This window comes from Mesorhizobium sp. M0761, from assembly GCF_040320205.1.
GTDB lineage: Bacteria > Pseudomonadota > Alphaproteobacteria > Rhizobiales > Rhizobiaceae > Mesorhizobium.
Window position 1 is genome coordinate 57,672 of sequence record NZ_JAMYPF010000005.1, and the last position, 55,950, is coordinate 113,621.

Here is a 55,950-nt window from a genome sequence, read left to right on the forward strand (position 1 = left end):
TCGACGGTGGTGTCGGCAAGTCTCTTGCGGATCGACAGAAGCGTCAGGCCGGGCAAGCTGCCGCCGCCTTCCAGGGTGGTAGCACCTTCCGAGGTCGGCTCCGAAACCGATGTTCTGACCTTGAGGCTGATCCGACCCGCCGACAGCACAACGGGCTGGAACTCGAGGCCTATGCCGTATTCCAGCTTTTCGTTGGTGTAGGTGACCTGGCCGGTCTGGTTGTCGGTCGAAACGTTGTTCGTACGTGCCGTGATGAGATTGAATTCGCCGCCGACCCTGAACGTTGCCTTCTCGCCCGAAACCGCGGTGAGGGTCGGTTCTGCAAGCGTCTTCATGACGCCGCTTTGCTCCATGGCATTGATGTAGGCTTTGAGGCCACTGCCGCCCAAGTTAAAGCCTGAATTCTGCGAAAGCGGCTTTCCCAAACCGTAGTTGGGCGAACTCAGCGCACCGTAGGCGATGCCGTCCATGCTGCCGCTGCCAACCATGTTGACGCCGAGCTGCTTCATCACCGAGCGGCTGACTTCGGCCACGGTCACCTTCAGCGTCACCTGGTCGTCGCCGATGATCTGTAGCAGGTTGACGATCTTCGAGACCCGGCGTTCGGCATCCGGGTTGTTGATGTCGACGCCGCCATTGGCATTGCCGCCGGCCGCGGTCTGCGAATACTGGCCCGTCGTCGCTTCACCTCCGGACACGAAGATGGTTGCCAGATCGACGGCGCGCTTGGCATCGAGCGGCGTATCCACCGTCCCGGTCAGGACGACGTTGTCGTTCAGCAATTCGACCTTGATCTCGGCATTCGGAAGGAAGCGCTTGAGGTAGTCTTCCAATCCGGCGACGTCGCGTTCGACGGCCAGATCCAGGCTGGCAATCTGCTCGCCATTGGGACCGAAGACGAAGATGTTGGTTTCGCCCACCGACTTGCCGAACAGATAGATGCGCCTTGCGGTGCGGGTCACCGCATCGGCGACCGCGGGATTGGCGACAAGGATGTCGTAGGCGTCGCTCGGCAGATCGATGACGACCGATTTGTTGAGGCCGAGCTTGACACGTTGCGTGGCGGTCGAGGCCGTGACCCCGACGCTCTTTCCGGCGGCCTTGGCGTCGCCGAGGCCACTTGCATGGGCTCCGAGGAAAAGCAGGCCGACGGCTGCAGCCATGGTGACCGGCAGTTTAGCGACTAACCTCATTTCCTTGCCCCTACTTCGGAAACTTCGCCCGATTTGATCAACCGCACCGTTCCGCGCCGCCCACTGCCGGAAACGAGGTAGTCGGCTTCATCGGTACCCTTTTCCTTGTTGTCGGTGATCGAGCGCAGCGCCAGCGTCAGGCGATCGGCCATCTGCTGGGCGACGGTTATGATCTCGGCCTGCTGCGGCGTCAGCTCCAGCGTCGCCGTCTGTCCGACCCTGGTCTTCTTGCCTTCCTCGTCCTCCTGGATGGTCTGATCGATCGCCAGGACGCGGATGTTCTTGAGGATGGTCTCGGTGGTGAATCCGCTGCCGCCGTTGCCGGTGTCGGATCTGCGGGTCATGATGACGTCGACAAAATCGTTGGGCAGGATGAACCCGCCTGCCGACGTGTCAGCCGAGATCGCGGTGGCGACGGCACGCATGCCGGTGGGCAGGATCGAAGACATGAAGCTTTGCCCCTCGCCGATCAGCTTGGAGCGCCGCAGCGGCTCACCGGTGTACATCGCCATGCGGGCGACGGAGCCCTTCAGTTTCTCCCGCGCTTCGGGTTCGGCGGCACGGGTGATGAAATTCGCATTGATGCCATCGGACGGCCAGGACTCCCAGCTGAGATTGTTCTCAAGTGGGCTGCCCATCGGCACGTCGCCGGAAAGCACGAGCACATCCTGCAAGGCAATGGCCGGCGCCTGCGGGGCATCGGCGACGACCTGCTGGGGCGGGACCGCCACCATATTCTTGGCAACATAACCTGCACCACCCGCCGCAGCCACCGCCACGCCCAGAATAATCAGTCGGGATGCTGGCATCTGTCCGAACCCTCGCCTTTAGGCAACCACCTAGCCAGGCCGGACTTTGCAGCGGCAATCGTCAAAACAAGGTTAATGCAATGCTTACGATCGTGATTAATTTAAGGTTTACATAAATTGGACGGACCCGTGCTCCGACGACAGAAAGGGCGACCAGCGGCCTCTTTTCAGACCGATGTCGGAGCGGCAAAGGTTGCTTGCTGTTTCAGTTCGCCAGCTTTGCCAGTGCCCAAACCATCAGGGGTGAATCCGGATAGGTCAGCAGCCCGCCAATGCCGAGTGCAATGCCGTAGGGAACGCCAGTCGTGTCGTCGGCGAAATGGCGCAGGAATAGATTGTGGCTGGTGTAAATCGCCAGCGGCGATTTCCGGTAGAGAAGGATGGCGAGCGTCAGCAGTCCGCCGATGAACGTCGATATCACGAGATACTCGACAAGGTGAATGTTGAACCCCATCCAGACGGCGGTGCCGGCGAGCAGCTTGGCGTCGCCGCCACCCATGCCGCCGAGTGCAAACAGACCGAACGTCACGGCCAGCACCAGGCCGCCGGCGGCGAAATGCCAGCCATAGGTTGCCCAGTCCATGGCCGTCAGCGGCGCAACCAGCGCAAACACCGCCAGCAGCAGCACCGGTACGCGGTTGGCGATCGTCATCGACAGCATGTCGGAGATCGCGGCGAAGAGCATGCAAAAAGGAAAGATGACGAAGATCAACGCTTCGAGCATGGGCGCGACACCCTGTTGCCAACTGTATCCAGCCTCAGCCTAGACATATATGATTAACGATCGATGAGACTGGGTTACTCAAAACCACCCGACGCGATGAAATAAGGGCCGCCAGTCAGGCGGCCCCTATCTCTAAGGCAACCAGGGTATTACGAACCACTCACCTTACCGGCGATGGCGATGAACTTGTTGTTCAGGGCGTTGCCGAGCTGACCAGCGCCAAAAATGATGGCAAGCGCGATGAGAGCGGCGATCAGACCGTATTCGATAGCGGTCGCGCCGGATTCGTCCTTCGCGAAACGTGCGATGAGATTAGACATTCGAGAGCTCCTACTCCACGTGTTACAGCACTTCCGTCAACTTCTGTGGTGGTTGATCGGATGCTGCTAATCTACGGAGAAGCTCTTTCAATCGGCTTAATAAACAGCCTTACCGATTCCTTTCCCGCTTCGAACAGCTTGCGTGGTTAACCGTAAACTAAACGCTGGACAGTAGCTCGCCTGCCCGTGAAAAGCTGTAATTTCACGGCTATCGGCAGGACGCATTGTTATATCAGCTGGCAGCAAGATTGGAGCGAATACCCGGCGCCGGTCAAGGGTTTAACCGTTGGTTCACCAATCTCCTTCATGTTCCGTGAACAAGTTTTGCCGCTGTGGAGCGCCTTGATGACCGCCATGAAATCGTCATTCCTGCTTGTCGCGCTTCTCGCCGTCCCGGCTTTCGTGCTGCCGGCCAAGGCCGGAGCCGGCATTGAAGTGACGATGAACCAGGCCAAGATCGTCAAACTGACACGCCCCGCCGACACCATCGTCGTCGGCAATCCGGCGATCGCCGACGCCTCCGTCCAGGATGCATCGACGATCGTGCTGACGGGCAAGGGGTTCGGCGTGACCAATCTGGTTGTCCTCGACCACGATGGCAGCCCGATCGTCGACGAGCAGGTGACCGTAGTGCGCCAGGACGCGTCGTCGGTGCGTATCTACAGGCGCGCCTCGGTCCAGACCATGTCCTGCACGCCATATTGCGAAAGTTCGTACAAGAGCGACTCGGAAAAGTCGTCCGAGGCCGAGATGAGCGCTGGGCAGTAAGCGCCTCAGGTGACTTGATTGTCTGGGGGGAGAGCCGCGTCGGTTAGCGGCCGGTTAATGTCGCCTGGTCGAATTTAACGGTCATTCAAACCGGAGCTAAATGGGTTCTTGATAGTGGTGCTGACGGTACCGCATCAGGATCGGCAGGAACGGGATATGGGCGACGTTTTGGACGAGGATTCAAGACGCAAGATCTGCAAGGCCAAGGCAGGGCGCGTGACGTTTGCCCGTCGTTTCCTTGGTGATCGGCGCGGCGGCACGGCGATAGAATTCGCCATGCTTGCGTTACCGTTTGCGGCTCTCGTCTTCGCCATCCTCGAGAGCTGCATTTCATTTGCCGGACAGGAGGTGATGGCCAACATCACCGATGATATCGCCCGTCAATTGCGTACTGGCCAGTTGAGGCAAGCCGATGTGACGGAAGAGAAGCTAAAGGGTAGGGTCTGCGCCAGACTCGAGATCATTGTCGCCAAGGGTTGCCCCGGTTTGCTGGTTGATCTGCGCCCGTTCAAGACCTTTGCCGGGGCAGCCAGTGCGGGTTTCAAGATTTCCGGCTCGACCATCACGCTGACGGGCAAGGATCCGGATACAGGCAAGGACCCGGCTTTCGGGACCCCCACAATAGGTCCGGCAGAATCAAAGAACATGCTGCGGGTTTTCTACCCTTGGCCGGTCATGACCGATTTCATGGCTCAATACATGTCGAATATGGATGGCGGCAAGACGCTGCATTACGCAACGGCAACGTGGCAAAACGAGCCATTCGACAACTGAGGCACGTGTAGCAAAGGAAAAGGGCATGTTTCGTGCGGGGGCACATCCGGGGATATCGGTTATCTGGAAGAGAGCGGCGCGGTTTTGTGCCGATCGTCGGGGCATAGCGGCGGTCGAGTTTGCCCTCATCGTGCCCGTCCTGCTGATCATGTATTTCGTTACCATGGAGGCCTCGCAAGCCATCGAGGCCAGCAAGAAGGTCAGCCGCATCAGCTCCATGGTTGCCGACCTCGTCACGCAGCAAACGTCGGTGGTCAATGCAGATCTCACCGACATTATGAAGATCGGAAACTCCAGCCTTCAGCCTTATAACCGCTCAGTCGCCGATATCTTCATCACAGCAATCGACATCGAAGCCGATCCGGGCAACCCGACACCGAAGGCGAAGGTGGCGTGGTCCTGGCGCGTGCTGAATGGGGTCACGAGCCGCGACTCCAACCCGACAAGCTCCACAACTGTTCCGGCGACGCTCAACGTTGCGGGGACTTTCCTTATTCGTGTCAAAACCACTCTCAAATATGAACCGATCATCTCCTGGTCGGAAAGCGCCGAAAAGCCGCTCGGATTTATCTCGGCCTTCAACGAAGGCAAAATAACGATGAGCGAAACCTACTATCTCAGGCCGCGCCGGGCCACCTCGATCCCCTGCAGCAATTGCTGAAGCAGTTCTACCCATTCAACCCGGGTCATTGCGCGCTGCTGTCCGTGCTGCCTGACACCAGGCGCACGATGGAAGCGGCCATCGCATAGTCACTCGCAGCGGCGAGCGTGAACCCTCCCGCATGTTTCGATTCCACGAAATCGTAGACTTCCGGCGACTGCGATCGGAGATTGGTGAGGAAGACGGTCAGTCGGCGTTTGGCTTCGGGGTCGAGATCGCTGCGGACGGCGTGAGGGCCGTATCTGAGCACGCCGGAGGTCCAGATGATCTGGAGCGCGGCTTCTGGAATGCCCGCCGCCTCCAGTCGCGCCGCCGTGCCGTCCGGATCAGCCGGCTGATCGCCAGCAATCGCCGTCCGGTTTTCCGCCGTGGCCCGCTCCCAGCCGAACAAGGCATCGGCCTGGCCATCGACCAGCATCGCTTCTGCGGCGGCAGCCGAGCCGGCATGAGCGAGGAATGGCGCATCCTGGCTGATCTTGATGCCGTCGGCCGCCAGCCCGGCGAGCGGTAGAAGCGAACCGCCGACATTGTCGGAAGGCGCCATGGCGATGCGGTGCGTTTCCAGGGCCGCGAGATCGGAAAGCCTGCCGTCGCGCGTCAAAAGCACGGAGCGGATGCCCGTGGCACCGTCGGCATCGACCGGCGCCACAAGAGGTTCGACGCAGCCGCAGCGCTCCGAGGCGGTGGCGTAGGCGGTCGCCGAATAGACCGCGTACTGAATCCGGCCAATGGCCTGTGCCTCTATCAGCGCCGCATAGTCATGCGCGACGACGAATTCCACCTTCATGCCGAGCGCCCTGCCGTAGGCGTCAGTCAGCATGGCCAGACCCGGAACCGTGTTGCCGGCGCCCGGCTCGGCAACGATGCCGATCCGAAACGTGCCGATCTGGTCGCGCCAGTCGGCGTGCGCGGCGAGCTGCGAGGCCAGCAGCGCTACAGTGGTCGCCAGTGCACTCCAACCCAGGTCAGCCCGTCTCATCGATCCATGCCCCGCACGCCGTTCCTTGAAGCGCATCGCATGTCTCAAGGATGCGTACAGCGCGCCTGCCCGACTTCGCGACCATCGCGTCAGGCCGTTGCCGCCTGGTTTACGATTTGCCAATGCCGCGACGGGACCTTATGTCTGGTCAACCAGACTGGCAATGACGGCACCGATGGCACGCGCTTTCCTCTTCGTTCTCGATTCTTTCGGCATTGGCGGCGCCGCCGATGCCGAACCCTATGGCGACGCCGGCTCGAACACATTCGGACATATCGCGCTGGCCTGCGCGGAAGCCCGCGCCGATCGCGAGGGCCTGCGCGAGGGACCGCTGAAGGTGCCCACCATGGTTTCGCTCGGTCTCGGCCGCGCAGCAGAAACCGCAACCGGCTTCCAATTCGACAGCAAAGCCGCTGTTTCAGCCTCCGCTTTCCACGGCGCCGCGCAGGAGATTTCGAGCGGCAAGGATACGCCGTCGGGTCACTGGGAAATCGCCGGGCTGCCCGTGCGGTTCGACTGGGGCTATTTCCCCGATAAGGTGCCCGCCTTCCCTGCCGAACTGACCGAAGCGATGATCCGCGAGGGTAAGGTGCCGGGCATTCTCGGCAACTGCCATGCGCCCGGCACGGAGATCATCGAGCGCTTCGGCGAGGAGCATATCCGCACTGGCCAGCCGATCTGCTACACCTCGGTCGATTCCGTCCTGCAGATAGCAGCGCACGAAGTTCATTTCGGCCTGGAGCGGCTCTACGAGTTCTGCAAGACGGTACGCCGGCTGGTCGATCCGCTGAAGATCGGACGGGTGATCGCACGGCCTTTCCTGGGCGAAACATCGGCCACCTTCGAGCGCACCTACAACCGCCATGACTACGCCGTGCCGCCGCCTGAGCCGACGCTGCTCGACCGCTTGACCGGGCGCGGCAGCCGGGTGATCGCGGTCGGCAAGATCGGCGACATCTTCGCCCACCGCGGTATCTCGGAAGTACGCAAGGCGCCCGGCAACATGGCAATGTTCGACAAGGCGCTGGGCGCGATGGACGATGCCGGCGACGGCGACCTGGTGTTCGCCAATTTCGTCGACTTCGACACCGAGTTCGGCCATCGCCGCGACGTCGCCGGCTATGCTGCAGCGCTCGAAGCCTTCGACCGCCGGCTGCCCGAGGCACTGGCAAAGCTGAAGCCGGGCGATCTGCTCATCCTCACCGCCGACCATGGCAACGATCCGACATGGCGTGGCACCGACCACACGCGCGAACGCGTCCCGGTCATCGGCACCGCACCAGGTCTCACGGGCGGCGACATCGGGCTCAGGACCACCTTCGCCGATATCGGCGAGACGGTCGCCGAACACCTCAAGCTGGCGCGCGGCCGCCACGGCGCTTCCTTCCATGCGGCGATAGGCGGCCATGCCTGAACTGCCCGAGGTCGAAACCGTCCGGCGCGGCCTGCAGCCGGTTCTGGAATGCGCGCGGATCGTGCGCGTCGAGGCGCGCCGGCCCGATCTCCGATTTCCGTTTCCGGCGAGATTTGCGCAGCGGCTGACCGGCAAGACCGTCATCGCGCTTGGCCGCCGCGCCAAATATCTCACCATACACCTGGACGATGGCCCGGTGCTGATCTGCCATCTCGGCATGTCGGGCTCGTTCCGCATCGAGGCCGCTGATGACAAAGAGACGCCCGGCACGTTCCATCAAGAGCGCTCGAAGAATGCCAAGCACGACCATGTGGTGTTCCATGTCGTGTCGCCTGTCGGCCTCCAGTCTCGCGTGGTCTTCAACGACCCGCGTCGCTTCGGCTTCATGCTGTTTGCGGAAGGCCTGGCCGAGGCGCATCCGATGCTGGCGGGACTGGGCGTCGAGCCGACCGGCAATGCGCTGGAAGGCGCCCTGCTCGCCTCTCTGCTGAAGGGCCGCAGATCGCCGTTGAAGGCGGCGCTGCTCGACCAGAAGCTGATAGCCGGGCTCGGCAATATCTATGTGTCGGAAGCGCTGTGGCGCGCCGGCCTTTCGCCATTGCGCGAGGCAGGCACCATCGCCGGGACCGGCAAGAAGGCCAAGGAACAGAGCGAACGACTGGCCGGGGCAATCCGTTCGGTGATCGCCGATGCGATCGCCGCCGGTGGGTCTTCGCTGCGCGACTATGTGCACACAGACGGGTCGCTGGGCTATTTCCAGCATTCCTTCGCGGTCTACGATCGCGAAGGCGAGCCCTGTCCGACGCCCGGCTGTCGCGGCCACATCGAGCGCATCGTGCAAAGCGGCCGCTCGACCTTTTATTGCCGGACCTGCCAGCGGTAAGCTGGATCGGTCCTTCAGTGCCGCAACCAGGAGGTCAGCCCATGAGCTATGAAACCATCATCGTCGAGACGCGCGGCAAGGTCGGCCTGATCACGCTGAACCGGCCCAAGGCGCTCAACGCGCTGAACGCGCAGGTGCTGGCGGATTTGCTGACGGCGGCAAAGGGGTTCGACGCCGATCCCGGCATCGGCGCCATGGTCATCACCGGTTCCGAGAAGGCTTTTGCGGCGGGCGCCGACATCAAGGAAATGCAGGCCGTCACCTACGCCGAGGCCTATGTGCAGGATTTCTTCGTCGGCTGGGAACAGTTTACTCGCACCCGCAAGCCGATGATCGCGGCGGTCGCCGGCTATGCACTGGGCGGCGGCTGCGAACTGGCGATGATGTGCGATTTCATCATTGCCGCCGACACGGCGAAATTCGGCCAGCCCGAAATCACGCTCGGCGTCATTCCCGGCATGGGCGGGTCGCAACGGCTGACCCGCTTTGTCGGCAAGTCGAAGGCCATGGACATGTGCCTGACCGGTCGGATGATGGATGCCGCCGAAGCCGAGCGCAGCGGCCTGGCCTCGCGCGTCGTGCCGGCCGGCGAGTTGATCGAGGAGGCGATGAAGGCCGCGGCCAGGATATCAGAGTTTTCACTGCCATCGGTGATGATGGCCAAGGAGGCAGTCAACCGCGCCTACGAGACGACGCTGGCGGAGGGACTGCGCTTCGAACGCCGGCTGTTCCACTCGCTGTTTGCGCTCGACGACCAGAAGGAAGGGATGGCAGCCTTTGCCGAGAAGCGGAAGCCGAATTTCACCAATCGCTAGAGTGGCGGCGGCGAGGACCAAAAAGAAGCCAAAGCGGCGTTGACGCGCCGGAAAAGCTGAACTATAAGCCGCTCCAACCGAGGCGGCCGTTGGCTGCCCGTTTGTTTTTTGCGCCCTGCGGCATCCCGCATGCGCCCACCAGATCAGAAGAGAGGCATCATGGCCAATACCTCCTCGGCCAAAAAGGCAACGCGCAAGATCGCCCGCCGCGCAGCGATCAACAAGAACCGCCGCTCGCGCGTGCGTACATATGTCCGCCAGGTCGAAGAGGCACTGGCTGCCGGCGACAAGGCAGCCGCGCTGGAAGCCTTCAAGACCGCAGAGCCGGAATTGATGCGCGCCGCGACCAAGGGCGTGATCCATAAGAATACGGCATCGCGCAAGGTGTCGCGTCTGGCTCACCGCCTCAAGGTGCTGTCGGCCTGATCGACCGTTCCTGAACTGTCGTTCTTTCAAACCCGGCCAATCGCGCCGGGTTTTTCGTTTGCCGGCAAGCACTTAAAAGAACGACCGCAAAACACGCCCGAGCCGCATTCCAGAGTCCGGAATGCTTTGCCGGCACATACACTCCCACTGATATTCCAATCCGCCGAAACGGCCCACGCCAATAAATTTGGCTGTCACAAATTGCTGATATTTTTCAGTGGCTTGCTGGAAGTGATCCACAGCTTGTTCACATAGCCTGTGGGCGACAGGCAGCAAGTTGGTGTCAAGCGAATTATTTCAGAAAATTTCAAACCGCACAGCCATTTTCATATTCGCGGCAAAAGGGTTTGAATCCCAATGGCTTTGTCAAAATATGCGCTTCCAGCACGGAGCCCGAACCGTTGTTCACTAACCAGATTCCTTAAAAATCCGTTAGAGGTGGCCTTGCCCTATCCACAGCGATTTCGGTAATGTCGGTCTATCGAAAGGGACGGGCCATTAGCCCTTAACCCAGCCTGAATCGGCCAGCTAACCGTGGCAGAATTCATGACGTGGATCAATTCCGCGAACGGGTATGGCTTGCCTTTTCGATACGATAGGGGACTGGCGTAATTGTACATGGCAGCTTGATGGCGCACCGGCGTTTTCGCCGGGTAGCACCGCTTTGCCCGAACATGTCAGACGGACTGGCTTTAAGCAGCCGGGACCCATCCCTTTTTGACGAGGCAACGTCATCCGCCGGCGGCGGCGGTGGTGTTGTAGCGAAGATACGGTCGCCGGAAACATGGGTGCAGGAGGCGCACTCCCGGCGGAAAAAAGGTACAAAGGAAAAGGGACGCACAATCATGCAGAGCGGCATCGAGCGGGAGCTTACGGGCGACCTGCCATTTCCCGGAACATTGGTCGGAGCGCACGATATGGCGGCTTCCAACGACGCGGAACAGAAGTTCGACCGGGTCAAGGCCCAATTGAAGGCGCGCCTGGGAACCGAGGTCTATTCGAGCTGGTTCGGCCGTATGAAGGTGGCTGAGGCTTCCCGGGGCATTGTACGCATCTCGGTGCCCACGGCCTTCCTGCGCTCGTGGATCAATGGCCATTATCTCGATCTCATCGCCGATCTGTGGAAGCACGAGGATCCCGAAATCCTCAAGATTGAGATGGTCGTGCGCACCGCGACCCGTCCGGCCCGCAATGGCGTCGAACCCGAGGTCGTGCCGGCGCGCAAGATGACCAAGCATACGCAGACCGCATTGGCGGCCGGCACGGTCGGCCCCGGCAGGATGGAGCGGGCGCCCGCCCCTCGTCCCGGCACGCCGATCGAGAGCGAATTCCGGCACAATGTGCTGGGGTCGCCGCTCGACCCGCGCTACACGTTCGGCTCCTTCATCGAAGGCCCGTCGAACCGGGTGGCTTTCGCCGCAGCCAAAGCCGTGGCGGAATCGCAGTCGAGCGCGGTGCGCTTCAACCCGCTGTTCCTTCATGCAACCGTCGGGCTCGGCAAGACGCACCTTTTGCAGGCGATTGCGGCCGAATCCCTGAAACAGAACCCGAAATCGCGCGTCGTCTATCTGACGGCCGAATATTTCATGTGGCGCTTCGCCACCGCGATCCGCGACAACAATGCGCTGACGCTGAAGGAACAGCTGCGCGACATCGACCTCTTGATCATCGACGACATGCAGTTCCTGCAGGGCAAGTCGATCCAGCACGAATTCTGCCATCTCATCAACATGCTGCTCGACAGCGCCAAGCAAGTGGTGGTTGCCGCCGACAGGCCGCCGTCGGAACTGGAATCGCTGGAACCGCGGGTGCGCTCGCGCCTCAATGGCGGTGTCGCGCTGGAAATGTCGGCGCCGGACTTCGCCATGCGCATCGGCATGCTCAAGCTGCGGCTTGCCACGGCCAAGGTCGACGATGCGTCGCTCAATATTTCGGAGGAGATCCTCAACCATGTCGCCCGTACCGTCACCGGCAGCGGGCGTGAGCTGGAAGGCGCGTTCAACCAACTGCTGTTTCGTCAGTCGTTCGAGCCGGCGATCACCATCGACCGCATCGACGAGATCCTGGGGCACATCTATCGCTCTGGCGAGCCGAAGCGGGTGCGCATCGAGGACATCCAGCGCATCGTGGCGCGCCACTACAATGTGTCGAAGACCGAGTTGCTGTCCAACCGGCGCACGCGCACCATCGTGAAGCCCAGGCAGGTCGCCATGTACCTGTCGAAGGTATTGACGCCGCGCTCGCTGCCGGAGATCGGCCGGCGGTTCGGCGGGCGCGACCACACCACGGTGCTGCATGCGGTGCGCAAGATCGAGGACCTTTCCGGCGTCGACAACACGCTGGCGCAGGAACTGGAACTGTTGCGCAGGCTGATCAACGACCAAGCCTGATCGGCGCGGCAAACGGAGCGCGCCGGGTTAGAGTATTCGGTCGTCGCGCTCTTAAATTTTCTTGTTTTGATGCATGTCGTTGTCCCAAAACCGCTGCGCAGTTTTCGGCGACATGCATCGGTTGCCGGCCAACGTCCGCTTTATCCCCAGAAAGCCCGCTTAACCGGCGCGAACCGGTGGCCCGGACTTGCGTTTGCTGGCTTTTTCCTGTCAGTTTGCATAGATTCTGAGCCTGTTCAGACCTTTCGCGGGGCGCCGCCCACTGGTGACCCGTCCATTCATTCAAGCGAGCCTGTTTCGTCATGCGTGTTATCCTGGAACGGTCCAATCTCCTGAAGTCGCTCAACCACGTTCATCGCGTGGTCGAGCGGCGCAATACCATACCGATCCTGTCGAACGTGCTGCTCAGCGCCGAGGGCGCCAGCCTTGAAATGAAAGCCACCGACCTCGACCTCGAAGTGACCGAAGCGACGCCGGCAAAGGTCGAGCGCGGCGGGGCGACGACGGTTCCGGCGCACCTCCTCTACGACATCGTGCGCAAGCTGGCCGACGGCGCCGAAGTGATGCTGAAGACCGATGAGGACGGCAACGCCATGACGGTGACGTCGGGCCGCTCGAGCTTTCGCCTGCAGTGCCTGCCGCAGTCCGATTTCCCGGAGCTTTCGGCGGGGTCCTTCTCACACATCTTCCGGCTCGATTCCGTCGCCCTGAGAGGCCTGATCGAAAAGACCCAGTTCGCCATCTCCACCGAAGAGACGCGCTACTATCTCAACGGCATCTACCTGCACACGCATGAAACTGGCGGCAAGCTGAAGCTGCGTTCGGTGGCGACCGACGGTCACCGCCTGGCGCGCGCCGAGATCGACGCTCCGGCCGGGTCCGAAGGCATGCCGGGCATCATCATTCCGCGCAAGACGGTCAGCGAATTGCAGAAGCTGGTCGACGATCCCGATGTCGCGGTGACCACCGAATTGTCCGACACCAAGATCCGCTTCACCATCGGCAGCGTGGTTCTGACCTCGAAGCTGATCGACGGCACTTTCCCGGACTACCAGCGCGTCATTCCGACCGGCAACGACAAGAAGCTGATCATCGACCGCCAGAGCTTCGCCGCCGCCGTCGATCGCGTCTCGACCATTTCCTCCGAGCGCGGCCGCGCGGTGAAGCTTTCGATCACCGAAGGCCAGGTGACGCTTGCCGTCAACAATCCGGATTCGGGCAGCGCCACCGAGGAACTGGCGGCCGACTATTCGTCCGACCCGATCGAGATTGGCTTCAACGCCAAATATCTGCTCGACGTCGCTGCTCAACTCACCGGCACGGAAGCCAAGTTCATGCTGGCCGATGCCGGCTCGCCGACGCTGATCCACGACATGGCCGATGAGACCGCGCTCTACGTGCTGATGCCGATGCGGGTGTAGCCGCACTGCGGCACACTGCAGCATAGTGATTGCGGCGACTTCTATAGGCGGATAGCGGTTGCCGGAACAAAATCACATAAGTAAGCTCACACTTACGAATTTCCGCAATTATGCGGCGTTGTCGATCGGCTTTTCACCCGGCGCGGTGGTGTTTTCCGGCGACAATGGCGCCGGCAAGACCAATCTCCTGGAAGCCATCTCGCTGCTGACGCCTGGCCGCGGCCTGCGCCGGGCGCCCTATGTCGACGTGGCCCGCGAAGGCGGCGATGGCGGCTTTGCGCTGCACGCAAGGCTCGACGGGCCGGAGGGGCAGGTCGAGATCGGCACCGGCATCACCGGGGGTGAAGCGGCCGGCGAGGGCGGTCGCAAGGTGCGCATCAATGGCGCGCCGGCACGGTCGGCCGACGCCATGCTGGAATGGCTGCGCGTGGTCTGGCTGACGCCGGCCATGGACGGCCTGTTCCCGGGGCCTGCCGCGGACCGGCGGCGCTTTCTCGACAGGCTGGTGCTTGCGATCGATCCCGGCCACGGCCAGCGCGCGCTCGACTATGAGAAGGCGATGCGCGGACGTAACCGATTGCTTACGGAAGGTTCGCGAGACGGCGCATGGTTCGACGCCATCGAGATGCAAATGGTCGAAACCGGCGTGGCGATTGCCGCGGCGCGCGCCGAGCTGGTGCGCCTGCTGGCCGCCATGATCGACAGGTTGCCGTCCAGCGGGCCGTTTCCGCAAGCCGACATCAGCCTCTTCGGCGACCTTGAAAGCCATGTCGCCTCAGCACCCGCTGTGGATGTCGAGCAACGCTATCGCGACGCCCTTGCCGACGGCCGCGAGCGCGACCGCGCCGCCGGACGCACGCTCGACGGCCCGCACCGTTCGGATCTACTGGTGCGCCACCGCCCCAAGGCGATGCCGGCCGAACTCTGCTCGACCGGAGAGCAGAAGGCGCTGCTGGTCGGCATCGTGTTGTCGCACGCAAGGCTGACCGGCGAGATGTCGGCGATGACGCCGATCCTGTTGCTCGACGAGATTGCCGCGCATCTCGATGCCGGCCGGCGCGCCGCGCTGTTCTCGATCCTGGAGGAGCTGAACTGCCAGGCCTTCATGACCGGAACCGACGCCGCGCTGTTTTCCAGCCTGAGGGGACGCGCGCAGTTCCTCACCGTCGACCACGGCACGGTTGGGCCAACCGAAGAGACCTGACAAGGTTTTTGCTCCGCTATATGGTCGGGCAATGACCCCTGCCGCCCTCACCGACGACGAACTCGAACGCTATGCCCGCCACATCGTGCTGCCCGAGATCGGCGGCGCCGGCCAGCAGCGGCTGAAGCGCGCACGGGTGCTGGTGATCGGCGCCGGCGGCCTCGGCGCACCGGTGCTGGAATATCTCGCTGCCGCGGGCGTCGGCACACTTGGCATCGTTGATGACGACATTGTCTCGCTGTCCAATCTGCAGCGGCAAGTGATCCACGCCACCGATACTGTCGGCGCGGCGAAGACCGAGAGCGCCAAAGCAGCGATCGCCCGGATCAATCCCCATGTCGCGGTGGAATTGCACGATTTCAGGCTGACGGCCGACAATGCTGCCGTTCTCGTCGCGCGCTACGACGTGGTCGTCGACGGCTCCGACAATTTCGAGACGCGCTATGTGGTGGCGGATGCCTGCGCGGCGGAAAAGCGGCCGCTCGTGCATGCCGCCGTCGGCCGCTTCGACGGCTCGGTGACGGTGTTGATGCCGTTCGGGACCGGCGCCGACGGCAGACCGAACCCTGGATATCGCGACCTCTTTCCTGAAGCGCCGCCGGAAGGACTGGTGCCGTCCTGCGCGGTGGCCGGGGTCGTCGGTGCGCTGACCGGCGTCATCGGCACCTTGCAGGCAATGGAAGCCATCAAGCTGATCACCGGTATCGGCGAACCACTGGTCGGCCGGCTGCTGCTCTACGATGCACTGTCGGCGCGCTTCGACACGATCCGTTACAAGAGAAACTGAGCTTATGGATCGGTCCACCAGCGTCCTTGTTACGCAGCTTGCCTCCGATTTCGAGCGCTGGGACGAACTGCTCAGCCTGATCATGCGCGCCTTTGCACCGATGGACGGCGTCATCGACCCGCCCTCCTCGGCACATCTGCTGAACGCCGGAAACCTCAGGGACAAGGCTGGCCGAGAGACCGTGTTGCTGGCCCTGCAGGATGACAGGATCGCCGGCTGCGTTTTCGCGCTGGAGAGAGCCGATGATTTCTACATCGGCAAGCTCGCCGTCGAACCTGAGCTTCAAGGGCAAGGCATCGGCAGGCGGCTGATGCAGGCTGTCGAATTTCTCGCCCGCAGCCGGAACAAACCGGCCATCGAACTGCAGACGCGAATCGAACTGACCGTAAATCATGCAACCTTTGCCGGTCTCGGCTTTCGCGAGACTGAACGCACCGCGCATGACGGCTATGACCGGCCGACCTCGATCACCTTGCGCAAGGAGTTGGCGTGAGCCTTGCACTCAGCTCACAGGAGCAGACAGTCGCCTCCGGCCATGACGGGGCGGCGATGGCGATGCGCATCGTTGCCGAAAGCGCTGCGCTGCTCGGCGCGCCGCGACTTATCCCGATCGCCTCGACGCATATAGACGGCGCGCTCTATCACGGCGATTCCGGCACGCTGTTTGCCGAAAGGCTGGTCGATAGCGGCGCCAGGGTCGCGGTGCGCTCGACGCTCAATGTCGGCGCGCTCGACCTGATGGGCTGCTCGCGCGTGCGCCTCGAAGAGCCGGCGCGCGGCATGGCGCGACGAATGATGGAGGCCTACCGCAAACTGGGCTGCGAGCAGAGCTGGACCTGCGCGCCCTATCAGGCCGGCCACAGGCCGGCGCTTGGCAGCGATGTCGCCTGGGGTGAATCCAACGCGGTGGTGTTCTGCAATTCGGTTCTGGGGGCACGCACCAACCGCTATGGCGACTTCCTCGACATCGCCTGCGCCATATCGGGCCGCGCGCCGGATTACGGCCTGCATCGCCCCGAGAACCGGCAGGCACGGCTGTTGTTCGATGTGTCCGGCCTATCCGCCTCGTTCCTTGGCTCCGAGATCGCCTGGCCGGTGCTGGGCAACCTCTACGGCCGTGAGGTCGGCAATGCGATCGGCGTCGTCACCGGCATATTCAGCCATCCCGGCGAGGATGCGCTGAAGGCCTTCGGCGCGGCTGCGGCATCGTCGGGCGCCGTCGGCCTGTTCCACATTGCCGGCGTGACGCCCGAGGCGCCCGACGCCGAGACCATCCTGGTGGGCGGCAGGCCGGAAACGATGATCCGCGTAACGCCGGAGATGGCCATGAAGGCCCGCGCCGGCCTGTCCACCGCAGCCACGCAGACCGCCATCGATGCCGTGGCGATCGGCAGTCCGCATCTGTCTTTGGCCGAATTCGATGCACTTGAGCGGCTGATTGGCGGGCGGCGGCTCAGCGTGCCGATTTACGCCTGCACCGGCCGCCACGTGCTCACCAGGCTGGAGCAGAACGGCAAGCGCAAGATGCTCGAAGCCAGCGGCGTCATCATCGTCGCCGACACCTGCGTGGTGGTGACGCCGATCCTGCCGGATCTGGCCGGCGGCGTGCTGATGACCAATTCGGGAAAATTCGCGCACTACGCGCCGGGCAATACCGGTTACGCCGTGCTTTACGGCTCGCTGGCCGACTGCGTGGAAAGCGCGGTTGCCGGTAAGCCCAGGTTTACGGACATCGCCGCATGAATGCTGCAGCCGACATACTGGTGCCGGGCAGCGGAGGCGAAGGACTGGCCTTGGTGCTGACCGCGCCAATCAGCTTCTGGGGTGGCGTCGATCCGAAGAGCGGCCGCATCGCCGATGTCCGTCACCCGCATCATGGCGAGACCATTTCCGGGCGTGTGCTGTTCCTGCCCGGCACGATCGGCTCGTCCTCAGCGTCAGCCGTGCTGATGGAACTCGTCCACAATGGCCATGCGCCGACGGCACTCGTGCTGCACGAGCCGGACGCGATCCTGCTGCTTGGCTTGATCGTGGCCAGGGAAATGGGCTGGCCGACGCCGGTAGCGCTCAGGCTCGAGCGCGACGATTTTGAGGCCTATCGCGGCAAGCGTGTGAGTGTCGCGGCGGATGGCGCCCTCACAACCGCATCCTGAACGCGGCCCGCTTCAAGTCCGTAGCGGCAGCACGCGGTCCGGCGGCCGGTGGCCGTCGAAGAAGGCGCGGATGTTGATGATCACCTTCTCGCCCATGTCGATGCGGCCCTCGATCGTCGCCGAACCCATATGCGGCAAAAGCACGACCTTGTTCTTCGCGGCAAGCTTCAGCAGTTTCGAGTTCAGCGCCGGTTCGTGCTCGTAGACGTCGAGGCCGGCGCCGGCGATCTTGCCGTCCTGGATCAGCTTGACCAGCGCTTCCTCGTCGATGATGTCGCCACGCGCGGTGTTGACCACATAGGCGGTGGGCTGAAGCAGAGCCAGGCGCCGCGCCGAAAGCAGATGAAAGGTCGCCGGCGTCGACGGGCAATTGACCGAGATGATGTCCATGCGGGCAAGCATCTGGTCGAGGCTTTCCCAGTAGGTCGCCTCAAGCCCTTCCTCGACCGCCGGCAGCACGCGATGGCGGTTATGGTAGTGGATCGACAGGCCGAAAGCCTTGGCGCGCCTGGCAACAGCGGTGCCGATGCGGCCCATGCCGACAATGCCGAGGCGCTTGCCCCAGATGCGCCGGCCGAGCATCCAGGTCGGCGACCAACCGGCCCATTTCTTGTCGCTGGTGAGCACATTGGCGCCTTCGGCCAGCCGCCGCGGGCCGGCCAGCATCAGCGCCATGGTCATGTCGGCCGTATCCTCGGTCAGCACGTTCGGCGTGTTGGTGACGGTAATGCCTTTCCTGGCCGCCGCCGCCACATCGATCTTGTCGACGCCATTTCCGAAATTGGCGATCAGCTTGAGATTGTCGCCGGCCTGGGCAATCAGCGCCGCATCGATCTGGTCGGTGATGGTCGGCACCAGCACATCGGCTTCCTTGATCGCCGCGACCAGCTCCGGCTGCGTCATCGGGCGGTCCTCGACATTCAGCCTGGCGTCGAAGAGTTCGCGCATGCGGGTCTCGACCGGATCGGGCAGCTTGCGCGTGATGACGACGAGAGGCCGTTTTTTGCCTGCCATTGTTTCCTCGAACCCGATCTCGTTGAGACCTCTTTAACCAAGACAGGCGAAACTGAATACCGGTCGCGGTGCCTGCCACTCCTGTAACAAGCGGTGCCGCCGAAGACAAAGAAAAAGGGGCGCCCGGACCAAAGGGCACGCGCCGAAAGGAATGAAAGTGTCTGGTTTCGCGTCGCTTCGCCTGATCCTCAGCGCAGCGCTTCTCGGCGCTCTCCTGCATTCCCCGCAAGCCGCGGCGCAAGGTGCCGCCGCACCTGTGCAGACGGTCACGCTCGGGCCGAGCGGCCTGCCGCTGCCGCGTTTCGTCAGCCTGAAATCGGCTCGCGTCAACTCGCGCGTTGGCCCCGGCGCCAACTATTCCGTCGACTGGATGTACACAAAGGCCGGCCTGCCGATGGAAATCATCCAGGAATTCGATACCTGGCGGCGGGTGCGCGATGCCGATGGCTCGGAGGGTTGGATCAACCAGTCGCTGCTGTCCGGCCGCCGGACCGCGATCGTCGCCCCTTGGCAACGCACCAAAGGTGGCCGAATCAATCTGCTCGACGATGCCGATAAGGACGCCAGCGTCATCGCCATCATCGAGCCGGGCGTTACGGGCACGATCAAAACCTGCGATGGCCAGTGGTGCGAAATGACCTTCGACGGCCACACCGGCTGGATCGCCCAGTCGCAGGTGTGGGGCGCCTATCCCGGCGAGCACGTCAAGAATTGAGATTGCTGGAGGCCTAACGGCCGATACGGCCGAGATGGGTGTCCTGAAAACCGGTCGACAGTTTGAGACCGTAGCCGAGCGCGCGGTCGACGGCGATGTGGATGATCCAGATCAGACCAATCGCGGTCGCCGTCGAATTGGCCAGAACATATCCGGCGAGGGCCAGCAACAGCGGGACGATCAGGATGTGCAACGCGTTGTAAGCGACAGCGCCGATCCGTGCCCCGGCGAGATAGCCCAGCATCGACAGGTCGGGCGCCAGAATAAGCAGGGCGAACAGCCACCAGGAAACGCCTGACGCGGCATAGGCGACTATAGCCACGACCGCGACCGCAACCCATTCGAGCCGGATTGCAAAATCGACAGGTTTCACGGGTTGGGGCTTAAACGCTGCGCTTCGGGCGCAGCCTCACCACGATGTCGACATTGGCGATCTCCATGCCTGCGGGTGGCTCCGGCAGGTTGGAGACGGTCACCGGACCGCTTTCTATATCGAAGATCCTGTTTTCGCCTTCGATGTAAAAATGATGGTGATCGGAGGTGTTGGTGTCGAAATAGGTCTTGGACCCCTCGACCGCCAGGATGCGCAGCAGGCCGGCCTGGGTGAACTGGTGAAGCGCGTTGTAGACGGTGGCGAGCGAGACCGGCACGCCGGCGGCGACCGCCTCTTCATGCAGTTCCTCGGCCGAAAGGTGGCGGTCGCCCTTGGCAAACAGCAGATCGGCCAGCGCAATGCGTTGGCGTGTCGGCCTAAGGCCGGCTTCGCGAACCCGCTTGTCCACAGCGACATTTTCCTTCCGGCCGCCCAGATCCATCTATCCGTCCAAGCCCACAGTTCTGCCTCAAGACACGCCCAGAGTGGCGAAAAAACGTCATCAACCGAAACTGGATACCTCCCGACATATATTCTGTTGGCGGAATACGATCAATAGAGCGACGTGCGTCCAGTTGGACGCACTAAGTGCGCTCTATCGCTTTTTTGGCGTCGCATCGTGCTTTCCGGAATCGAGATCGATTTCGGGCCGATGCGAGAGCGCGCATTGACCCGGGCAGACGGGCGGGTTAAGCGCAAACGCCGGTTTCCGGACCGAAAGGGATTGTGTTAGGAAACCAACGACAAGGGCGCCCCACCGCCCGGGACATTATGGGGACGAGACATATGGCGGGTTCGAAATCCAGCTACGGTTATGAGGAATTGCTTGCCTGCGCCCGCGGCGAGCTGTTTGGGCCCGGCAACGCCCAGCTGCCCTATCCGCCGATGCTGATGTTCGACCGCATCACCGAGATCAGCGAGACCGGCGGCGCCCACGACAAGGGCTTCATCCGCGCCGAATTCGACATCAAGCCGGACCTGTGGTTTTTCGCCTGCCATTTCATCGGCAATCCGATCATGCCGGGGTGCCTGGGCCTCGACGCCATGTGGCAATTGACGGGTTTCTACCTCGGCTGGCTCGGCGAGCCGGGCAAGGGCATGGCGCTGTCGACCGGCGAAGTGAAGTTCAAGGGGATGGTGACGCCTTCGGTCAAGAAAGTGGAATACGGCATCGATTTCAAGCGCGTCATGCGCGGACGCCTGGTTCTCGGCATCGCCGATGGCTGGCTTAAAGCCGACGGCGAACCCATATACGCGGCGACAGACCTCAAAGTGGGGCTGTCCAAGCAATCGGCCGCCTGACCGGCGCCACTGCAGCAGGGCGTTCCCGGACGCGCAACGACGCTGCGGCATTTTGGTTTTGCGTATGATCGCCGGCGAAAACCGACTAGGGTTTCGGGATCATCCGCTGGAAGGAGTTGCGAATGAGAAGGGTCGTCGTCACAGGCCTCGGCATCGTATCGTCGATCGGCAACAACGCCAACGAGGTGCAATCCTCGCTCCACGATGCCAAATCAGGCATCAGCTTCTCCGATTCCTTCGCCGAACACGGCTTCCGCTGCCAGGTCTGGGGCGCGCCGACGCTCGACCCGACCCCTATGATCGACCGGCGCGCCATGCGCTTCCTGAGCCAGGGCGCGGCCTGGAACCATGTCGCGATGGACCAGGCGATCGCCGACGCCGGGCTTGGCGAAAGCGACATCACCAATGAGCGCACCGGCATTGTCATGGGCTCGGGTGGCCCCTCGACCCGCACCATCGTCGAGGCGGCCGAGACCACGCTCAAGAACAACAGCCCCAAGCGCATCGGTCCGTTCGCGGTGCCGAAGGCGATGTCGTCGACCGCGTCGGCGACGCTCGCCACCTGGTTCAAGATCCACGGCGTCAACTATTCGATCTCGTCGGCCTGCTCGACCTCGGCGCATTGCATCGGCAACGCCTACGAACTGATCCAGTGGGGCAAGCAGGATGTGATGTTTGCCGGCGGCCATGAGGACCTCGACTGGACGATGTCGGACCTGTTCGATGCCATGGGGGCGATGTCGTCGAAGTATAACGACAAGGCGTCAACAGCTTCCCGCGCGTATGACGCCAATCGCGATGGCTTCGTCATCGCGGGCGGCGCGGGCGTCCTCATCCTGGAGGAGCTCGAACACGCCAAGGCGCGCGGCGCCAAGATCTACGCTGAGATCGTCGGCTATGGCGCGACGTCGGACGGTTACGACATGGTGGCGCCGTCGGGCGAAGGCGCGGTGCGCTGCATGCGCCAGGCTCTGGCGACGGTGTCCGCGCCGGTCGACTACATCAACACCCACGGCACCTCGACGCCGGTCGGCGATTCCCGGGAAATGGGCGCCATCCGAGAGGTGTTCGGCGACACGATGCCGTTCATCACCTCGACCAAGTCGCTGACCGGCCATTCCCTTGGTGCCGCCGGCGTACAGGAATCGATCTACTCGATCCTGATGATGCAAGGCGGCTTCATCGGCGAGAGCGCCCATATCGAAAACCTCGATCCCGAATTCGAGGGCATGCCGATCGTGCGCAAGCGCATCGACGACGCCAGGATTGACACGGTTTTGTCCAACTCGTTCGGCTTCGGTGGCACCAACGCAACGCTGATTTTCCAGCGCTATTCCGCATAAGGCCAGCGTTTTTTTGTAGGGGGATTGCCGGCCATGGACGGACTGATGAAGGGCAAGCGCGGGCTTGTCATGGGCGTCGCCAACGATCATTCGATCGCCTGGGGCATCGCCAGGAAATTGTCCGAACACGGAGCGGAGCTTGCCTTCACCTATCAGGGCGACGCATTCGGGCGCCGCGTCAAGCCGCTTGCCGAGAAGCTTGGGGCGTCTCTGGTGGTGCCGTGCGACGTCGAGGACAGCGCATCGGTCGCCGCCACCTTCGAGACGCTCGGCAAGGAATGGGGCGGGCTCGACTTCGTCGTCCACGCCATCGGCTTTTCCGACAAAAACGAGCTCAAGGGGCTCTACGCCGACACCAGCCGCGATAATTTCGTCCGCACCATGGTCATCTCCTGCTACTCCTTCACCGAGGTCGCCCGCCATGCCGCCCCGCTGATGAGCGAAGGCGGCGCGATGATCACGCTGACCTATGCCGGCTCTGTCCGCGTCATGCCGAACTACAACGTCATGGGCGTCGCCAAGGCCGGGCTGGAAGCCAGCGTGCGCTATCTCGCCAACGATTATGGCCCGCGCGGCATCCGGGTGAACGGCATATCGGCGGGACCGGTGCGTACTTTGGCCGGCGCCGGAATCTCGGACGCCCGCCACATGTACTCCTACCAGCAGCGCAACTCGCCGCTGCGCCGCACGGTGACCATCGACGAGGTCGGCGGCTCGGCGCTCTATCTTTTGTCCGACCTCTCGTCAGGCGTCACCGGCGAAATCCATTATGTGGATTCCGGCTATCACATCGTGTCGATGCCAACCCTGGACGAGTTGAAGCAGACCGACAGCGTACGCGATTAATTCACCAGTAAAATTAGATGCATGGGCGGAAACTCATTTTAAGGAGATATCCGCTAGAAGTCCTATGGGCTTGGGCTCTGCGCGTTCTTGCTGGGCGCAAAGGATGCTTTAGCCTTTATGAATTTGCGCTTGATATTTCCCGAAAGTCGAGTTGATTTCGGGATCATGCGACAGGGACTGAGCAATGCCTGCTGTCAGCAACCCCAAGCGAACGCCTGTGTTCCGGCTGCTCACCGTCGCCAGTTCGGGCCTTGGCAGTTTCATCCTTGGGCTTTGGGGCCTCCGGCATGGTTTCGGGGACGGCTTTGCCGGCATGCAGGCGGAAACCATGATCGGCATCGCGTCGGCGCTATGCGCGCTGGCCGCCGCCGGTGCTGCCTTGTCCTTCTTCGCCGGCGTCGATGAATCGGTGGACTACGTTTTCAACGAAACCCATTTTGACAAGCTGACCGGGCTTTTTGCGCGGCCGGCGATGGTCGGCAGGATTGCCGACGCGGCGTCCGCGACGATCAGGACCGGTGAGCCGGTGTTCCTCATCGACATCGACATCGACCGCTTCAAGCAGATCAACGACGCCATCGGCTACAGCCATGGCGACGAACTGATCCGCGGCTTCACCAAGCGGTTGAAGGCCTGCATGCCCGAAGGCGCGGTGATGGGGCGCATCGGCGCCGGCGAGTTCGCTATCCTTGTCTGGGAACACCAACTCCAAAGGTCCATGGAAAGCACCGTCGAAACCATGATCGAGGAGATGCTGAAGCCGTACCAGCTCGATTCTCACCTGCAGTCGGTCGGCCTGTCGGTCGGCATCGTGGCGATGCCAAAGGATGGCGTCGATCCGGTCCTCATCCTGCGCCGCTCCAACCTGGCGCTGCAGAATGCCCGCGCCGGCGGCGTGGGCAACTGGTCGGTCTTCCATTCCGACATGGGCCAGGTCGCCGACTACCGCCACTGGATCGAATCCGAACTGCATATCGCCTTCGTCCGTGGCGATTTCGACCTTCACTACCAGCCGCAGCTCGACCTGCCGACCGGCGGTATCGTCGGCTACGAGGCGCTGATCCGCTGGAAGCACCCGGAACGCGGCATGATCCCGCCGATGGAATTCATTCCGATCGCCGAAGAGACCGGCATGATCCACCCGATCGGCAATTGGGTGCTGAACAAGGCCTGCAGCGATGCCCGTCATTTGCCCGAGGACTGCTTCGTTGCCGTCAACATCTCGCCGGTCCAGTTCATGACCAAGGATTTCGTCGGTATCGTGCGCGACACGATGGCCAGCACCGGCATCAAGCCGTCGCGGCTGGAGCTCGAAGTGACCGAGACGGCGATGATGCAGGACCGCGACCGCGCCGCCATCATCCTGCAGCAGCTTGCCGACATGGGCATTTCGGTGGCCGTCGACGATTTCGGCACCGGCTATTCCAATCTCAGCTACCTGATCGACTTCGCCTTCGGCAAGCTGAAGATCGACCGCTCGTTCGTCAGCCGCATCGACACCGATTCCAATTCGGGCGCCGTCGTCTCTACCATCGTCGGCCTGTCGCGGGCGCTCGGCGTCGGCATCATCGCCGAAGGCGTCGAGACCGAGAACCAGGCGACGCTCTTGCGGGCGGCCGGCTGCGAGATGGTGCAAGGCTATCTGTTCGGCAGGCCGGCGCCGCTCAAGATCAAGCCTGGCGACATCAGACCGACCATTCCCGTCCACGAGCCGGCGCGCATCGTCAGCATGCATTGAGGTGATCGGCACCGTCCTATCGGCGCGCGGAGAAAACCTTGAACATGCCGTCGCGGGCGAGCTCGGCATGGCTGGAGAAGACGGCCTTCAGAACCGGCTCATAGGGCAGCTGGCGGTTCGCCACCATGAACAGCCGCCCGCCCGGCTTCAGCGCCTTGCCCGCCGCCTGGATCATGCCGGCGCCGATTTCCGGCTCGGCCGCCCGGCTGCGATGGAAGGGCGGGTTCATGACGATGGCATCATAGCGCCGCTCGACCGGCTCGCTCAGCAGATCGGTCCAGAAGAAGCCGGGCTCGAAGCCTGTCTGGCCGATATTGCCCTTGGCCGCCTCAAGCGCGTCGAAATCCGCTTCGTAAAGGTCGAGCCCCGTTATACCGGATGAACGTGCCGCGACCTCGGCGGCGACATAACCCCAGCCGGCGCAGAAATCAGCAATGTTGCCGCGCAGGTCTTTGGGCAGGTTGTCGACCAGAAGTTTCGAGCCGGCGTCGATCCGGTCGAAGGAGAACATGCCAGGCGCGGTACGGAAGCGGTCCTCTACGACCAAGGCGGGATTGGCGACGCGCAGTTTTTCCGCAGGCGCCAGATCGGCCGGACGGCGAAGCCAGAAGGCGATGCCGTGATGTTTCGGCAGATGCCCTTCGATGGGGACAAGCTCGTCGATGCGCTTGCGCAGGCTGGCGATGCCTTCGTCCTTACCGCCGGCGACAATGATCAGACCGCCCGGCGTGACGCGTTCGATCGCCTCGGCAATACGCATCTCGTTTAGCCCACGATGGCGGCCGGCAAGCACGAGCGCTGCATCGAATGCATCGCCTTCCGCGCGGGGCGTTACCTTGTGACCGGCACGCTCCAGCGCTCGGAGATGCGGCCGGAAACCCTGCGCAAGATGGAGCTCTGCCTCGAAGCCTTCCGGCAAGCGGAAGCCGGGCTCCGCACCCAGGAACAACACACGCTCGCCCTTTTGCGGCAGAGGGAGCCCCTCGGCCTCGAAGGGATGGAACAGTGTCTTCAGCGGCTCAGCGGCCATTCTTCGATTCTCATGTCGTAGACGGGTATTAAACGAAAACGGGCGCGACATAAGCCGCGCCCGTTCAACTCTATTGTCTGACCACTCAGGCGGCGTTTTCTTCGCCTTCGGCCTTCTTGTCGCGGGCGATTTCCTTGCCGGTGGCCTGGTCGACGACCTTCATCGACAGGCGGACCTTGCCGCGCTCGTCGAAGCCCATCAGCTTGACCCAGACCTTGTCGCCTTCCTTGACGACGTCCGAGGTCTTGGCGACCCGGTCGTTGGCAAGCTGCGAGATGTGGACGAGGCCGTCACGCGGACCGAAGAAGTTGACGAAAGCGCCGAAGTCGGCGGTCTTGACGACCGTGCCTTCGTAGATTTCGCCGACTTCCGGCTCGGCGACGATGGTATGGATCCACTTCTTGGCCGCCTCGATCTCCTTGGCGTTCGACGAAGCGATCTTGACCGTGCCGTCGTCCTCGATGTTGATCTTTGCGCCGGTCTTCTCGACGATCTCACGGATAACCTTGCCGCCGGAGCCGATCACGTCGCGGATCTTGTCGGTCGGGATGTGCATAACCTCGATGCGCGGTGCGAACTCACCGAGTTCGGGGCGGGCGCCGGTCAGAGCATGCGCCATCTCGCTGAGGATATGCTGGCGGCCGTCCTTGGCCTGGTCCAGCGCGATCTTCATGATCTCCTCGGTGATGCCCTCGATCTTGATGTCCATCTGCAGCGAGGTGATGCCGCCTTCGGTACCGGCAACCTTGAAGTCCATGTCGCCGAGGTGATCTTCGTCACCCAGGATGTCGGACAGAACCGCGAAGCGCTCGCCTTCCTTGATCAGGCCCATCGCGATACCAGCAACCGGCTTGGCCAGCGGAACGCCGGCATCCATCAGCGCCAGCGATGTGCCGCAGACGGTGGCCATCGACGACGAACCGTTGGACTCGGTGATCTCCGAGACGACGCGCAGCGTGTAGGGGAACTGGTCCGCGCTCGGCAGCATCGGACGGATGGCGCGCCAGGCGAGCTTGCCGTGGCCGATTTCGCGGCGGCCCGGCGAACCCATGCGGCCGGTCTCGCCGACGGAGTAGGGAGGGAAGTTGTAGTGAAGGAGGAACTTCTCCTTGTACATACCGGTCAGCGAATCGACATACTGCTCGTCCTCGCCGGTGCCCAGCGTGGCAACGACCAGCGCCTGGGTCTCGCCGCGGGTGAACAGCGCCGAACCGTGCGTGCGCGGCAGGACGCCGACTTCCGAGACGATCTTGCGGACAGTCTTGAGGTCACGGCCATCGATGCGCGAACCGGTGTCGAGGATGTTCCAGCGCACGACCTTGGCCTGGAGTTCCTTGAACACCGAACCGATCTGCTCGGAGGTGTACTTGGCGTCTTCGCCTTCAGCCGGGGCAAACGCAGCCTTGACCTTCGCCTTGACGGCGTCGACGGCAGCGTAGCGCTTCTGCTTGTCGACGTTCTTGTAGGCATTGCTGAGCTCGTCGCCGACGATCTTCAGCATTTCGGCTTCAAGCGCGGAGTAGTCCGGCGCCGTGAAATCGCGCGGCTCCTTGGCGGCAACTTCGGCCAGCTTGATAATGGCGTCGATCACCGGCTGGAAGCCCCTGTGGCCGAACATGACGGCGCCGAGCATCAGCTCTTCGCCGAGTTCCTTGGCTTCGGACTCGACCATCAGCACGGCGTCGGCGGTGCCGGCGACAATGAGGTCGAGCCTGGATTCCTGCATCTCATCGACATGCGGGTTGAGCACGTATTCGCCGTTGATGTAGCCGACTCGGGCGCCGCCGATCGGGCCCATGAAGGGAACGCCCGACAGCGTCAAAGCGGCCGAGGTGGCGACGATCGACAGGATATCGGGATCGTTCTCGAGGTCATGCTGGACGACGGTGACGACGATCTGGGTGTCGTTCTTGTAGCCGTCGGCGAAGAGCGGGCGGATCGGGCGGTCGATCAGGCGGGAAACCAGCGTTTCCTTTTCGCTCGGACGTCCCTCGCGCTTGAAGTAGCCGCCGGGGATCTTGCCGGCGGCGTAGGTCTTTTCCTGGTAGTTGACGGTCAGCGGGAAGAAATCGAGGCCTGGCTTCGGCTCCTTCATCGAAACGACGGTGGCGAGAACCTTGGTTTCGCCGTAGGTCGCAAGCACCGCGCCGTCAGCCTGACGTGCGATCTTGCCGGTTTCCAGGATGAGCGGACGGCCGCCCCATTCGATTTCCACTTTGTGGTAGTTGAACATATCTTGTCCTTAATAAGCGGAAAGGGCCGCGCCGTTTCACGGTGCGCGGATGCCCTTTCCCTGGCTTCCTTTCTCGGGCAGCCACGGGCAAGACAACGGGAAGCTCGGGTAGATTTCGGCGCTGGTTAGCGCACGAGCGTCCTGCAATCCTGCCCCATGACCGTCCATGGGCGGTTTCGAGTGGCCTCTGCGCGCTCGAAACCGGGTCTAGCCAATCGATGCGACTGGCAGAATGCGCGACCGGCGGGCTCTCCTTCGAAAGCCCGCCGGTCAATTCGTCAACGGCGCAGACCGAGCTTCTCGATCAACGTCTGATAGCGCGCGTCATCCTTGCGCTTGAGATAATCAAGCAGGCTGCGGCGCTGGGAGACGAGAGCGAGCAGACCACGGCGGGAATGGTTATCCTTCTTGTGGTCCTTGAAGTGGTCGGTCAGGTTCTTGATGCGCTCGGAAAGGATGGCCACCTGGACTTCCGGAGACCCGGTATCGCCCTTGGCGGTTGCGAATTCACCCATCAATTCCTGTTTGCGCTCGGCAGTAATCGACATCGTGTTTTTCCTTATCTGTTTGAGGAAACGGGTCGCCCTCAGCCGGGATGTCGTCCAGCAGGGGCCGGTGCAAGCAAAGCGACATGGCGCGATGCTGCGGCGCATATAAGGCAATTCCCTGGAAAACACCAGCCCATTCATAAAGCCGGCTCCTCGCAGCCCTTTGCTCAGGAATCCAGGATCCCCCTGACACCTGAAGCTTACAGCCACTTTTTGCTTTTGAAGAAGACGATCAGCCCGACAGCAACGGCCAGCATGAACAGCAGCGAAGCCGGGTAGCCATAGTAGGCTTTCAGTTCCGGCATGTTCCACGGCGAGCTCTCGGGATCGAAATTCATCCCCCAGATACCGACCAGGAAGGTTAGCGGCATGAAAATCACCGAGACGATGGTGAGATAAGAGATCACATCGTTCGTGCGCGCCTGGCTCAGCGACAAATGCATTTCGATCAAGCCGGTCAGCATATCACGCTGGTTCTCGACCAGCTCGATCAGCCGCAATGCGTGGTCGAGCGTGTCGTTGAAGAAGATTTTCGTCTCCGGCTTCACATAGGGCACGTCGTTGCGGATCAACGTCGCCAGCGCGTCGCGCATCGGCCACAGCACGCCCTTGAGCACATTGGCGTCGCGCCGCAATTCGTGCAGCTGGCGCATCTGATGCTTGTGAGGCGTGTTGAGCATCTCGTCCTCGATGCCATCGACCTCCTCGCTAGCGGCCTCAATCGGCGGGAAATAGCTGTCGACGATGGAATCGATGAGCGCATAGGCCAGATAGTCGGCGCCGCGCATCCGCAAGCGGTTGGGCAACGCTGCGGCGATGCGCTTGCGCACGGGGTCGAACGGATCGCCTTCGCGCTCCTGGAAGGTGACGACGAATTTCTTGCCGAAGAACACCGCGATCTGCTCATAGCGATGCACCTTGACGTCGTCGATCATGCGCATGACGACGAAGGCGTGGTCCTCGAAGAAGTCGACCTTCGGCCGCTGGCCGGTGTTGACGACATCTTCCAGAGCCAGTGGATGCAGGTTGAAGATCCGGCCGATCTCCTCGATCAGCTGGATGTTGGCGAGACCGGTGCAGTCCAGCCAGACGACCGGCCAGTTGTCGCAATGGGTGTTGAGATCGTCGATGCTGGCATCGTTGATGGTCTTGAATTTTTCAGGCGAAATCAGCGTCAGCCGCAGCTCGGACCGTCGCGCCGCCGGATCGGCGATCAGCGTGCCGGGCGAGGCGCCAACCGGCGGCCGGCGCGTTGTCACCGGCGCCCGCTTCTTCACCGCCTCAGCCTTTGCCATGTGCCCCTCGGATGTGACGTCGACGTAAGACTAGACGAGAGTGGTCAGCCGACAAACACCCGCTTCGGCTTGAACATGCCTTGCTCGATGGCGCCGATGGCGACAAGCTTGCCGCGCGCGGTGGCGCAGGCTTCCTCGGCTTCCACGGGCGCGTCGCGGCCGCGGATGATGACGGGATTGCCAAGGCGGATCTTGGTCGCCGCTTCGTCGCTGATGGCGATCTGGGGCAGGCAGTCGAGCGCGGCGGCCGTGTCGACAAGCAGCGCATCGATGGCGCCGAAGTCGATCGGCGCATCGGCAACATCGGCGTCGCCCTCTCCGTCAGCTTCGCGCTGTTCGCCGAAACGGGCGACTTCCAGTTCGGCGAGGGTGACGAAATCCTCCTGGGTGAACGGCTCGACCTCGACCCGGCGCAATTCGGCGATATGACCGAAGCAGCCGAGGTCGCGGCCCATGTCGCGGGCCAGCGAGCGCACATAGGTGCCCTTGCCGCATTCGACCTCGAACAAAGTGTGGTCGGCAGCGTGCTCGACGATGTCCAGACGGCCGATCTCGATCTCGCGCGCGGGGATGTCGACTGTCTCGCCCCCACGGGCGAGATCGTAGGCGCGTTCGCCTGATATCTTGATGGCCGAGAATTGCGGCGGTGTCTGCATGATGACGCCGGTGTAGTTCGGCAGCAGCGCCCTGACATCGTTTTCCGCCGGACGGCGGTCGGAACTTTGCGTCACCAGGCCTTCGAGATCGTCGGTCGAACGCTCCTCGCCCCAGGCGACGGTGAACCGGTAGATTTTGGCGCCGTCCTGCACATAAGGCACGGTCTTGGTTGCCTCGCCGAGCGCGATCGGCAGCATGCCAGAGGCCAGCGGGTCGAGCGTGCCGGCATGGCCGGCCTTTTCGGCCTGGAAAAGCCATTTGATCTTGGAGACGGCTTCGGTCGAACCCATGCCAACCGGCTTGTCCAGCACCACCCAGCCGGAGATCGGCCGTCCCTTCTTCTTGCCGCGGCGCCCCACTATTTCTCGTCCTTGTCGTTGTCTTCGCCATCGGCACCCAAGTCTCGCGCGACTTCGGGCGATTTCAGCAAATCGTTGATCCTGGCGAAATTGTCGAAGGACGTATCGAGCTTGAAGCGGAACTCCGGCATGAACTTCATCTGGCGGAGCGCGCCGGAGACGCGGCCACGGACGAACTTCGCATGCTTGTTGAGCGCGTCGATGACCGCACCCGTGTCCTTGGCGCCGAGCGGCGAAACGAAGGCCGTTGCGACCCTCAGATCAGTCGACATGCGCACTTCCGAGACCGAAACCACGGTGTTCTCGATCAGCGGGTCGATAATCTCGCCGCGCTGCAAGGTTTCCGACAGCGCATGGCGCACCTGTTCGGCGACGCGAAGCATGCGCTGGGATGGGCTGGAGGCGGTTGGACGGGGCATTTTTCTCAATCCGGAAAGCGTGAGGCGCGGGATGGGACCGTGCCGCATGTCTCATACTTGTTTCTATGCATGTCGTTTATCCCGCACTTTTGGGCGACAGGCATTAAAGTTAGGGCGGCGGTCTTTCGACCACCGCCCGGTCGTATCGACAGTATACGAACTCAGAGCGTCCGGGTCACCATCTCGACGCGGAAGCACTCGATGATGTCGCCAACGCGCATGTCCTCGTAGTTCTGGAAGGCCATGCCGCACTCCTGGCCGCCCGGAACTTCCGCGACTTCGTCCTTGAAGCGCTTGAGGGTCTTCAGCGTGCCTTCATGGATGACGACGTTGTCGCGGATCAGGCGCACGCCCGCTCCACGCTCGACCTTGCCTTCGGTGACACGGCAGCCGGCGATCTTGCCGACCTTGGTGATGTCGAAGATCTCGAGGATCTCGGCATTGCCGATGAAGGTCTCGCGGCGTTCCGGCGACAGCAAGCCGGAAAGTGCTGCCTTCACATCATCGACAAGGTTGTAGATGATCGAGTAGTAGCGGATTTCGATGCCCGCGGCCGCCGCGGCCGCACGTGCCTGCACGTTGGCACGGACGTTGAAGCCGATGATCGCGGCCCCCGAGGTCTCCGCCAGCGACACGTCGCTTTCGGTGATGGCGCCGGCGCCGGCATGAACGATGCGCGCACGCACCTCGTCGGTGCCAAGCTTGTCGAGAGCGGCGTTGATCGCCTCGATCGAACCCTGCACGTCGCCCTTGATGACCAGCGGGAATTCCTTCAACCCGCTCGTCTGCAACTGCGACATCATCTGTTCAAGCGAGCCGCGCTGGCCGGCATGGCGAGCCACTGCCTTCTCGCGCGCCAGACGCTGGCGATATTCGGTGATCTCGCGGGCGCGGGCCTCGTTGTTGACGACAGCGAAGCGGTCGCCGGCTTGCGGCGTGCCTTGCAGGCCGAGCACCTCGACCGGCATTGCCGGCGGCGCCTCCTTGATCTGCTCGCCACGGTCGTTGACCAGCGCGCGCACCCGGCCCCATTCGTTGCCGGCGACGAGGATGTCGCCCGGCATCAAAGTGCCGGTCTGCACCAGTACGGTGGCGACGGGGCCACGGCCCTTGTCGAGCTGGGCTTCGATGACCACGCCCTCGGCGGTACGGTCCGGATTGGCCTTGAGGTCGAGGATTTCGGCCTGCAGCAGGATCGCCTCGAGCAGCTTGTCGAGGTTGGTGCCCTTGGTCGCCGACACTTCGACGTCCAGCACTTCACCGCCCATCGATTCGACGAACACCTCATGGCGCAGCAGTTCCGACCGCACCTTCTGCGGATCGGCATCATGCTTGTCGATCTTGTTGATCGCCACGATGATCGGAACGCCGGCCGCCTTGGCATGGCTGATCGATTCGATGGTCTGCGGCATGACGCTGTCGTCGGCCGCCACCACCAGGATGGCGATGTCGGTCGCCTGAGCGCCGCGGGCGCGCATCGCCGTGAAGGCGGCGTGACCGGGCGTGTCGATGAAGGTGATCTTCTGACCGTTCTTCTCGACCTGGTAGGCGCCGATATGCTGGGTGATGCCGCCGGCTTCGCCGGAGACGACATTGGCATTGCGGATGGCGTCGAGCAGCGAGGTCTTGCCGTGGTCGACATGGCCCATGATGGTGACGACAGGCGGCCGCGACACCAGGTCCTCGGGATTGTCGGCAATGTTGAACAGGCCTTCCTCGATGTCGGACTCGGCGACGCGGCGGACCGTGTGGCCGAATTCGGTGGCGACCAGCTCGGCCGTGTCGGCGTCGATGATGTCGCCCGGCTTCAGGATCTGGCCCTGCTTCATGAAGTACTTGACCACATCGACAGCGCGCTCGGACATGCGCTGCGCCAGTTCCTGGATGGTGATGGTTTCAGGCAGGATCACTTCGCGCATAACCTTCTCGCGCGGCTCATTATGCATCGCGCGCTTGAATTTTTCCTGGCGGCGACGCATCGACGACAGCGAGCGGGCGCGCGCGTCCTCGTCGGAAAGCGCCGTGTTGAGGGTCAGCTTGCCGCGACGACGGTCTTCCTCGGCCTTGGTCGGCTTGGCCGGGCGCGCCACTTCGGGCGTAACCGGACGGCGTACCGGGGCGCCGGCGGCGGTGCGCTTCGGCTTGACCTCTTCCTCGTCGTCCGATGCCACAAGCTCGGCAGCCTGCGGCGCGCGGCGGCGCGCTTCTTCCTCGGCGCGGCGGCGGGACTCGGCCTCGGTCTGCAGGCGGGCTTCTTCCTCGGCCTGACGGCGCGCGGATTCCTCGCGCTCGCGCTTGCGGCGTTCCTCATCCTCGTTGCGGCGCTTGGCCTCTTCGATGGCGCGTTGGCGGTCCTCGACGTCGCGAACCTTGGAGCCTTCGAGCGCCCTGCGGCGCGCTTCCATTTCATTGCGCGACAGTTCGTTCAGCACCATGCCGCCGCGTTCGGCCGGGGGCGGAGGCGGCGCCTTGGGCGCTTCCTGCACGACGGGGGCTGCCACTACCGCGGGCTTGGGCGTAAATACGGGTGCAGCCACCGGCTCCGGCTTGTCGCCGGGCATGGAGAATTTGCGCTTCTTGATCTCGACCTGGACCTGCTTGGTGCGGCCATGCGAGAAATTCTGTCGCACGACGCTCTGCTCGGTACCGGGGCGCTTCAGCGTCAAGGTCTTCTTCGGTGTAACACTCAACGTCTTATCGTCGCCCGATTTCGTATCGCTCATTCCATATCCTCTGCAGCATCATCTTCGTCAGCAACGGCCGCAAGCATTGCCAGATCGTCGGGGGTTCCGCCCCGATATCGGTCGAGCGCAACCATGCGCCTCTCAACCGCCTTGCCCGCGTCTCCCGCGAGAACGGCAGCATGTATCACATTTGTACCCCCCAATGCCAAGCTCAACTCGGCCTCGGAGAAAAGTTTGTAGGCAAGGACTGCAGGCCCGCCGAGGTGGACAGTTGCCCGCCGCGCCTGACTGATCTTGCGCACGCCATCGTCGGATGCCTCGCTCGCGTGGAGCACGAAAAGCGCCAACCCCGAGCGCACCGCGCTCTCGACCTTGGTTGCGCCGAGTGCGATCGAGCCAGCCTTGCGGGCAAGGCCAAGCATACCCAAAGCGGATCGTGCAAGCAGTCCGTCGACCATGCCGCCGAGATCGGGCGGCACGACGACCTGCGCCTTGAAGGCGCGGGCAAACAGGTTCTTCGCCGCCGCCTTGTCGATATGTAGGCGGTCGGCGCTCACCCAACAACCACGGCCGGGCAGATTTCTCTTCAGGTCAGGAACGACGGCCGAATCCGGGCCGACGACGAAACGGATCAGCTCATCCGGCTCGGCTTGCTTGCGCGTGACGATGCAGGTGCGATCGTTCATCTCGTCCTGGGGCGGGTTGTGTGCGATGCGGTTTCACCTCACGCACCAACGGCTTCGTCAGCCGGGACCTGTTCGGCTGCAAGCTCGTCTTCGGTGATCCAGCCGGCCTTGAGGCGGGCTGCCAGAACCATCTGCTCGGCGTCGGCGCGCGACACGCCGTGATTGGCGAGCACACCCGGGAATACCTTGGTCTCGCCGTCCTTGCGTTCCTTCCAGCCGGTCAGGTCGTCGGCGGCATAGCCGGCGAAATCCTCGATCGTCTTCACGCCATCCTCGCCGAGCGTCACCATCATGGCGGTGGTGACCCCAGGGATCTCGCGCAGTTCGTCGGTGACGCCCAGCGCCTTGCGCTTGTCGTCATGCTCGGCTTCGATCTTCTCCAGATATTCGCGGGCGCGGGTCTGGATCTCCGAAGCGGTGTCTTCGTCGAAACCGTCGATCGAGGCGATCTCGCCCGAATCGACGTAGGCAACTTCCTCGACGCTGGTGAAGCCTTCGGAGGCCAACACCTGGCCGACCATCTCGTCGACATCAAGGGCTTCCATGAACAGCGACGAGCGTTCGACGAATTCCTTCTGGCGGCGCTCAGACTCCTCGGCCTCGGTCAGGATGTCGATGTCCCAGCCGGTGAGCTGCGAGGCAAGACGCACGTTCTGGCCGCGACGGCCGATGGCCAGCGACAGCTGGTCGTCGGGAACCACCACTTCGATGCGCTCGGCATCCTCGTCGAGCACCACCTTGGCGACTTCCGCCGGCTGCAGCGCGTTGACGATGAAGGAGGCGGCCGAAGGCGACCACGGAATGATGTCGATCTTTTCGCCCTGCAATTCGCCGACCACGGCCTGGACGCGGCTGCCGCGCATACCGACGCAGGCGCCGACCGGATCGATCGACGAGTCACGCGAAATGACGGCGATCTTAGCGCGCGAGCCTGGGTCGCGGGCGACCGACTTGATCTCGATGATGCCGTCATAGATTTCCGGCACTTCCATGGTGAAGAGCTTGGCCATGAACTGCGGATGGGTGCGCGACAGGAATATCTGCGGGCCGCGCTGTTCGCGGCGCACGTCGTAGACATAGGCGCGGACGCGGTCGCCGTACTTGTAGTTTTCACGCGGGATCAGCTCGTCGCGGCGGATAATCGCCTCGCCACGGCCGAGATCGACGATGACGTTGCCATATTCGACGCGCTTGACGGTGCCGTTGACGATCTCGCCGATGCGGTCCTTGTATTCGTCATACTGGCGGTCGCGCTCGGCCTCGCGCACTTTCTGCACGATGACCTGCTTGGCTGACTGGGCGGCGATGCGGCCGAAATCCATTGGCGGCAGCTGTTCGGCGATGAAGTCGCCAAGCTGGGCGTCCGGATTGCGCTCGCGGGCCGAGGAAATGGCGATCTGGGTGGCGTAGTCGTCGACCTTCTCGACCACTTCCATCAGCCGCTGCAGCTTCATCTCGCCGGTGTTGGCGTTGATGTCGGCGCGGATGTTGGTTTCCTGGCCGTAGCGCGAGCGCGCGGCCTTCTGGATCGCATCAGCCATGGCGGCAATGACGATCGACTTGTCGATCGACTTTTCACGCGCCACCGCGTCGGCGATCTGCAGCAGTTCAAGTCTGTTGGCGCTTACAACCATCTTATTTCTCCCGAGCTTGTTGCCGAGCTTTTAGGCCCGGCCGCTCATCATAGTTCCTGTTCGATTTCGTCTTCCGCGCCGCCTTCAGCACCTTCGGGTGCATCATCAGCTTCGCCGCGGCGTTTCTTGGCTTCCTTGCGTTCCCGGTTGTCCTTCGAAAGGGCATCGCGAATAAGGTCGTCGGTGAGGATCAGCCGCACATCGGCGATCGCGTCATAAGGAATGCGAACCGTCGGCTCTTCGCCGTAGGCGGCCTTGTCGCGCTCGAGCAGCATGTCGTCTTCGCCGGCTTCGGCGATCTTGCCCTTGAAGCGCTTGCGGTCGGCGACCGGCACCGAGGTTTCCATCTTCACCAGATGGCCGGTCCAGGTGACGAAATCCGACTTGCGTACCAGCGGCCGGTCGATGCCCGGCGACGACACTTCGAGATGATAGGCCTTGTCGATCGGGTCATCGACGTCGAGCGCCGGCGACACAGCGCGGCTGACCTCTTCGCAATCCTCGACGGTCATGGTGCCGTCCTCGCGTTCGGCCATGATCTGCAGCGTCAGGCCGTTCTGGCCCGACAGATGCACCCGCACGAGGCGGAAGCCAATGCCTCGCAACACCGGCTGAACGATCAGCGCGATGCGCGCATCGATACCGCTTTCGCGGATGATGCGGTCGTCGGCTTCGCTTGCCGTTGCAGTCATGCGGTTCCTGTCGTTCTCTGGATCAGGATGATCGTCGTCCCGAACCATCTCTTTGCTGATGGCTGACCGGCAGGTAATAAAAAAGAGCGGGACCGGGTGGACCCACTCTTCGTCATACCGACCAAGAATTTGAGGCTGATATAGACGATCCCGGCCGGTGTTTCAAGTCTGTTGACGGGCCGGGCAGAGTGCAGCCGGGGACGGCTGGCAGGATTGCGCGCGGCGCATGCCGGCTATGCGGTAACGGCCCTGTGATCCCGGATTTCACATCCCTATCTATGTTGCACTGCACAAATCAAAGATGAGCGCGCGGTGGCGCGCGAAAGGTCAAGACAATGAGCAACCGTACCGTGTTTTCCGCCATAGGCGACGCCTTTGCCCTGTTCGGCAGCGCCGTTGCCGCCTCGCGGGCCGTCGAAGCCGGCCGCAAGCCGCGCGCCAACGATCTGCGCCGGCTCGGCATGGACCCGACCGCTTTCGGCAAGATCGGCCGTTTCTGAAGCCAGACCGGCTGTCGATGCGGGACACTTTCCCGCATCGAACTATTTTCTGATGAAGGTGAGATAGGCCGGCCGTCGGCCCTCGCGAATGGCTTTTGCCTCGTAGCGTGTGCCCGGCCAGCCTTCATAGGGCCGATGCCAGTCGGCCCCATCTTGCACCTGCCAGAGGAGCCCGCCATGCGCCCGACAGTGCAACAAGGTCCAGTTCACATAGGTGTCGATGTCGGATGCGAAGCGGAATTTTCCGCCCGGCTTCAGCACGCGCGCGAACCGATCGAGGTTGAGCGGGCTGACAAAACGCCGCTTCCAGTGCTTTTTCTTCGGCCAGGGATCGGGGTAGAGCAGATCGATGCCGTCGAGCGACGCCTGCGGCAACCAATCGAGCAGGCGCGTGGCGTCGTCGTCATAAACGCGAAGATTGGCAAGCGGCTTTTCCCGCACCGCCATCATCAGCTTGGCCATGCCGTTGACGAACGGCTCGACACCGATGAAGCCGGTCGCCGGTGCCTCCGTGGCACGGTGCAGCAGATGCTCACCGCCGCCGAAGCCGATTTCCAGCCGAACCGTTGAAACATCCGCTGAGAATAGCGCGCGCAATTCTGCCGGTGCCTGGACGGAGAGGTCGAGGCCATAGGCCCCAAGACCGCTTTCCAGCGCCGCCGCCTGCTGCGGGCGAATGGTCTTGCCGTGCCGGCGGCCGAAGAACCCTTCGGTCGCCCGGCTCCGCCTGTCCTGTGGATCCATGGCCTGGTCGCGCGCCGCGCTTAGATTGAGATGAGATTTGGGATTGAGATGAGATTTGGCTGAAATCTCATCTCAATCTAATCCTTTGTTGGAGCATGATCTTTTCCAAAAAACCGGTACCCACTTTTTGGAATCATGCCTAAGCAGCGATCGCGTCCTTGAGCGCCTTGGCCAGATCGGTCTTTTCCCAGGAGAAGGACCCGTCTCGGCCGGCCTTGCGGCCGAAATGGCCGTAGGACGAGGTCTTTGCGTAGATCGGCTTGTTGAGGTCGAGATGCCTGCGGATGCCGGATGGCGACAAATCCATCACCGTGCGCAGCGCTTCCTCGAGCTTGGCCTCGTCGACCTTGCCGGTGCCGTGCAGGTCGACATAGACCGACAGCGGCTGGGCAACGCCGATGGCGTAGGACAGCTGGATGGTGCAGCGGTCGGCGAGCTTGGCCGCCACTACATTTTTGGCGAGATAGCGCGCCGCATAGGCGGCAGAGCGGTCGACCTTGGTGGTGTCCTTGCCGGAGAAGGCGCCGCCGCCGTGCGGGGCAGCACCACCGTAGGTGTCGACGATGATCTTGCGGCCGGTCAGGCCGGCGTCGCCGTCCGGTCCACCGATGACGAACTTGCCCGTCGGGTTGATGTACCACATGCAATCGTCGGCGATCTTGAGGTCGCCGAGCGCCTCACGGATGTAAGGCTCAACGACCTTGCGGACCTTCTTGGAATCCCAGGTCGCGTCGAGATGCTGCGTCGACAGCACGATCTGCGTCGCTTCGGCGGCTTTGCCATCGACATAGCGAACGGTGACCTGGCTCTTGGCGTCGGGTCCGAGCTTGCCGGCTTCGCCGTTGTTTTCGTGACGGGCAGCGGCGAGCAGTTCGAGAATCTTGTGGCTGTAATAGATCGGCGCCGGCATCAGATCCGGGGTCTCGCGGCAGGCATAGCCGAACATGATGCCCTGGTCGCCGGCACCCTCTTCGCCCTGGCGGTCGGCGGCGCTGTCGACGCCCTGGCCGATGTCGGGCGACTGGCCGTGCAGCAGAACCTCGATCTTTGCCGTCTTCCAGTGGAAGCCGGCCTGCTCGTAGCCGATTTCGCGGATCGCCTTGCGGGCGACCGACTTGAACTTGGCCGGGTTGACGACCGAATGCCCGGCGGCGTCCTTGAGGATGTTGCCGGCTTTGTCCCGCTTCAGCAGAGTATCGGGAACCCTTACTTCGCCGGCGATGACGACGCGGTTGGTGGTGGCGAGCGTCTCGCAGGCGACGCGGACTTTCCACGGGTCCATGCCGGTCTTCTTGGCCTCGCGATAGACCAGATCGACGATCTCGTCCGAGATGCGGTCACAGACTTTATCCGGATGACCCTCGGCCACGGATTCCGAGGTGAAGAAGTAGTTCTGCCGCGTCACGGGTGTCCCCTCTTGAAAAAACGATCGGCAGGGCTGCCGATTTTGGCGCGCCACGTGTTAACGGTGCCGGGCGCCGCTCGTCAAGCGGTGCCGCGGTTCTGGCATGAGTGTCGCAGCAATATATCTTGTACCACCGGCGGCTTGGCGCCGCCGGCAGTCGAGCCTCTGGGCTACTCGGGCCCAGGGGATTACTGGGGCCAATGGGTCAATCGACCCACCGAATCACTCGGCATCTTCGGCAGAAAGGGACTTCACAAGGTCGATAATCCGGCGGCGCACCTTTACATCCGCGATCTTGACGAACGCGCGGTTGAGCTGAAGCCCTTCCGGACTGCCGCAGAATTCGACGGCGAAAGCCATCGAAGTGTCCTCGGCAAATCCTCTATTACCCACCGGCTCCTGCCCTGGCGCATCCTCGAAAAAGAAGGCGACAGGCACGCTGAGTATCGAGGCTATTGCCTGCAGACGGCTGGCGCCGACGCGGTTCGTTCCTTTTTCATATTTTTGGATCTGCTGAAACGTAATACCGAGATTTTCACCAAGCTTTTCCTGGCTCATTCCAAGCATATTGCGCCGAAGGCGGACGCGACTTCCGACATGGATGTCGATCGGATTCGGTTTCTTCTTGTTTTCTTCTGTCATTTTTTCCTCGCCGAATTTTTCCGGCCTTTTCTATTTTTCTCGCCCAAACGAAGCCGGAGCCAACTGCCCCAACAGAAACACCAACCGACTTCGAGAAAATTAGGCGGTAACAGTATGAGTTTCTAATGTGTCGACTGTCAATTCACCCGTAGCCGTTGCCTTACGTTCAAGCTGAGGGCGATTGCGGCAAACACCAACATGATCAGCATTCCGTTAATGCGCCGCCCCGCGGCGGAGATGAAGGCTTGGCCGGAGATCGGCACCCGCACGTCGATGGCGCCACGTGCATCGACCGCCAATGCGTCGACGATGCGTCCCCGCGTATCGACAACGGCGGAAATGCCGTTGTTGGCGGCGCGCAACAACGGCAATCCGTTTTCCACCGCGCGAATCTGAGCCTGCCTGAAATGCTGGTACGGCCCGGGCGTGTCGCCGAACCATGCGTCGTTGGTGACGTTCACAATAAGCTGGGATGACGTTGCGTCAACAGCCACAAGATCAGGAAAGATCACCTCGTAGCAAATAAACGGCAAGGCGCTGATGCCGCCGGGCAAAGCGATCGGATGGCGCTCGTTGCCGGCGGCGAAATTCATCGGCCCGGCGACGAGCTGTCCGATGCCGAAGCGGCTGAGCAGACCGGAAAACGGCAGATACTCGCCGAACGGGACCAGATGGACCTTGTCGACGGCATCAGCGATTTCGCCCTTGTCATCGATCGCCACCACCGAATTGTAGTAGCGGCTGTCGGCATCCGCCCCGGATCCGCGCTCCTCGCGCACGACGCCGGCAATCAGCATCTGACCAGGCTGCAGCATGTCGCCGACCGCGGTCAGCGCGTCCGGACGCTCGGTGAACAGGAAGGGTACCGAGGTCTCCGGCCACAGGATCAACTGCGGTTTGTTATGGCCGGGATCGGGCGCTGCGGCCGACAGGCCCATCATCGTGGCGAAGATGCGGTCGCGCACCGAGGCGTCCCATTTTTCGCTGAGGTCGACATCCGGTTGCACGATACGGACATCGAGAGTGCGGGTTGTCGGCTTGTCGGGGGTCGCGAGCCTGAAATAGCCGAAGCCAGCATGGGCGGCGACGAGAATGGCAAGCAGGACCACACCGAGACGGACATGCCGGCGTGCTGCAAGCAAGGCCGGCATGGCGAAGACAAAGACCGCCAGCGCGTTCATGCCGACCATGCCGGTCACCGACACGCTTTGCATCAACAGCGGCACGGGCATCGCCGCATAGCCGACGGCATTCCAGGGAAAGCCGGTGAACAGGAAGCCGCGCAGCCATTCCGTCAGGCCAAAAGCAAAGGCAAGGGCGGCAACGCGGCCAATATCGTTGGTCCATAACAGCCGCGCGACGACGGCGGCGAAGCCGTAGAAAAATGCCAGCGCCAAAGGAATGCCGACGACCGCGAAGGGTAAGGCCCAGGCGAAACTGTCGGCCTCGACCAGAAGCGCCTCGCCGATCCACCACAGGCCGGCGAGGAAATAGCCGAAACCGAACCACCAGCCGATGGCAAAAGTCGGCCGCAGGCGCCTGAGCCAGCCGTCGGAAGCCTCGCCGGTGGCGCCGTCGAGCAGCCAGACCAGCAGTGGAAACGAGACGAAACAGACGGCGAAGAAATCGTAAGGCGCCTGGGCGAGCACCGCCAGCGCCCCGGCAAGAAACGCCACCAGCGCGCGTCGCCAGCCCCAAAGCAGAATTATCCGGCCGGCAAGGCGCTCCATACAGACTTCCCAAGTCGCGCGAATCAGGAGCCAAGATTTATCAGATTTATTGAAACGCGAACCGGCCGATCGCTGCGCTATCGGTGCCATCCCTCGATGGTGAGCCCGCTCAGGTGCTCGGCCTCCTCGCGCGGCACGGTGCGCACGGTCTGGGTGAAGGTCCAGACATGGCTTTCGGGGTCGCGCGCCCGATACTGCCGTTCGCCGTAGAAATGGTCGGCAGGCTCCTCGACGATTTGGGCTCCAGCCGCCATTGCCCGCTCACAATGCACGTCCAGGCCGTCTTTCAGACGCACACAGACCGACTGAGTGTTCTTGCCGCCGACGCTTACCGGACTGGCAATATGATCGGCCCATTCGGAATCGACGATGATGTAGCCGTCGCCAAAGCGCATTTCGGCATGGACCAGCCGTCCGTCGGCATCGCTGACCACCATGCTCGGCTCGAAGCCGAAGGCCGTTTCGAGCCATTTCAATGCGGCTCGCGGGTCCTTGTAGAAGACACCCGAGCCAAAGGTTGAGTGCTTGAAGGGATCGTCGATCGTCATCGGCCGGGCAACGTTCTGTCCTAGGCCTGCTCGGTGCGGGGGGCGGTCACGCGGCGGCGACGCTCGCCCTTCTGGTTCTGGACGATGCGCACCCGCTTGACGCGGCGCGGATCGGCGTCGAGCACGTGGAATTCGAAGCCGGGAATGGCTTGCACAACCTCACCACGCGCGGGCACGCGACCGAGCGTGTTGAAAATCATGCCGCCGATCGTGTCGACATATTCACCATGCTCACCGGCGGTAAAGTCCTCGCCGATCATCTTGGCGACCTCGTCGATCTCGGCCTTGCCGTCGACGACGAACACGCCCTCGCCGGTCTGGGTGATCAGCGGCTCGTCCTCGTCATGCTCGTCCTCGATATCGCCGACGACCATCTCGACGATGTCTTCCAGCGAGGCGAGACCATCGGTGCCGCCATATTCGTCGATGACCAGCGCCATCTGGGTTCGCGTCGTCTGCATATGGCCCATCAGGTCGGAGGCAAGCATCGAGGGCGGCACGAACAGCACCGGGCGGATCAGATTGAGGTCGCCGATGGTGCGGCCGAGATCGACCTGGGCGAGGTCGAGAAGCGTCGTTGCCGGCGTCTTCCTGGATGTTCTGCCCTTCTTGACCCGGGCGACCTTGGTGATGTGGGCCAGCACGTCGCGGATGTGAACCATGCCGCGCGGATCGTCGAGCGTCTCGGAATAGACCGGCATGCGGGAATGGCCGGACTGCTCGAACAGACCGAGGAGATCGCCCAACGTCGTGGTGATCTCGACGGCCTCAATATCGGCGCGCGGCACCATGACGTCCTCGACGCGTACCTCGCGCAGGCGCAATATGTTGTTGAGCATGGCGCGTTCGCCGGGCGAGAAAGACCCGGCATCGCTGGTCGTTTCGGCAAGCGCGCCGGCGATTTCCTCGCGCAGGCTGGTGCCGTTCCGCTGCCTGAAAAGGCCCAAGACGCGGTCGAACAAGGACGGACCGGCAGGCGATGGCTCGCTGGCAATACTACCAGAAGCGGGGCTGCCGGAACTGGGACTCGGACTCGATCCCTCTTCCGTCGTATCGGAAGGCTTTGTCGCACTGCCAGCCTCGGGGCGGGCGGCAGTTTCTGGTTTGTCGTTCATCGTCGTCCGGTCAATTGGTCTTTTGTCATTACGTGTAGGGATCGGGAATGGCAAGCCTTGCGAGCGTTGAGCGCTCGATGGCTTCCATCTCCTCGGCCTCTGCATCGGTCTCGTGATCGTAGCCCAGTAAATGCAGCAGGCCGTGGATGACGAGATGGGTGATATGGTTCTCGAAGGGCTTGTCTTCCAGGGCTGCTTCGCGCGCCACCGTCTCGGCGGCGAGCACGATGTCACCCAGCATCGGCGGCAGCTTGCCACCCCTGGGGAACGGAAAAGCCGGGAAAGACAAGACGTTGGTCGCCTTGTCCTTGCCGCGCCAGCCGGCATTGAGGGTACGGATATGGGCATCGTCGGAAAAGACGATGCTGAGTTCGGAAGGACCGGCAGCAGCGGTTTCGGCAAAGGCAGCCGACACGGCGCGATCGACCAGACGCGTCAGCGCCGCCTCATCGGGCCAGTCGCCGGCCTCGACCGACATATCGATCTCGACGGGAACCGAACTATCCCCGCCGCCAGGTCTTATGTCTTCAGGCATGAGCCCGCATCGTCACATCAGCTCTCGGCGCCGAGGCCGCGCGCCAGCTTGGCGTCGCGGTCATAGGCCCTGACGATTTCGGCCACCAGCGGGTGGCGCACAACGTCGACATCGTTGAAGCGCACGGTTACCGCGCCCGCCACGCCGTCAAGGACACGCAAGGCTTCGACGAGGCCCGACTTGGTGCTTGGAGGCAGATCGATCTGCGTCGGATCGCCGGTGACGATCATGCGCGAATTCTCGCCGAGGCGGGTCAAAAACATCTTCATCTGCATCGGCGTGGTGTTCTGCGCCTCGTCGAGGATGACGGCGGCATGCGCCAGCGTGCGGCCGCGCATGAAGGCCAGCGGCGCGATCTCGATGACCTCGGCGGCAATGGCGCGCTCGACCTTGTCGGCCGGCATCATGTCGTAAAGCGCGTCATAGAGGGGCCGCAGGTACGGATCGACCTTTTCCTTCATATCGCCGGGCAGAAAACCCAGCCGCTCGCCGGCCTCGACCGCCGGCCGTGACAGGATGATGCGCTCGACCATGCCGCGTTCGAGCAGCATCGCCGCATGCGCCACCGCCAGATAGGTCTTGCCGGTGCCGGCCGGGCCAATGCCGAAGACAAGTTCCGAACGCTCCAGTGCCCGCATATAGGCGTCCTGGTTGAGCGAACGGGCATAGATCGTCTTCTTGCGGGTGGAGATCTGGGCGGCCGAAACCTTGCCCTTGCGTTCAAGCGTCGGCAGCGTCAGCTGGTCGTCGGCGGCAATCGCCATGCGCACGGCGCCATCGACGTCGGACTGGCCAATGTCGGTGCCCTTCTGGAGAATGCCGTAGAGATTGTCGAGTGCGCGGCGCGCCTGTTCGGCCGCCGAGGCCGAGCCCTTGATGGTCAACTGGTTGCCGCGCGAGCGGATGTCGACGCCGAGCTTCTGCTCAAGCCGGGCCAAATTCTCGTCGAACTGGCCGTACAGGGCGCTGGCAAGCTTGTTGTTGTCGAAAGTCAGAACGATGTGCGCCATGTCAGAGGCCCCGGATGTCTGGTTCTGGGGCAGAGTCTTCACTTCAGCAGCGCTCAACCGTCTCTCCTCATCTGCCGAGGCCATCAAGCCAACTCGGCGAACAGGCTATTGTAGCCCGTCTTCGTGATTCGCACCCGGATAATGTCACCGATTTCGCCGGCCTTTTCATCAACAATAACCGGCTGCAGCCAGGGCGAGCGGCCGACCTTCTGGCCGGCCTGACGGCCGGGCTTCTCGATCAGCGTGTCGATGGTGCTGCCGACCAGGCCCAGGCCGAAATCCTGCTGCTGCTTGAGCAACAATGCCTGCAGCTGTTGCAAACGTTCATCCTTGACCGCTTCCGGCACGTGATCGGGCATATCGGCGCCCGGCGTGCCGGGACGCGGCGAATATTTGAACGAGAAGGCCGAGGCGTAGTTCACCTGGCGCACCAGACCCATCGTCGCCTCGAAATCCGCCTCGGTTTCGCCGGGGAAGCCGACGATGAAGTCACCGGACAGCGCGATGTCGCCGCGCGCAGCGCGGATGCGCTCGAGCAGCGCCAGATAGTCCTTGGCCGTGTGCCTGCGGTTCATCGCCTTGAGGATGCGGTCTGACCCGGATTGCACCGGCAGGTGCAGATAAGGCATCAAAGCCGGGAGATCGCGATGGGCAGCGATCAATTCGTCGTCCATGTCGCGCGGATGGCTGGTGGTGTAGCGCAGCCGCGCCAGGCCAGGAATTTCGGCCAGCCGGAACAGCAGGCGACCAAGCCCCCATTCCATGCCATCCTCACCCTTGCCGTGCCATGCATTGACGTTCTGCCCCAGCAGCGTCACCTCGCGCACACCGGCATCGGCCAGCCGCTCGGCTTCGGCGACGATCTGCGCCACCGGCCGCGACACTTCCGAGCCCCTGGTATAGGGCACGACGCAGAAGGTGCAGAATTTGTCGCAGCCTTCCTGTACCGTGAGGAAGGCGGTGACGCCGCGCTTGATCATTTCGGCACGCTTCGGCTGCGGCAGATGCTCGAACTTGTCCTCGATGGCGTATTCGGTCTCGACGATCTTTTCGCCGCCACGCACCCGGGCCAGCACATCGGGCAGCCGGTGATAGGTCTGCGGGCCGATGACCAGATCGACAGCAGGCGAACGGCGGATGATTTCCGGGCCTTCGGCCTGCGCGACGCAACCGGCGACGCCGATCAGCATTTCGCGCCCAACTGCTGCGCGTTCAGCCTTCATGTCGCGGATGCGGCCGAGCTCAGAATAGACCTTTTCCGCCGCCTTCTCCCTGATATGGCAGGTGTTGAGCAGCACCAGGTCGGCGTCGGCGATGACATCGGTCGCGGTGTAGCCGTCGGCGGCCAGCGCATCGGTCATGCGCTGTGAGTCATAGACATTCATCTGGCAGCCATAGGTCTTGACGAAGACCTTTTTGGCCGGGGCGGACGCCGCAGCAGCGCTTTGCGAGGCGCTGTCGGTTTCGTTCCGCTCTATCGTGTTCAAATCCATCCGGCGGCTTCTAACGCCTTTCCGTGACAAAAAACAGACGATTCTCGGGCATCGGCCTGTAGGCGCTCGGCCTGCGCTAGCGGCTCGGTCGGGGATCGGCGAGCGCGGCCTGCATCATGGCGCGCACCTTGCTTTCCATCATCCTCGACGTTTCCTTGCGGTTCGAGCCCTTGGAAAAGGCGATGGGCTCGCCGAAATGCACCTCGACGTCAATGGCGCCTTCGGCCATCAGCACCTTGAGATGCGGCATCAGGTCCTGATCGCCGATCCAGGCAGCGAGCGGCCGGTGGCGACGGCCGAGAGGCACGCCGTGCACCCGCGTGTAGGCAATCGCCAGCGGCTGGATGAAGACCTGCTCGGCCGCGCCTTCCGAAATCGCCATCGAGGCGGCGCCGAACAAGGTGCTCTTGAACGGCAGGATGGTGTTGCCGTCGCCGGTAGAGCCCTCGGCAAATAGCACCATAGCGTCGCCCTTGGCCATGCGGCTGGCGATCTCGCTGGCCTGGTCGCCAGCTGTCCGCTTACGCTCGCGTTCGATGAAGACCGTACGCTGCAATTTCGACAGCCAGCCGATCAGCGGCCATCCCTCCATGTCCGCCCGAGCGATGAAGGTCACATCGGCAAAGGAGCCCAGCACCATGATGTCGGTCCAGGAGATATGGTTCGAGGCGACCAGCAGCGGGCGCTGGCTGGACAGCGCACCTTTGACATGGATGCGCAGGCCGAGCGTCCGGACGATGAGGCTGTGCCAGGCCTTCAGAATGACCGTCTCGCGCCAGATTCCAGTCTTCATCGACAGCAGCTGCAAAGGCACAAGGACCAGCGAACCGATGACAACGAGGCTCAGCGCCAGGAAAATCCTGATTTTTCCGATCATGCAGCTTGGCCCTGCCCCAAAACTTTGGCTAGCGAAGATCGCGGCGCATGACAAGCGCGCCGGTAGGACCATGTTCGGTCGAGCGGTAATAATTGGCGCGGTGCCCGACCTGGCGGAAGCCCAGCCGCCGGTAGAGGGCGATGGCAGCGACATTGGTCTCGTCGACCTCAAGGAACAGCGCCTCGGCGCGCTGCGCATGCAATTCGCGCAGTACGGCGTCCATCAATTGCCAGCCGAGCCCCTGGCGGCGATGCGAGCGCGCCACCGCCACGGTCAGAATCTCGCCCTCGCCGGCTGCAAGCCTGGCCAGCACGAAGCCGACCGGCGGCTTGGCGCCCTGGCCGATTTCGCGCGCGGCATAGCCGAACACGGTTTCCTGTTCGAGCAACGCGGCGAACTCGCCATCGGTCCAGGGCCGGACGAAATCCTCGCGGTGCAGCACCGACGCTGCCGGGCTGTCGGCGATGGTCAGCGGCTCGAGCGCATAGTCCCTGCGGCGCGGCTGGAGGAAAGGGATGCGCATCACTTTTCCTGCCTCAACAGGATGAACCCGGCCTGCGCCTTGGCATCGGCGCCGCGCAGATAGAGTGGCTTCGGCTTGTCGCCCTCGCCTTTTGCAGCGGCGAGCCGGGCGTAGACGGCAATGTCGGCGGTGGCAGCCGTCGGGCCGATATCGAAATCGCGACCGGCCGCGGCTGCGATCTGCACGGCGGCCGTGCCGGCAAGCACCGGACGATTGTCCGCCGCCATTCCCGCGGCTTGCGCAAGTGTGGTCACCGCCGGACCATAGCGCAAAATCGCTTCCGCATCGTAAAGCGCGGCATGGATTTCCTCGCGGCCGGCATCGAGAGCGGCCAGGACCGGGCGGCCGGGAAATGCCGCCCTCGCCTCGGCCGCCAGCGCCTCCAGTGTCGTTACCCCGATCGCCGGGATCTTCAGCGCCAGCGCCAGGCCGCGCGCCGCCGAGACGCCCACCCGCAGGCCGGTGAAGGAACCCGGACCGATGGAAACCGCAACGGCGCCAAGGCCGGCATAATCGGTGCCGTCCGCTTTCAGCGCTTCGTCAATGACAGCCATCAGGTGTTCGGCATGGCCTTTGCCGAGATCGAGTACCGAGCGGCCAAGTTCTCTGCCGCCCGATGCGTCATAGACGCAAGCGGCGCAGAGATTGGCGGCACAGTCGATGGCGAGCAGTTTCATGAGCGACCGGTTCGAAAAACAGTCTCCCTCTGCCCGCCACGGCGCGCCGCCGCAAGAGCCAGCGCGTAAATTGTTAAGTGGCTTCGCTTCGGTGCAGGCCGGACGGCTTACGCCGCCGGCGCGATGCGCAGCATGTGGTTGTCCCAGACATAGTCGGGCTCGGAGCGCGTCGCGCCGCTGCCTTCGATGATTTCGCCAGCACCCGTGGTTGCCATGAAGCCCGGGCCGTCGGGCGCCAGGCCGCAGACCTCGACCAGCGCCTTGGTGGCGACGATCTTGCCGCTGGCGGCGTCGATGACGGCCAGCGAATTGCCTTCCGGCGAAGACACCGCGACCGTGCCGGCAATCGGGTTGGCGGCGACCGAGCCGATGTAATTCCGGAAGCCGGATAGCACGTCCTGCGGCATGTCGAGCAGCTGCAGCCCCTTGCCGCGCGTGGCGCGGCCGACCAGCGGTGGCCGCTCGGTGCCCGGCCCGCGGTACTGGCAGCCGAACCAGATGGTGCCTGTGGGGTCGGCATCCATGTGGCGAATCGACAGCTGGTGCAGAGCCGGCGGCAGTTCGTGCTTTTCGATGAGATCGCCGGTTGTGCGATCGACCAGCACATAGGACGGCTTCATGGTGGCGATGTTGAGCTCGGCGCGGCCATAGTCGGGATGGGTCTCGATGCCGCCATTGGCGATGGCGATCGTCCGGCCGTCTCCGAGCAGCAAGAGCTCATGCGGCCCCATGCCATAGGTCGGAAACTCGCCGATGCGGCTGAACTTGGCCCGTGCGTCGTAGATCCCGACGACGCCGGCGGCATTGTCGAAATTGTTTTCGGTGGCGTAAAGCAGCGCGCCGTCGGTGGAAAACACACCGTGGCCGAAGAAATGCCGACCGGTGATGCTGGCGATGGTCAGCGGCGGCTCGCGGCCGGCATGGTCGAAGACCACGGCGAAGGTGCCGGGTTGCCGGGCGAAGACCACGGAGCGCTTTGAGGCCGGATCGAAGGTGACGTCGTGGCCACGGTCGGGCAGGTCGATCGCATGCAATACTTTTCCGGCTTCCGACAACACAGCGGCGCCAAAGCTGCCGTCGCGCTTGCCGAAGGCGGTGGCAAAGACGGCATCGGCGGCAAGCGTGTCCGCCCAGGCCCGCGGCGCCATTGACGCGACGAAGCCGGCGCCGGCAGCCCTGAGAAAATCGCGGCGGTCGATCAGCGGCGTCCTCATGATCAGTCTCCGTCGAGCGAGGAGAAGCCGGCGGTCAGGCCGAACTCGGCGGTCAGCCTGGTTCCGATCAGGCCCGACAGGCTGGAGGTGATCAGCGCGAAATGCTCGAGTTTTCCGCGCTCCGCGGGATCGGCCAGCGTCTTGTCGATCGGACCCTGGATGGATTTGGCAGTGGCAACGCCATTGATGAGCTGGATATGGATGGATTCCGCCATCCATCTGCTATCCTCGGGCAGCGCGTCGCCGAGCTTCGAGGCCTGGAACAGCGCATCAATGCCGGAGAGGTTGCCGGCTAATGACAGGCCGGTGTTTTGCGACCGCCAGTAGATCGCCTGCCTTGGCTTGTCAGCCTCCGGCTTGGCGCCGAAAAAACCTTTGAGGCGCACGTCGCGGACCATTTCCAGCTCGTTGATGAAGACGCCGACCAGTTCGGTCACCGCTTCGGTGCCGTCGCGGTAAAGCGCATTGTCGGGTCCGGGATTAGCCCACGAGGCTGCAAAACCGTCCGGTTTTTTCCAGGCCGCGTCGACATCGGCCGCCATGGTCTCGATGTTCTTGGCGACTGCCGCGCCATAGGCGCAGCGATAGGGCTCGTCCTTGCCGACGAGCGTCTCGGCGCCGTCGCCGTAAAGCACGAACTCAAGCGCCCCTAATCCCTGCATCGCGACACTCTTGCCCGCCAGCTGCGCCGGATCGGTGGCGGTCGGATCCTTGCCGGCCAGCGCCGCCTGCACCTGCTTCAGGCCGATGCTCTTTCGGTCCGGCCAGTAGAGCATGCGCTCCAGCCGGTTGTTCTCCTTGATTGGCCCGAAGCCGATGATTTCAGCCGACGACCAAGCTGCGACCGTGGCCGAGAATCCGGCATGCGCGGCATCGAGGTTGCCCTGCGACGGCGCCTGGCAGAGCGCGTCCATGGCCTTCGCCAAGGTGCCGGCATGGCCATGCAGGCTGGCATAGGCGGGGCGGACAAAGCCGTCGATCGCTCTTTGGATCACGTCGGAGGCTTTCACCGAGGCCGATGCCGGGGACGCACCGAACAGAGCCAATGGGAGGAGGAGAACAGGCAAAACCCGCTTGAGCATCAGAATGACTCCAGGAATTTGATGAGAGCATCGCGGTCGGCCGTATTGGCGGCGGCAAAGCGATCGCGCGCCTTCTGCCCCTCGCCGCCATGCCACAGGATCGCTTCGGTAAGCGTGCGCGCACGCCCGTCATGCAGGAAGAAAGCGTTGCCGTTGACGGTCTTTGTCAGGCCGATGCCCCATAGCGGCGGGGTGCGCCATTCACTGCCCGTGGCATCGCCCACCGCCTGGCCGTCGGCAAGGCCAGGCCCCATGTCGTGCAGCAGAAAGTCGGAATAGGGCCAGATCAGTTGGAACGCCTGCGCCTTGTTCCCGCGCATGGTGACGAATTTCGGCGTATGGCAGGCAATGCAGCCCATCTCGTAGAACAGCTTCTTGCCGGCGAGCACGGCGGGTGCGCCGACATCGCGCCGCGCCGGCACCGCAAGGTTCTGTGAATAGAAGGTGACGAGGTCCATCACCGGTGGTGGCGCCTCGACCGGGCCGAGCCGCTTCTGCACGCCATTGGGCATGGCTAAGCAGGCCTCTTCGGCTGCGGTGCAATCGCCCCAGTGGCTGGGCTCTTCCGGCGTCGAAATGCCGATATCGCCGGCAAAGGCGTCCGCCGCCTGCTGGCGGATCGACGCGGTCTGGGCCTTCCAACCGAAGCGGCCAAGCGTCAGTTGCCCACTGCTGAGGTCACGCACCATGTTGGGCTTGCCGGAAATGCCGTCGCGGTCGTCGGGATCGGCATGGGCAAGGAGGTCGGCCGGCGCGATCTGCTCGATCAGGCCAAGGCCGATCATTGGCGGCGTCAGGCGCGGCGACAGCGTGGTGCGCGGGTCAAGCGGGCCGTAGCCAAGCCCGTCGACCGAATAGCTCGGCTTGCGCAGCCAAACCAGGCTGCCGTCGCCGAGCGTGACCTTTTCCTCGCGATAGTCGACATACATGCGGCCTTCGCCCTTGAGGCCGGGCACCGCCAGTCCCTGCAACTGCGCGCCGTAGACCGGATCGGGGAAGTTCAGCACCTTGTGCGCGGCGATCTCGGTCTTTTCCTCGGCCGTGCTCGCATCGCGCGCTAGCCGCAGGAACATCGACGTGGTGCGGCTGTCGGCGGCCGGCGGGCGGCCGCGGCCATCCTTCAAATGGCAATTCTGGCAGGCGCGCTCGTTGAACAGGGGTCCGAGACCGTCCGAGGCCTGGGTCGAGGATGGCGACGACACCCAGTTCTTGCGGAAAAGCGCATTGCCGAGCTTGAAATTGCCCTGTTCCTCGAAGGTAATGTTTTCAGAGGGTTGCGAGAAGGCGTCGCGGTCGACCTGCTTGCGCGACGTGCCGGCGCCGCCTTGCATCGTTTCGAAGGATTCGGGCTTGGAGAAATCCTGGGTTGGCCTGGTAACTGCAAGGACGCGGGCCTGGTCCTTCGGCGTCAGGTCGGTGCGGCTCGTGGCGAGGCCGACCGGTTCCGACGATCCGGCCAGGGCCGGGGCCAAAATTGCCGCCAGGGTTACAACCGAAAGCCCGCGAAAGGCCTGATATCGCGGGTTTTTGAGGAGCAGCGGGCCGGCGGCCCGCCGCAAGCGGCGCAGAATATCTATGGGGCGCCGCATTCCTGCATGGTCCTATTCCGCCTCGTCCGCCGATGCGGCGTTGAGCTGGCCGTATTTTTCCTCGCCGATCGAGGCAAGGAGGTCGAGCTGCGTCTCGAGGAAGTCGATGTGACCTTCCTCATCCGCCAGCAATTCCTCGAACAGCTTCATCGTCACGTAGTCGCCGGCTTCGTTGCAGATCTCGCGCGAACGCTTGTAGGCGGTGCGTGCGTCATATTCGCCGGCGAGATCGGATTCGAGCACTTCCTTGACGTTCTGGCCGATGCGCAACGGCGCCACGGACTGCAAATTGGGATGCCCTTCGAGGAAGATGATACGGGCCACCAGCCGGTCGGCATGGTGCATCTCCTCGATCGATTCGGCGCGTTCCTTCTTTGCCAGCTTGGCATATCCCCAATCTTCGAGCAGGCGGAAATGCACCCAGTATTGATTGACGGCGCCAAGCTCCAGGAACAGAGCCTCGTTAAGCCGCTCGATGATCTGCGGTTCGCCTTTCATGGATTCTGCTCCCATATTGGACGCGCAGGCCTCTGACGCGATCCAGGTGTGAAACGATGTCCACGCCGCTCGCCTCCGAACGGGTGTGGTAATTTTCGGTGACCCGAATGATCGTTTCGACCACATTTGGGAAGCAGCCGCAACAGCGACCGCGCTTTTGCATCGTGTGATAGACCTTCGCCGGCACGATCAGTTGCCAGGGGTCCTGATCCAGCAGATCGACGATCGTCTGCTCAATCTCCTTTTCGGTGATGATGTTGCAATGGCAGATCAGCATGGATTGGCTCTGGCTGACGGCGCCCCTCCGCGCCGTTTGGCTGGTAGTTGGTTGGGGTGCTACTTGAACACCTTGTCCGGTGCGTCGAGGCTGTCGGACCCCTCGAAGGCTATGTTGTTCAGGTTCAGCGCGCCGACGGCGCGTTCGATCGACTTGGTCTGGTCGACCAGCGCGTCGATTGCCGCCTGCACGGTAGCATTGCCTTCGGTGTTGCCCTCGGCGATCTGCTGGTCGTAGGCCTCGCCGGCCACTTCCCGCGCCTTGATCGCCTCCATCTTGGCGACCGAGACATCGAGCTTGTCGGACAGTTCCTTGTCGATCGCCGGATCGGCCGCCTTGACCATATCGTGCACCGACGGGCCTGAAACGACGGTGCCGTCGATGCGCGTGTAGCTGGCGAGATAGGCGGCGCGGATGCCGATGGCGTCATAGAGATGCGAGTTGTAGGTATTATCCGAGAAGCAGTCGTGCTCCTCTTCGGGATCGTGCAGCAGCAGGCCGAGTTTCATGCGCTCCCCGGCCAGTTCGCCGTAGGACAGCGAGCCCATGCCGTTGAAGATCACCGAGATAGCGGTGTTCGGCTGGCCATCGACGAGGTTCTTGCGGGCGGCGCCGTCTTCCTTCCAGTTGCCGACCATCTCCTGCAGGTCGGAGACCAGAAGATCGCTGGCCGACTTCAGATACTCGGCCCGGCGATCGCAATTGCCGCCGGTGCAGTTCTTGAGGTCGTAGTCGGTGAACGGACGCTCGCCGGCGCCCGGGCCGGTGCCGTGCAAATCCTGGCCCCAGAGCAGGAATTCGATGGCGTGATAACCGGTGGCGACATTGGCCTCGATGCCGCCGGCCTCCTGCAGCGTGCCGGCGAGGAACTCCGGCGAAAGCTTCGAGGCGTCGACCTTCTTGCCGTCGATCTCGATGTCCTTGTTGGCGATGACATTGGCGGTGTAGAGCGCGTTGGCGTCGGACTCGGTGCCGTAGCTCTTGGCGACGTAGTCGATCAGGCCTTCGTCGAGCGGCCAGGAGTTCACCTTGCCTTCCCAGTCGTCGACGATCTTGTTGCCGAAGCGGTAGACCTCGGTCTGCTGGTAGGGCACGCGCGACGCCTTCCAGGCATCGCGGGCGGCATTCAGCGTGTCCGCCGACGGGTTGGCAAGCAGCGCGTCGACAGCCTTGTCGAGCGCCTGCGCCGTGGTCAGCGAATCCTCGTACTTGGCCAGCGCGATGTCGGAATAGGTCTTGATGACCGCCTTGGCATCGATCTCCGCCGCCTTGGCCGGCAGGATGAAAACCGCCGCCGTCAACATAGCCGTGGCACCGATCGCAGCCAGTCTGCCGCCATATCGCGCTGTCATCATCAGTCTCCAGTCCAAAGGGGATTCGGTAAAAGGCGCGCGTGCCAAACGGTGCCGGGACATAGGCATGCCGTAGGACACCACAGATGCCGCGCCGCTCTGCGGCTCACGGGAGAAAGACACCAAATGCCTCCAATCGAACGGGTTCAAGGCCCAAACATCAAAGGGATGCGCTGACGCGCGAGCCTCCATAAAACGATGGCGAGGCCGCAAGTCAACTGGTGAACCCTAGAAAATTCAATTGAAACAACAGTTTAGAATTATTCTAAACTAGCACTATCAACTTTAAATCGTAGCCAGCAGCCAAGGTGAGAGACGCCGCGATTGACAAGCGACCGTTCCGGGTGCGACCCGGACCGGGGCTCTTGCGACGGCGGCAGACAATCGCCATCTGGCGGAACGGCTCACAATCAAAGCATGATGTCGTCCGAAAACCGCTTCACACTTTTCGGCATCATGCTCCAGATTTGAAACAGGAATTCGGGTTGCGATGAAGAACGGGGTCGTCATTGTCGGTGCGGGTCATGCGGGCGTGCAAGCGGCCGCCAGCCTGCGCGAGGAAGGCTATGACGGGCCTGTCATACTGATCGGCGACGAAACCGATCTGCCCTATCACAAGCCGCCGCTGTCGAAGACCTTCATCAAGGACGCCGATGCCAAGCCGCAACCCTTGCGCGGCGAGGCCTTTTACACCGGCAGCGCCATCGACTTCAGGCCGGGCATCCGAATAGACAGCCTCGATACGGCAGGCTGCAAGCTGGAGGTAGCGGGCGGCGGCGTGCTGCCGTTCGACCGGCTCATCCTGGCCACCGGTTCGCGGCCGCGGCTTCTGCCGCTGCCGGGCGCCGAC

Annotated in this window: 57 protein-coding genes (2 of these 57 running past the window's edge); 21 read left to right on the forward strand and 36 right to left on the reverse strand. The window is 62.9% G+C overall.

Annotation, left to right across the window (positions count from 1 at the left end; genetic code table 11):
- The 4 genes from NKI32_RS10030 to NKI32_RS10045 all read right to left on the reverse strand — a co-directional run.
- A protein-coding gene (locus NKI32_RS10030; RefSeq protein ID WP_023681984.1) for a type II and III secretion system protein family protein crosses the window boundary here: on the reverse strand, positions 1 to 1,193 show its 5' portion. The gene continues 340 nt to the left of window position 1, outside the view; only the first 1,193 of its 1,533 coding nucleotides appear in the window; the start codon lies at positions 1,191 to 1,193; its stop codon lies off the left edge, out of view.
- Positions 1,190 to 2,002 (reverse strand): Flp pilus assembly protein CpaB, encoded by an 813-nt coding sequence (gene cpaB, locus NKI32_RS10035; RefSeq protein WP_023681985.1) that lies wholly within the window; start codon positions 2,000 to 2,002, stop codon positions 1,190 to 1,192. The genes NKI32_RS10030 and cpaB overlap by 4 nt, the downstream gene beginning before the upstream one ends.
- Before the next feature lie 205 nt (positions 2,003 to 2,207).
- Positions 2,208 to 2,726: an A24 family peptidase gene (locus NKI32_RS10040; protein WP_023703464.1), complete on the reverse strand. Its 519-nt coding sequence runs from the start codon at positions 2,724 to 2,726 to the stop codon at positions 2,208 to 2,210.
- 149 nt (positions 2,727 to 2,875) lie between these two features.
- Positions 2,876 to 3,046, reverse strand: coding sequence for a Flp family type IVb pilin (locus NKI32_RS10045; protein WP_023681987.1), 171 nt, complete (start codon positions 3,044 to 3,046; stop codon positions 2,876 to 2,878).
- A gap of 345 nt (positions 3,047 to 3,391) precedes the next feature.
- Here NKI32_RS10045 and NKI32_RS10050 point away from each other — a divergent pair, with 345 nt between their 5' ends.
- The 3 genes from NKI32_RS10050 to NKI32_RS10060 all read left to right on the forward strand — a co-directional run bounded on the left by NKI32_RS10050 (position 3,392) and on the right by NKI32_RS10060 (position 5,249).
- On the forward strand, positions 3,392 to 3,814 hold the full coding sequence (locus NKI32_RS10050) for a pilus assembly protein N-terminal domain-containing protein (protein WP_023681988.1): 423 nt from the start codon (positions 3,392 to 3,394) through the stop codon (positions 3,812 to 3,814).
- Positions 3,815 to 3,970: 156 nt separating this feature from the next.
- On the forward strand, positions 3,971 to 4,588 hold the full coding sequence (locus tag NKI32_RS10055; protein ID WP_031196259.1) for a TadE/TadG family type IV pilus assembly protein: 618 nt from the start codon (positions 3,971 to 3,973) through the stop codon (positions 4,586 to 4,588).
- Positions 4,589 to 4,613: 25 nt separating this feature from the next.
- On the forward strand, positions 4,614 to 5,249 hold the full coding sequence (locus NKI32_RS10060; RefSeq protein ID WP_352510962.1) for a TadE/TadG family type IV pilus assembly protein: 636 nt from the start codon (positions 4,614 to 4,616) through the stop codon (positions 5,247 to 5,249).
- 25 nt (positions 5,250 to 5,274) lie between these two features.
- Here NKI32_RS10060 and NKI32_RS10065 read toward each other — a convergent pair whose 3' ends face one another.
- Positions 5,275 to 6,228 carry a PhnD/SsuA/transferrin family substrate-binding protein gene (locus tag NKI32_RS10065; RefSeq protein ID WP_353002564.1) on the reverse strand — a complete coding sequence of 318 codons (954 nt, stop codon included), beginning with the start codon at positions 6,226 to 6,228 and terminating at the stop codon, positions 5,275 to 5,277.
- A gap of 175 nt (positions 6,229 to 6,403) precedes the next feature.
- Between NKI32_RS10065 and NKI32_RS10070 the strand changes: the two genes are divergently transcribed.
- From NKI32_RS10070 to NKI32_RS10120, 11 genes are all read left to right on the forward strand, one after another.
- Positions 6,404 to 7,642, forward strand: coding sequence for a phosphopentomutase (locus tag NKI32_RS10070; RefSeq protein WP_023834321.1), 1,239 nt, complete (start codon positions 6,404 to 6,406; stop codon positions 7,640 to 7,642).
- A complete protein-coding gene (gene mutM, locus NKI32_RS10075; protein ID WP_023823750.1) occupies positions 7,635 to 8,525 on the forward strand; it encodes a bifunctional DNA-formamidopyrimidine glycosylase/DNA-(apurinic or apyrimidinic site) lyase in 891 nt (296 codons plus the stop codon). The genes NKI32_RS10070 and mutM overlap by 8 nt, the downstream gene beginning before the upstream one ends.
- A 41-nt stretch (positions 8,526 to 8,566) precedes the next feature.
- A complete protein-coding gene (locus tag NKI32_RS10080; protein WP_023696720.1) occupies positions 8,567 to 9,340 on the forward strand; it encodes an enoyl-CoA hydratase in 774 nt (257 codons plus the stop codon).
- A gap of 159 nt (positions 9,341 to 9,499) precedes the next feature.
- Positions 9,500 to 9,766 (forward strand): 30S ribosomal protein S20, encoded by a 267-nt coding sequence (gene rpsT, locus NKI32_RS10085; RefSeq protein ID WP_023681995.1) that lies wholly within the window; start codon positions 9,500 to 9,502, stop codon positions 9,764 to 9,766.
- A gap of 845 nt (positions 9,767 to 10,611) precedes the next feature.
- Positions 10,612 to 12,156, forward strand: a complete 1,545-nt coding sequence (gene dnaA, locus NKI32_RS10090) for a chromosomal replication initiator protein DnaA (protein WP_031204276.1) — start codon at positions 10,612 to 10,614, stop codon at positions 12,154 to 12,156.
- Positions 12,157 to 12,458: 302 nt separating this feature from the next.
- A complete protein-coding gene (dnaN, locus tag NKI32_RS10095) occupies positions 12,459 to 13,577 on the forward strand; it encodes a DNA polymerase III subunit beta (RefSeq protein WP_023669575.1) in 1,119 nt (372 codons plus the stop codon).
- A 58-nt stretch (positions 13,578 to 13,635) separates the two neighbouring features.
- A complete protein-coding gene (recF, locus tag NKI32_RS10100; protein ID WP_023669574.1) occupies positions 13,636 to 14,781 on the forward strand; it encodes a DNA replication/repair protein RecF in 1,146 nt (381 codons plus the stop codon).
- 31 nt (positions 14,782 to 14,812) lie between these two features.
- On the forward strand, positions 14,813 to 15,568 hold the full coding sequence (locus NKI32_RS10105; protein WP_023711433.1) for a molybdopterin-synthase adenylyltransferase MoeB: 756 nt from the start codon (positions 14,813 to 14,815) through the stop codon (positions 15,566 to 15,568).
- A 4-nt stretch (positions 15,569 to 15,572) separates the two neighbouring features.
- The gene (locus tag NKI32_RS10110; protein ID WP_023669573.1) at positions 15,573 to 16,061 is read left to right on the forward strand and encodes a GNAT family N-acetyltransferase; all 489 of its coding nucleotides are present in this window, start codon (positions 15,573 to 15,575) and stop codon (positions 16,059 to 16,061) included.
- The gene (locus NKI32_RS10115) at positions 16,058 to 17,311 is read left to right on the forward strand and encodes an aconitase X (RefSeq protein ID WP_023669572.1); all 1,254 of its coding nucleotides are present in this window, start codon (positions 16,058 to 16,060) and stop codon (positions 17,309 to 17,311) included. The genes NKI32_RS10110 and NKI32_RS10115 overlap by 4 nt, the downstream gene beginning before the upstream one ends.
- Positions 17,308 to 17,721, forward strand: coding sequence for an aconitase X swivel domain-containing protein (locus tag NKI32_RS10120; RefSeq protein WP_023669571.1), 414 nt, complete (start codon positions 17,308 to 17,310; stop codon positions 17,719 to 17,721). The genes NKI32_RS10115 and NKI32_RS10120 overlap by 4 nt, the downstream gene beginning before the upstream one ends.
- A gap of 12 nt (positions 17,722 to 17,733) precedes the next feature.
- Here the strand turns inward: NKI32_RS10120 and NKI32_RS10125 are convergent, their stop codons facing one another.
- On the reverse strand, positions 17,734 to 18,735 hold the full coding sequence (locus NKI32_RS10125) for a 2-hydroxyacid dehydrogenase (RefSeq protein ID WP_023669570.1): 1,002 nt from the start codon (positions 18,733 to 18,735) through the stop codon (positions 17,734 to 17,736).
- A gap of 157 nt (positions 18,736 to 18,892) precedes the next feature.
- Between NKI32_RS10125 and NKI32_RS10130 the strand changes: the two genes are divergently transcribed.
- Positions 18,893 to 19,450: an SH3 domain-containing protein gene (locus NKI32_RS10130; protein ID WP_023669569.1), complete on the forward strand. Its 558-nt coding sequence runs from the start codon at positions 18,893 to 18,895 to the stop codon at positions 19,448 to 19,450.
- A 13-nt stretch (positions 19,451 to 19,463) separates the two neighbouring features.
- Here the strand turns inward: NKI32_RS10130 and NKI32_RS10135 are convergent, their stop codons facing one another.
- Together NKI32_RS10135 and irrA are read right to left on the reverse strand one after the other, a co-directional pair.
- Entirely contained in the window at positions 19,464 to 19,823 is a 360-nt protein-coding gene (locus tag NKI32_RS10135; protein WP_023669568.1) for a DUF4260 domain-containing protein, read from the reverse strand.
- Positions 19,824 to 19,833: 10 nt separating this feature from the next.
- On the reverse strand, positions 19,834 to 20,265 hold the full coding sequence (irrA, locus tag NKI32_RS10140) for an iron response transcriptional regulator IrrA (RefSeq protein ID WP_031193300.1): 432 nt from the start codon (positions 20,263 to 20,265) through the stop codon (positions 19,834 to 19,836).
- Between the two features lie 344 nt (positions 20,266 to 20,609).
- On the opposite strand from irrA, the gene fabA reads away from it, so the two are divergent.
- The 4 genes from fabA (at position 20,610) to NKI32_RS10160 (ending at position 25,052) form a co-directional block, all read left to right on the forward strand.
- Positions 20,610 to 21,125: a 3-hydroxyacyl-[acyl-carrier-protein] dehydratase FabA gene (gene fabA / locus NKI32_RS10145; protein WP_023669566.1), complete on the forward strand. Its 516-nt coding sequence runs from the start codon at positions 20,610 to 20,612 to the stop codon at positions 21,123 to 21,125.
- Between the two features lie 122 nt (positions 21,126 to 21,247).
- A complete protein-coding gene (fabB, locus tag NKI32_RS10150; RefSeq protein WP_023669565.1) occupies positions 21,248 to 22,468 on the forward strand; it encodes a beta-ketoacyl-ACP synthase I in 1,221 nt (406 codons plus the stop codon).
- Positions 22,469 to 22,501: 33 nt separating this feature from the next.
- Positions 22,502 to 23,314 (forward strand): enoyl-ACP reductase FabI, encoded by an 813-nt coding sequence (fabI, locus tag NKI32_RS10155; protein WP_023669564.1) that lies wholly within the window; start codon positions 22,502 to 22,504, stop codon positions 23,312 to 23,314.
- Between the two features lie 184 nt (positions 23,315 to 23,498).
- Positions 23,499 to 25,052: a putative bifunctional diguanylate cyclase/phosphodiesterase gene (locus NKI32_RS10160; protein WP_352510971.1), complete on the forward strand. Its 1,554-nt coding sequence runs from the start codon at positions 23,499 to 23,501 to the stop codon at positions 25,050 to 25,052.
- 16 nt (positions 25,053 to 25,068) lie between these two features.
- Here the strand turns inward: NKI32_RS10160 and NKI32_RS10165 are convergent, their stop codons facing one another.
- The 10 genes from NKI32_RS10165 to rimP form a co-directional block, all read right to left on the reverse strand.
- Positions 25,069 to 26,082 carry a class I SAM-dependent methyltransferase gene (locus NKI32_RS10165; protein WP_353002565.1) on the reverse strand — a complete coding sequence of 338 codons (1,014 nt, stop codon included), beginning with the start codon at positions 26,080 to 26,082 and terminating at the stop codon, positions 25,069 to 25,071.
- Between the two features lie 85 nt (positions 26,083 to 26,167).
- Positions 26,168 to 28,315, reverse strand: a complete 2,148-nt coding sequence (gene pnp, locus NKI32_RS10170) for a polyribonucleotide nucleotidyltransferase (protein ID WP_023682005.1) — start codon at positions 28,313 to 28,315, stop codon at positions 26,168 to 26,170.
- 278 nt (positions 28,316 to 28,593) lie between these two features.
- Positions 28,594 to 28,968: a 30S ribosomal protein S15 gene (gene rpsO / locus NKI32_RS10175; RefSeq protein ID WP_280790898.1), complete on the reverse strand. Its 375-nt coding sequence runs from the start codon at positions 28,966 to 28,968 to the stop codon at positions 28,594 to 28,596.
- Between the two features lie 95 nt (positions 28,969 to 29,063).
- Positions 29,064 to 30,158, reverse strand: a complete 1,095-nt coding sequence (gene corA, locus NKI32_RS10180) for a magnesium/cobalt transporter CorA (RefSeq protein WP_023682006.1) — start codon at positions 30,156 to 30,158, stop codon at positions 29,064 to 29,066.
- 44 nt (positions 30,159 to 30,202) lie between these two features.
- Positions 30,203 to 31,174 (reverse strand): tRNA pseudouridine(55) synthase TruB, encoded by a 972-nt coding sequence (gene truB / locus NKI32_RS10185; protein ID WP_023826820.1) that lies wholly within the window; start codon positions 31,172 to 31,174, stop codon positions 30,203 to 30,205.
- The gene (gene rbfA, locus NKI32_RS10190) at positions 31,174 to 31,593 is read right to left on the reverse strand and encodes a 30S ribosome-binding factor RbfA (RefSeq protein ID WP_023669558.1); all 420 of its coding nucleotides are present in this window, start codon (positions 31,591 to 31,593) and stop codon (positions 31,174 to 31,176) included. Before rbfA ends, truB begins: the two co-directional genes overlap by 1 nt.
- A gap of 161 nt (positions 31,594 to 31,754) precedes the next feature.
- Positions 31,755 to 34,316, reverse strand: a complete 2,562-nt coding sequence (gene infB, locus NKI32_RS10195) for a translation initiation factor IF-2 (protein WP_023755159.1) — start codon at positions 34,314 to 34,316, stop codon at positions 31,755 to 31,757.
- Entirely contained in the window at positions 34,313 to 34,963 is a 651-nt protein-coding gene (locus NKI32_RS10200) for an RNA-binding protein (RefSeq protein ID WP_023755160.1), read from the reverse strand. Before NKI32_RS10200 ends, infB begins: the two co-directional genes overlap by 4 nt.
- A 38-nt stretch (positions 34,964 to 35,001) precedes the next feature.
- Positions 35,002 to 36,597, reverse strand: a complete 1,596-nt coding sequence (gene nusA, locus NKI32_RS10205; RefSeq protein ID WP_023669555.1) for a transcription termination factor NusA — start codon at positions 36,595 to 36,597, stop codon at positions 35,002 to 35,004.
- Positions 36,598 to 36,644: 47 nt separating this feature from the next.
- A complete protein-coding gene (gene rimP / locus NKI32_RS10210) occupies positions 36,645 to 37,289 on the reverse strand; it encodes a ribosome maturation factor RimP (protein ID WP_353002566.1) in 645 nt (214 codons plus the stop codon).
- Between the two features lie 335 nt (positions 37,290 to 37,624).
- Between rimP and NKI32_RS10215 the strand changes: the two genes are divergently transcribed.
- Positions 37,625 to 37,789, forward strand: coding sequence for a hypothetical protein (locus NKI32_RS10215; protein ID WP_023669553.1), 165 nt, complete (start codon positions 37,625 to 37,627; stop codon positions 37,787 to 37,789).
- A 42-nt stretch (positions 37,790 to 37,831) separates the two neighbouring features.
- Here NKI32_RS10215 and trmB read toward each other — a convergent pair whose 3' ends face one another.
- The 18 genes from trmB to NKI32_RS10305 all read right to left on the reverse strand — a co-directional run bounded on the left by trmB (position 37,832) and on the right by NKI32_RS10305 (position 55,100).
- Positions 37,832 to 38,533 carry a tRNA (guanine(46)-N(7))-methyltransferase TrmB gene (trmB, locus tag NKI32_RS10220; RefSeq protein ID WP_023699459.1) on the reverse strand — a complete coding sequence of 234 codons (702 nt, stop codon included), beginning with the start codon at positions 38,531 to 38,533 and terminating at the stop codon, positions 37,832 to 37,834.
- Between the two features lie 139 nt (positions 38,534 to 38,672).
- Positions 38,673 to 39,938, reverse strand: coding sequence for a methionine adenosyltransferase (gene metK, locus NKI32_RS10225; protein ID WP_023826825.1), 1,266 nt, complete (start codon positions 39,936 to 39,938; stop codon positions 38,673 to 38,675).
- Between the two features lie 222 nt (positions 39,939 to 40,160).
- Complete coding sequence (locus NKI32_RS10230; RefSeq protein WP_023669550.1) at positions 40,161 to 40,580, reverse strand: helix-turn-helix domain-containing protein; 420 nt, start codon at positions 40,578 to 40,580, stop codon at positions 40,161 to 40,163.
- Positions 40,581 to 40,717: 137 nt separating this feature from the next.
- Positions 40,718 to 42,310 carry an apolipoprotein N-acyltransferase gene (lnt, locus tag NKI32_RS10235; protein WP_023669549.1) on the reverse strand — a complete coding sequence of 531 codons (1,593 nt, stop codon included), beginning with the start codon at positions 42,308 to 42,310 and terminating at the stop codon, positions 40,718 to 40,720.
- A gap of 77 nt (positions 42,311 to 42,387) precedes the next feature.
- A complete protein-coding gene (locus tag NKI32_RS10240) occupies positions 42,388 to 42,858 on the reverse strand; it encodes a VOC family protein (RefSeq protein WP_023751931.1) in 471 nt (156 codons plus the stop codon).
- A 20-nt stretch (positions 42,859 to 42,878) separates the two neighbouring features.
- Positions 42,879 to 43,973 carry a hemolysin family protein gene (locus NKI32_RS10245; protein WP_023682011.1) on the reverse strand — a complete coding sequence of 365 codons (1,095 nt, stop codon included), beginning with the start codon at positions 43,971 to 43,973 and terminating at the stop codon, positions 42,879 to 42,881.
- A gap of 28 nt (positions 43,974 to 44,001) precedes the next feature.
- The gene (ybeY, locus tag NKI32_RS10250) at positions 44,002 to 44,508 is read right to left on the reverse strand and encodes an rRNA maturation RNase YbeY (RefSeq protein ID WP_023703484.1); all 507 of its coding nucleotides are present in this window, start codon (positions 44,506 to 44,508) and stop codon (positions 44,002 to 44,004) included.
- A gap of 17 nt (positions 44,509 to 44,525) precedes the next feature.
- On the reverse strand, positions 44,526 to 45,518 hold the full coding sequence (locus NKI32_RS10255; RefSeq protein WP_027049340.1) for a PhoH family protein: 993 nt from the start codon (positions 45,516 to 45,518) through the stop codon (positions 44,526 to 44,528).
- 83 nt (positions 45,519 to 45,601) lie between these two features.
- Complete coding sequence (gene miaB, locus NKI32_RS10260; protein ID WP_023669544.1) at positions 45,602 to 47,011, reverse strand: tRNA (N6-isopentenyl adenosine(37)-C2)-methylthiotransferase MiaB; 1,410 nt, start codon at positions 47,009 to 47,011, stop codon at positions 45,602 to 45,604.
- Positions 47,012 to 47,087: 76 nt separating this feature from the next.
- On the reverse strand, positions 47,088 to 47,888 hold the full coding sequence (gene olsA, locus NKI32_RS10265; RefSeq protein WP_023669543.1) for a lyso-ornithine lipid O-acyltransferase: 801 nt from the start codon (positions 47,886 to 47,888) through the stop codon (positions 47,088 to 47,090).
- A 28-nt stretch (positions 47,889 to 47,916) separates the two neighbouring features.
- Positions 47,917 to 48,411 carry a ribosomal protein S18-alanine N-acetyltransferase gene (gene rimI, locus NKI32_RS10270; RefSeq protein ID WP_023669542.1) on the reverse strand — a complete coding sequence of 165 codons (495 nt, stop codon included), beginning with the start codon at positions 48,409 to 48,411 and terminating at the stop codon, positions 47,917 to 47,919.
- Entirely contained in the window at positions 48,411 to 49,088 is a 678-nt protein-coding gene (gene tsaB, locus NKI32_RS10275; protein WP_023669541.1) for a tRNA (adenosine(37)-N6)-threonylcarbamoyltransferase complex dimerization subunit type 1 TsaB, read from the reverse strand. Before tsaB ends, rimI begins: the two co-directional genes overlap by 1 nt.
- Positions 49,089 to 49,195: 107 nt before the next feature.
- On the reverse strand, positions 49,196 to 50,302 hold the full coding sequence (locus NKI32_RS10280; RefSeq protein ID WP_023692588.1) for a DUF1513 domain-containing protein: 1,107 nt from the start codon (positions 50,300 to 50,302) through the stop codon (positions 49,196 to 49,198).
- Between the two features lie 2 nt (positions 50,303 to 50,304).
- Positions 50,305 to 51,384: an imelysin family protein gene (locus NKI32_RS10285; protein WP_023692589.1), complete on the reverse strand. Its 1,080-nt coding sequence runs from the start codon at positions 51,382 to 51,384 to the stop codon at positions 50,305 to 50,307.
- A complete protein-coding gene (locus tag NKI32_RS10290; protein ID WP_352790452.1) occupies positions 51,384 to 52,973 on the reverse strand; it encodes a di-heme oxidoreductase family protein in 1,590 nt (529 codons plus the stop codon). Before NKI32_RS10290 ends, NKI32_RS10285 begins: the two co-directional genes overlap by 1 nt.
- A 12-nt stretch (positions 52,974 to 52,985) precedes the next feature.
- Positions 52,986 to 53,471, reverse strand: coding sequence for a bacterioferritin (gene bfr / locus NKI32_RS10295; RefSeq protein WP_023669537.1), 486 nt, complete (start codon positions 53,469 to 53,471; stop codon positions 52,986 to 52,988).
- Positions 53,437 to 53,748 (reverse strand): (2Fe-2S)-binding protein, encoded by a 312-nt coding sequence (locus NKI32_RS10300; protein ID WP_023669536.1) that lies wholly within the window; start codon positions 53,746 to 53,748, stop codon positions 53,437 to 53,439. Before NKI32_RS10300 ends, bfr begins: the two co-directional genes overlap by 35 nt.
- A 59-nt stretch (positions 53,749 to 53,807) precedes the next feature.
- Positions 53,808 to 55,100, reverse strand: coding sequence for an imelysin family protein (locus NKI32_RS10305; RefSeq protein ID WP_353002655.1), 1,293 nt, complete (start codon positions 55,098 to 55,100; stop codon positions 53,808 to 53,810).
- Between the two features lie 490 nt (positions 55,101 to 55,590).
- Between NKI32_RS10305 and NKI32_RS10310 the strand changes: the two genes are divergently transcribed.
- Positions 55,591 to 55,950, forward strand: partial view of an NAD(P)/FAD-dependent oxidoreductase gene (locus NKI32_RS10310; protein WP_352669993.1) — the 5' portion only. It continues 894 nt past the right edge of the window; the window shows 360 of its 1,254 coding nt (coding positions 1–360); the start codon lies at positions 55,591 to 55,593; the stop codon falls past the right edge of the window.

Coding starts and splice junctions, on each gene's coding strand:
- NKI32_RS10110 (WP_023669573.1), top strand. CDS start 15,573: ATGGATCGGTCCACCAGCGTCCTTGTTACGCAGCTTGCCTCCGATTTC.
- NKI32_RS10050 (WP_023681988.1), top strand. CDS start 3,392: ATGACCGCCATGAAATCGTCATTCCTGCTTGTCGCGCTTCTCGCCGTC.
- pnp (WP_023682005.1), bottom strand. CDS start 28,315: ATGTTCAACTACCACAAAGTGGAAATCGAATGGGGCGGCCGTCCGCTC.
- NKI32_RS10245 (WP_023682011.1), bottom strand. CDS start 43,973: ATGAACGACAAACCAGAAACTGCCGCCCGCCCCGAGGCTGGCAGTGCG.
- dnaA (WP_031204276.1), top strand. CDS start 10,612: ATGCAGAGCGGCATCGAGCGGGAGCTTACGGGCGACCTGCCATTTCCC.
- bfr (WP_023669537.1), bottom strand. CDS start 53,471: ATGAAAGGCGAACCGCAGATCATCGAGCGGCTTAACGAGGCTCTGTTC.
- NKI32_RS10040 (WP_023703464.1), bottom strand. CDS start 2,726: ATGCTCGAAGCGTTGATCTTCGTCATCTTTCCTTTTTGCATGCTCTTC.
- NKI32_RS10200 (WP_023755160.1), bottom strand. CDS start 34,963: ATGAACGATCGCACCTGCATCGTCACGCGCAAGCAAGCCGAGCCGGAT.
- NKI32_RS10060 (WP_352510962.1), top strand. CDS start 4,614: ATGTTTCGTGCGGGGGCACATCCGGGGATATCGGTTATCTGGAAGAGA.
- rpsT (WP_023681995.1), top strand. CDS start 9,500: ATGGCCAATACCTCCTCGGCCAAAAAGGCAACGCGCAAGATCGCCCGC.
- NKI32_RS10080 (WP_023696720.1), top strand. CDS start 8,567: ATGAGCTATGAAACCATCATCGTCGAGACGCGCGGCAAGGTCGGCCTG.
- NKI32_RS10070 (WP_023834321.1), top strand. CDS start 6,404: ATGGCACGCGCTTTCCTCTTCGTTCTCGATTCTTTCGGCATTGGCGGC.
- rimP (WP_353002566.1), bottom strand. CDS start 37,289: ATGACTGCAACGGCAAGCGAAGCCGACGACCGCATCATCCGCGAAAGC.
- rbfA (WP_023669558.1), bottom strand. CDS start 31,593: ATGCCCCGTCCAACCGCCTCCAGCCCATCCCAGCGCATGCTTCGCGTC.
- NKI32_RS10165 (WP_353002565.1), bottom strand. CDS start 26,082: ATGGCCGCTGAGCCGCTGAAGACACTGTTCCATCCCTTCGAGGCCGAG.
- trmB (WP_023699459.1), bottom strand. CDS start 38,533: ATGGATCCACAGGACAGGCGGAGCCGGGCGACCGAAGGGTTCTTCGGC.
- NKI32_RS10160 (WP_352510971.1), top strand. CDS start 23,499: ATGCCTGCTGTCAGCAACCCCAAGCGAACGCCTGTGTTCCGGCTGCTC.
- fabB (WP_023669565.1), top strand. CDS start 21,248: ATGAGAAGGGTCGTCGTCACAGGCCTCGGCATCGTATCGTCGATCGGC.
- NKI32_RS10255 (WP_027049340.1), bottom strand. CDS start 45,518: ATGGCGCACATCGTTCTGACTTTCGACAACAACAAGCTTGCCAGCGCC.
- infB (WP_023755159.1), bottom strand. CDS start 34,316: ATGAGCGATACGAAATCGGGCGACGATAAGACGTTGAGTGTTACACCG.
- NKI32_RS10285 (WP_023692589.1), bottom strand. CDS start 51,384: ATGCTCAAGCGGGTTTTGCCTGTTCTCCTCCTCCCATTGGCTCTGTTC.
- fabI (WP_023669564.1), top strand. CDS start 22,502: ATGGACGGACTGATGAAGGGCAAGCGCGGGCTTGTCATGGGCGTCGCC.
- miaB (WP_023669544.1), bottom strand. CDS start 47,011: ATGGATTTGAACACGATAGAGCGGAACGAAACCGACAGCGCCTCGCAA.
- NKI32_RS10125 (WP_023669570.1), bottom strand. CDS start 18,735: ATGGCAGGCAAAAAACGGCCTCTCGTCGTCATCACGCGCAAGCTGCCC.
- NKI32_RS10240 (WP_023751931.1), bottom strand. CDS start 42,858: ATGACGATCGACGATCCCTTCAAGCACTCAACCTTTGGCTCGGGTGTC.
- NKI32_RS10215 (WP_023669553.1), top strand. CDS start 37,625: ATGAGCAACCGTACCGTGTTTTCCGCCATAGGCGACGCCTTTGCCCTG.
- olsA (WP_023669543.1), bottom strand. CDS start 47,888: ATGATCGGAAAAATCAGGATTTTCCTGGCGCTGAGCCTCGTTGTCATC.
- NKI32_RS10290 (WP_352790452.1), bottom strand. CDS start 52,973: ATGCGGCGCCCCATAGATATTCTGCGCCGCTTGCGGCGGGCCGCCGGC.
- nusA (WP_023669555.1), bottom strand. CDS start 36,597: ATGGTTGTAAGCGCCAACAGACTTGAACTGCTGCAGATCGCCGACGCG.
- irrA (WP_031193300.1), bottom strand. CDS start 20,265: ATGGATCTGGGCGGCCGGAAGGAAAATGTCGCTGTGGACAAGCGGGTT.
- lnt (WP_023669549.1), bottom strand. CDS start 42,310: ATGGAGCGCCTTGCCGGCCGGATAATTCTGCTTTGGGGCTGGCGACGC.
- dnaN (WP_023669575.1), top strand. CDS start 12,459: ATGCGTGTTATCCTGGAACGGTCCAATCTCCTGAAGTCGCTCAACCAC.
- fabA (WP_023669566.1), top strand. CDS start 20,610: ATGGCGGGTTCGAAATCCAGCTACGGTTATGAGGAATTGCTTGCCTGC.
- NKI32_RS10280 (WP_023692588.1), bottom strand. CDS start 50,302: ATGAGGACGCCGCTGATCGACCGCCGCGATTTTCTCAGGGCTGCCGGC.
- NKI32_RS10045 (WP_023681987.1), bottom strand. CDS start 3,046: ATGTCTAATCTCATCGCACGTTTCGCGAAGGACGAATCCGGCGCGACC.
- NKI32_RS10055 (WP_031196259.1), top strand. CDS start 3,971: ATGGGCGACGTTTTGGACGAGGATTCAAGACGCAAGATCTGCAAGGCC.
- NKI32_RS10105 (WP_023711433.1), top strand. CDS start 14,813: ATGACCCCTGCCGCCCTCACCGACGACGAACTCGAACGCTATGCCCGC.
- NKI32_RS10230 (WP_023669550.1), bottom strand. CDS start 40,580: ATGACAGAAGAAAACAAGAAGAAACCGAATCCGATCGACATCCATGTC.
- mutM (WP_023823750.1), top strand. CDS start 7,635: ATGCCTGAACTGCCCGAGGTCGAAACCGTCCGGCGCGGCCTGCAGCCG.
- tsaB (WP_023669541.1), bottom strand. CDS start 49,088: ATGAAACTGCTCGCCATCGACTGTGCCGCCAATCTCTGCGCCGCTTGC.
- rimI (WP_023669542.1), bottom strand. CDS start 48,411: ATGCGCATCCCTTTCCTCCAGCCGCGCCGCAGGGACTATGCGCTCGAG.
- NKI32_RS10120 (WP_023669571.1), top strand. CDS start 17,308: ATGAATGCTGCAGCCGACATACTGGTGCCGGGCAGCGGAGGCGAAGGA.
- rpsO (WP_280790898.1), bottom strand. CDS start 28,968: ATGCGCCGCAGCATCGCGCCATGTCGCTTTGCTTGCACCGGCCCCTGC.
- ybeY (WP_023703484.1), bottom strand. CDS start 44,508: ATGCCTGAAGACATAAGACCTGGCGGCGGGGATAGTTCGGTTCCCGTC.
- NKI32_RS10305 (WP_353002655.1), bottom strand. CDS start 55,100: ATGACAGCGCGATATGGCGGCAGACTGGCTGCGATCGGTGCCACGGCT.
- cpaB (WP_023681985.1), bottom strand. CDS start 2,002: ATGCCAGCATCCCGACTGATTATTCTGGGCGTGGCGGTGGCTGCGGCG.
- NKI32_RS10065 (WP_353002564.1), bottom strand. CDS start 6,228: ATGAGACGGGCTGACCTGGGTTGGAGTGCACTGGCGACCACTGTAGCG.
- corA (WP_023682006.1), bottom strand. CDS start 30,158: ATGGCAAAGGCTGAGGCGGTGAAGAAGCGGGCGCCGGTGACAACGCGC.
- NKI32_RS10300 (WP_023669536.1), bottom strand. CDS start 53,748: ATGCTGATCTGCCATTGCAACATCATCACCGAAAAGGAGATTGAGCAG.